The organism is Chitinophaga rupis (assembly GCF_900109685.1).
Lineage (GTDB): Bacteria > Bacteroidota > Bacteroidia > Chitinophagales > Chitinophagaceae > Chitinophaga > Chitinophaga rupis.
This window is the reverse complement of record NZ_FOBB01000001.1, coordinates 1,268,769-1,326,439: the sequence shown is the minus strand read 5'-3', so window position 1 is coordinate 1,326,439 and position 57,671 is coordinate 1,268,769. Positions and strand designations below refer to the sequence as shown.

53 protein-coding genes and 1 tRNA gene (2 of these 54 cut by a window edge) are annotated in these 57,671 nt (G+C 47.6%); 23 read left to right on the top strand and 31 right to left on the bottom strand.

The features are described from left to right. Positions 1-434 carry the 5' portion of a nucleoid-associated protein gene (locus tag BMZ54_RS05315; protein ID WP_089907172.1) on the bottom strand. It extends 619 nt beyond the left edge of the window, so 434 of the gene's 1,053 nt are visible here — the first part of the coding sequence; its start codon is at positions 432-434; its stop codon lies off the left edge, out of view. Between the two features lie 126 nt (positions 435-560). Between BMZ54_RS05315 and BMZ54_RS05310 the strand changes: the two genes are divergently transcribed. Then, the gene (locus tag BMZ54_RS05310) at positions 561-1,442 is read left to right on the top strand and encodes an SMP-30/gluconolactonase/LRE family protein (RefSeq protein ID WP_089907170.1); all 882 of its coding nucleotides are present in this window, start codon (positions 561-563) and stop codon (positions 1,440-1,442) included. A 150-nt stretch (positions 1,443-1,592) separates the two neighbouring features. On the opposite strand, the gene fabG is transcribed toward BMZ54_RS05310, so the two are convergent. From fabG to lptB, 3 genes are all read right to left on the bottom strand, one after another. Then, positions 1,593-2,342: a 3-oxoacyl-[acyl-carrier-protein] reductase gene (fabG, locus tag BMZ54_RS05305; protein WP_089907168.1), complete on the bottom strand. Its 750-nt coding sequence runs from the start codon at positions 2,340-2,342 to the stop codon at positions 1,593-1,595. Between the two features lie 118 nt (positions 2,343-2,460). Beyond that, complete coding sequence (locus tag BMZ54_RS05300) at positions 2,461-3,945, bottom strand: GH3 auxin-responsive promoter family protein (RefSeq protein ID WP_449384813.1); 1,485 nt, start codon at positions 3,943-3,945, stop codon at positions 2,461-2,463. A 152-nt stretch (positions 3,946-4,097) separates the two neighbouring features. After that, positions 4,098-4,862 (bottom strand): LPS export ABC transporter ATP-binding protein, encoded by a 765-nt coding sequence (gene lptB, locus BMZ54_RS05295; RefSeq protein ID WP_089908405.1) that lies wholly within the window; start codon positions 4,860-4,862, stop codon positions 4,098-4,100. A gap of 79 nt (positions 4,863-4,941) precedes the next feature. Here lptB and metF point away from each other — a divergent pair, with 79 nt between their 5' ends. Further along, complete coding sequence (gene metF, locus BMZ54_RS05290; protein ID WP_089907163.1) at positions 4,942-5,895, top strand: methylenetetrahydrofolate reductase [NAD(P)H]; 954 nt, start codon at positions 4,942-4,944, stop codon at positions 5,893-5,895. 185 nt (positions 5,896-6,080) lie between these two features. Here metF and BMZ54_RS05285 read toward each other — a convergent pair whose 3' ends face one another. From BMZ54_RS05285 to BMZ54_RS05265, 5 genes are all read right to left on the bottom strand, one after another. Then, positions 6,081-6,722 (bottom strand): porin family protein, encoded by a 642-nt coding sequence (locus tag BMZ54_RS05285; RefSeq protein WP_089907161.1) that lies wholly within the window; start codon positions 6,720-6,722, stop codon positions 6,081-6,083. Positions 6,723-6,926: 204 nt separating this feature from the next. Next, on the bottom strand, positions 6,927-7,634 hold the full coding sequence (locus BMZ54_RS05280) for a porin family protein (protein ID WP_089907159.1): 708 nt from the start codon (positions 7,632-7,634) through the stop codon (positions 6,927-6,929). 208 nt (positions 7,635-7,842) lie between these two features. Continuing rightward, positions 7,843-8,466 (bottom strand): porin family protein, encoded by a 624-nt coding sequence (locus BMZ54_RS05275; RefSeq protein ID WP_089907157.1) that lies wholly within the window; start codon positions 8,464-8,466, stop codon positions 7,843-7,845. Between the two features lie 112 nt (positions 8,467-8,578). Next, on the bottom strand, positions 8,579-9,280 hold the full coding sequence (locus BMZ54_RS05270; RefSeq protein WP_089907155.1) for a porin family protein: 702 nt from the start codon (positions 9,278-9,280) through the stop codon (positions 8,579-8,581). Between the two features lie 440 nt (positions 9,281-9,720). After that, positions 9,721-11,127, bottom strand: coding sequence for a TlpA family protein disulfide reductase (locus BMZ54_RS05265; protein WP_162277475.1), 1,407 nt, complete (start codon positions 11,125-11,127; stop codon positions 9,721-9,723). A gap of 190 nt (positions 11,128-11,317) precedes the next feature. Between BMZ54_RS05265 and rlmD the strand changes: the two genes are divergently transcribed. From rlmD to BMZ54_RS05225, 8 genes are all read left to right on the top strand, one after another. Beyond that, on the top strand, positions 11,318-12,778 hold the full coding sequence (gene rlmD, locus BMZ54_RS05260) for a 23S rRNA (uracil(1939)-C(5))-methyltransferase RlmD (protein WP_238386497.1): 1,461 nt from the start codon (positions 11,318-11,320) through the stop codon (positions 12,776-12,778). A gap of 48 nt (positions 12,779-12,826) precedes the next feature. Next, positions 12,827-13,654: a rhomboid family intramembrane serine protease gene (locus tag BMZ54_RS05255; RefSeq protein WP_089907148.1), complete on the top strand. Its 828-nt coding sequence runs from the start codon at positions 12,827-12,829 to the stop codon at positions 13,652-13,654. Positions 13,655-13,684: 30 nt separating this feature from the next. Then, complete coding sequence (locus BMZ54_RS05250) at positions 13,685-14,632, top strand: rhomboid family intramembrane serine protease (RefSeq protein ID WP_089907146.1); 948 nt, start codon at positions 13,685-13,687, stop codon at positions 14,630-14,632. A 111-nt stretch (positions 14,633-14,743) separates the two neighbouring features. After that, positions 14,744-15,874, top strand: a complete 1,131-nt coding sequence (locus BMZ54_RS05245; protein ID WP_089907144.1) for an endonuclease/exonuclease/phosphatase family protein — start codon at positions 14,744-14,746, stop codon at positions 15,872-15,874. Between the two features lie 55 nt (positions 15,875-15,929). Further along, positions 15,930-17,045, top strand: coding sequence for an endonuclease/exonuclease/phosphatase family protein (locus tag BMZ54_RS05240; protein WP_089907141.1), 1,116 nt, complete (start codon positions 15,930-15,932; stop codon positions 17,043-17,045). Between the two features lie 94 nt (positions 17,046-17,139). Further along, positions 17,140-18,636, top strand: coding sequence for a cysteine--tRNA ligase (cysS, locus tag BMZ54_RS05235; RefSeq protein WP_089907139.1), 1,497 nt, complete (start codon positions 17,140-17,142; stop codon positions 18,634-18,636). Positions 18,637-18,697: 61 nt separating this feature from the next. Continuing rightward, on the top strand, positions 18,698-19,675 hold the full coding sequence (locus tag BMZ54_RS05230; protein WP_202909138.1) for a M28 family peptidase: 978 nt from the start codon (positions 18,698-18,700) through the stop codon (positions 19,673-19,675). A gap of 166 nt (positions 19,676-19,841) precedes the next feature. Beyond that, a complete protein-coding gene (locus BMZ54_RS05225) occupies positions 19,842-20,681 on the top strand; it encodes a DNA-3-methyladenine glycosylase family protein (protein WP_238386496.1) in 840 nt (279 codons plus the stop codon). On the opposite strand, the gene BMZ54_RS05220 is transcribed toward BMZ54_RS05225, so the two are convergent. The 7 genes from BMZ54_RS05220 to BMZ54_RS05185 all read right to left on the bottom strand — a co-directional run bounded on the left by BMZ54_RS05220 (position 20,682) and on the right by BMZ54_RS05185 (position 27,115). Further along, positions 20,682-21,098 (bottom strand): hypothetical protein, encoded by a 417-nt coding sequence (locus BMZ54_RS05220; protein WP_089907136.1) that lies wholly within the window; start codon positions 21,096-21,098, stop codon positions 20,682-20,684. 12 nt (positions 21,099-21,110) lie between these two features. After that, a complete protein-coding gene (locus BMZ54_RS05215) occupies positions 21,111-21,926 on the bottom strand; it encodes an endonuclease/exonuclease/phosphatase family protein (protein WP_089907134.1) in 816 nt (271 codons plus the stop codon). A gap of 573 nt (positions 21,927-22,499) precedes the next feature. Continuing rightward, the gene (gene recA / locus BMZ54_RS05205; protein ID WP_089907129.1) at positions 22,500-23,504 is read right to left on the bottom strand and encodes a recombinase RecA; all 1,005 of its coding nucleotides are present in this window, start codon (positions 23,502-23,504) and stop codon (positions 22,500-22,502) included. Between the two features lie 215 nt (positions 23,505-23,719). Next, entirely contained in the window at positions 23,720-24,412 is a 693-nt protein-coding gene (locus BMZ54_RS05200; protein WP_089907127.1) for a hypothetical protein, read from the bottom strand. A gap of 49 nt (positions 24,413-24,461) precedes the next feature. Then, the gene (gene rpoN, locus BMZ54_RS05195; RefSeq protein WP_238386495.1) at positions 24,462-25,910 is read right to left on the bottom strand and encodes an RNA polymerase factor sigma-54; all 1,449 of its coding nucleotides are present in this window, start codon (positions 25,908-25,910) and stop codon (positions 24,462-24,464) included. Positions 25,911-26,023: 113 nt separating this feature from the next. Beyond that, positions 26,024-26,629 carry a ribonuclease HII gene (locus BMZ54_RS05190; RefSeq protein WP_089907122.1) on the bottom strand — a complete coding sequence of 202 codons (606 nt, stop codon included), beginning with the start codon at positions 26,627-26,629 and terminating at the stop codon, positions 26,024-26,026. Positions 26,630-26,683: 54 nt separating this feature from the next. Then, positions 26,684-27,115, bottom strand: a complete 432-nt coding sequence (locus BMZ54_RS05185) for a hypothetical protein (protein WP_143080914.1) — start codon at positions 27,113-27,115, stop codon at positions 26,684-26,686. Between the two features lie 185 nt (positions 27,116-27,300). On the opposite strand from BMZ54_RS05185, the gene BMZ54_RS05180 reads away from it, so the two are divergent. Next, positions 27,301-29,457, top strand: coding sequence for a S46 family peptidase (locus BMZ54_RS05180; protein WP_089907117.1), 2,157 nt, complete (start codon positions 27,301-27,303; stop codon positions 29,455-29,457). Positions 29,458-29,627: 170 nt separating this feature from the next. Beyond that, positions 29,628-29,990, top strand: coding sequence for an IPT/TIG domain-containing protein (locus BMZ54_RS05175; RefSeq protein ID WP_089907114.1), 363 nt, complete (start codon positions 29,628-29,630; stop codon positions 29,988-29,990). A 76-nt stretch (positions 29,991-30,066) separates the two neighbouring features. Here the strand turns inward: BMZ54_RS05175 and BMZ54_RS05170 are convergent, their stop codons facing one another. The 5 genes from BMZ54_RS05170 to typA all read right to left on the bottom strand — a co-directional run bounded on the left by BMZ54_RS05170 (position 30,067) and on the right by typA (position 34,758). Then, the gene (locus tag BMZ54_RS05170; RefSeq protein WP_089907112.1) at positions 30,067-30,471 is read right to left on the bottom strand and encodes a nuclear transport factor 2-like protein; all 405 of its coding nucleotides are present in this window, start codon (positions 30,469-30,471) and stop codon (positions 30,067-30,069) included. Between the two features lie 8 nt (positions 30,472-30,479). Next, a complete protein-coding gene (locus BMZ54_RS05165; protein WP_162277474.1) occupies positions 30,480-30,992 on the bottom strand; it encodes an META domain-containing protein in 513 nt (170 codons plus the stop codon). A gap of 264 nt (positions 30,993-31,256) precedes the next feature. Then, the gene (locus BMZ54_RS05160) at positions 31,257-32,126 is read right to left on the bottom strand and encodes an SIR2 family protein (RefSeq protein ID WP_089907108.1); all 870 of its coding nucleotides are present in this window, start codon (positions 32,124-32,126) and stop codon (positions 31,257-31,259) included. 59 nt (positions 32,127-32,185) lie between these two features. Beyond that, entirely contained in the window at positions 32,186-32,806 is a 621-nt protein-coding gene (locus BMZ54_RS05155; protein WP_089907106.1) for an alpha-ketoglutarate-dependent dioxygenase AlkB family protein, read from the bottom strand. Between the two features lie 137 nt (positions 32,807-32,943). Continuing rightward, complete coding sequence (typA, locus tag BMZ54_RS05150) at positions 32,944-34,758, bottom strand: translational GTPase TypA (RefSeq protein WP_089907104.1); 1,815 nt, start codon at positions 34,756-34,758, stop codon at positions 32,944-32,946. A 249-nt stretch (positions 34,759-35,007) separates the two neighbouring features. Here typA and BMZ54_RS05145 point away from each other — a divergent pair, with 249 nt between their 5' ends. Beyond that, positions 35,008-36,009 carry an alpha/beta fold hydrolase gene (locus tag BMZ54_RS05145; RefSeq protein WP_089907102.1) on the top strand — a complete coding sequence of 334 codons (1,002 nt, stop codon included), beginning with the start codon at positions 35,008-35,010 and terminating at the stop codon, positions 36,007-36,009. A 71-nt stretch (positions 36,010-36,080) separates the two neighbouring features. On the opposite strand, the gene BMZ54_RS05140 is transcribed toward BMZ54_RS05145, so the two are convergent. Continuing rightward, positions 36,081-38,309 carry a patatin-like phospholipase family protein gene (locus tag BMZ54_RS05140; RefSeq protein ID WP_143080913.1) on the bottom strand — a complete coding sequence of 743 codons (2,229 nt, stop codon included), beginning with the start codon at positions 38,307-38,309 and terminating at the stop codon, positions 36,081-36,083. 114 nt (positions 38,310-38,423) lie between these two features. Beyond that, entirely contained in the window at positions 38,424-39,488 is a 1,065-nt protein-coding gene (locus BMZ54_RS05135; RefSeq protein WP_089907098.1) for a COX15/CtaA family protein, read from the bottom strand. Positions 39,489-39,634: 146 nt separating this feature from the next. On the opposite strand from BMZ54_RS05135, the gene BMZ54_RS05130 reads away from it, so the two are divergent. Both BMZ54_RS05130 and BMZ54_RS05125 read left to right on the top strand, forming a co-directional pair. Then, the gene (locus BMZ54_RS05130) at positions 39,635-41,908 is read left to right on the top strand and encodes a patatin-like phospholipase family protein (RefSeq protein ID WP_089907096.1); all 2,274 of its coding nucleotides are present in this window, start codon (positions 39,635-39,637) and stop codon (positions 41,906-41,908) included. 250 nt (positions 41,909-42,158) lie between these two features. Further along, positions 42,159-42,596: a hypothetical protein gene (locus tag BMZ54_RS05125; protein WP_143080912.1), complete on the top strand. Its 438-nt coding sequence runs from the start codon at positions 42,159-42,161 to the stop codon at positions 42,594-42,596. Between the two features lie 41 nt (positions 42,597-42,637). Here BMZ54_RS05125 and BMZ54_RS05120 read toward each other — a convergent pair whose 3' ends face one another. After that, entirely contained in the window at positions 42,638-45,646 is a 3,009-nt protein-coding gene (locus tag BMZ54_RS05120; protein ID WP_238386494.1) for a serine hydrolase domain-containing protein, read from the bottom strand. A 258-nt stretch (positions 45,647-45,904) separates the two neighbouring features. Here BMZ54_RS05120 and BMZ54_RS05115 point away from each other — a divergent pair, with 258 nt between their 5' ends. From BMZ54_RS05115 to BMZ54_RS05105, 3 genes are all read left to right on the top strand, one after another. Beyond that, on the top strand, positions 45,905-46,492 hold the full coding sequence (locus BMZ54_RS05115) for an adenylate kinase (RefSeq protein WP_089907091.1): 588 nt from the start codon (positions 45,905-45,907) through the stop codon (positions 46,490-46,492). A gap of 239 nt (positions 46,493-46,731) precedes the next feature. Beyond that, positions 46,732-47,718 carry a GTPase ObgE gene (obgE, locus tag BMZ54_RS05110; protein ID WP_089908393.1) on the top strand — a complete coding sequence of 329 codons (987 nt, stop codon included), beginning with the start codon at positions 46,732-46,734 and terminating at the stop codon, positions 47,716-47,718. 128 nt (positions 47,719-47,846) lie between these two features. Continuing rightward, on the top strand, positions 47,847-48,281 hold the full coding sequence (locus BMZ54_RS05105) for an acyl-CoA thioesterase (RefSeq protein ID WP_089907089.1): 435 nt from the start codon (positions 47,847-47,849) through the stop codon (positions 48,279-48,281). Positions 48,282-48,283: 2 nt separating this feature from the next. On the opposite strand, the gene BMZ54_RS05100 is transcribed toward BMZ54_RS05105, so the two are convergent. Further along, positions 48,284-49,516, bottom strand: a complete 1,233-nt coding sequence (locus BMZ54_RS05100; protein WP_089907087.1) for a multidrug effflux MFS transporter — start codon at positions 49,514-49,516, stop codon at positions 48,284-48,286. Between the two features lie 102 nt (positions 49,517-49,618). After that, positions 49,619-50,542 (bottom strand): acyl-CoA desaturase, encoded by a 924-nt coding sequence (locus tag BMZ54_RS05095; RefSeq protein ID WP_089907084.1) that lies wholly within the window; start codon positions 50,540-50,542, stop codon positions 49,619-49,621. Positions 50,543-50,724: 182 nt separating this feature from the next. On the opposite strand from BMZ54_RS05095, the gene BMZ54_RS05090 reads away from it, so the two are divergent. Together BMZ54_RS05090 and BMZ54_RS05085 are read left to right on the top strand one after the other, a co-directional pair. Then, positions 50,725-51,465 carry a hypothetical protein gene (locus BMZ54_RS05090; RefSeq protein WP_089907083.1) on the top strand — a complete coding sequence of 247 codons (741 nt, stop codon included), beginning with the start codon at positions 50,725-50,727 and terminating at the stop codon, positions 51,463-51,465. Further along, positions 51,465-52,130, top strand: coding sequence for a DUF2306 domain-containing protein (locus BMZ54_RS05085; RefSeq protein WP_089907081.1), 666 nt, complete (start codon positions 51,465-51,467; stop codon positions 52,128-52,130). The genes BMZ54_RS05090 and BMZ54_RS05085 overlap by 1 nt, the downstream gene beginning before the upstream one ends. Here BMZ54_RS05085 and BMZ54_RS05080 read toward each other — a convergent pair. The 4 genes from BMZ54_RS05080 to BMZ54_RS05070 form a co-directional block, all read right to left on the bottom strand. Next, on the bottom strand, positions 52,113-53,237 hold the full coding sequence (locus tag BMZ54_RS05080) for a TPR end-of-group domain-containing protein (RefSeq protein ID WP_143080911.1): 1,125 nt from the start codon (positions 53,235-53,237) through the stop codon (positions 52,113-52,115). The two genes, BMZ54_RS05085 and BMZ54_RS05080, sit on opposite strands and share 18 nt — an antisense overlap. 98 nt (positions 53,238-53,335) lie before the next feature. Next, positions 53,336-53,408 (bottom strand) — tRNA-Thr (locus BMZ54_RS05075). 76 nt (positions 53,409-53,484) lie between these two features. Next, positions 53,485-53,625, bottom strand: a complete 141-nt coding sequence (locus tag BMZ54_RS32900; protein ID WP_156093009.1) for a hypothetical protein — start codon at positions 53,623-53,625, stop codon at positions 53,485-53,487. Next, positions 53,626-54,000 carry a DUF7674 family protein gene (locus BMZ54_RS05070; RefSeq protein WP_089907076.1) on the bottom strand — a complete coding sequence of 125 codons (375 nt, stop codon included), beginning with the start codon at positions 53,998-54,000 and terminating at the stop codon, positions 53,626-53,628. A gap of 339 nt (positions 54,001-54,339) precedes the next feature. Here BMZ54_RS05070 and BMZ54_RS05065 point away from each other — a divergent pair, with 339 nt between their 5' ends. Further along, on the top strand, positions 54,340-55,107 hold the full coding sequence (locus BMZ54_RS05065; protein WP_089907074.1) for a DUF72 domain-containing protein: 768 nt from the start codon (positions 54,340-54,342) through the stop codon (positions 55,105-55,107). A 371-nt stretch (positions 55,108-55,478) separates the two neighbouring features. Here the strand turns inward: BMZ54_RS05065 and BMZ54_RS05060 are convergent, their stop codons facing one another. Next, a complete protein-coding gene (locus BMZ54_RS05060) occupies positions 55,479-55,784 on the bottom strand; it encodes a YbaB/EbfC family nucleoid-associated protein (protein ID WP_089907072.1) in 306 nt (101 codons plus the stop codon). Between the two features lie 95 nt (positions 55,785-55,879). Here BMZ54_RS05060 and BMZ54_RS05055 point away from each other — a divergent pair, with 95 nt between their 5' ends. Then, positions 55,880-57,118, top strand: coding sequence for an NAD(P)/FAD-dependent oxidoreductase (locus tag BMZ54_RS05055; RefSeq protein WP_089907070.1), 1,239 nt, complete (start codon positions 55,880-55,882; stop codon positions 57,116-57,118). 8 nt (positions 57,119-57,126) lie between these two features. Continuing rightward, on the top strand, positions 57,127-57,671 hold the 5' end (the start) of the coding sequence (locus BMZ54_RS05050) for a DUF2891 domain-containing protein (protein WP_238386493.1). Its footprint extends 562 nt past the window's final position; only the first 545 of its 1,107 coding nucleotides appear in the window; its start codon is at positions 57,127-57,129; its stop codon lies off the right edge, out of view.

Sequence of the window (57,671 nt, the reverse complement as noted above, 5' to 3'; positions counted from 1 at the left end):
AACACTTTTAAATACGTATCCCGGTTCTCTGATTTAAAGATGCCGATAGCCGGCACCTCCTCCCCGTCTGTCAAACATTTATTGAAGTAAGTGATATACAGCTCCCCACCCTTTATTTTAGGATGGGTAGAGTGTTTGTATAAATGTTTGGCAATATTCACGGACTGTTCGTAAAAACTTTCCTGGTCGGCAAAAATGCGCTTGCAATACTGGAATACCTCATTCAGCTGCAGGTCGGCCTCGTGAAAAAAACGGAAGTATTCTGCGCTGTTGGTAAACGGTTGTATAAAATAATTCAGCAGCAGCTGGCCAATGGTTTCATCCTGCAGGGCCAGCGGCGCCTGGGAACAGATCAATGGCTCATCCTGCGAGGAATTGCCTACTTTATGAATGGCCAGGTGTGCTAAATCCTGGAATGCTGAAACATGGATCATGGGTGCGAAAATAGTAAAAAACTATACGGTCCGCCGCCCGCCGCCAATACTTTCCGCCGGTATATAAATTGTTGTATTCACTAATAAATTTATATAGCTTAGTGCAGCTTATTTATAATTTATAACATGCAAAAAACCATCGTATTACTGGCGGCTGTTTTAGTCTGCAGCACTGTTAGCGCACAAAAAAAACCTGCACTGTTTGAGGCACAGGACCTTACGCAGGAGAATACCTTCTCCCAGAACATTGAGGGCCCTAATTTTGATAAAGCAGGGAACCTGTACGTGGTGAACTTCCAGAAAGACGGTACCGTTGGTAAGATCAATACCAAAGATGGCAGTGGCGAAGTATTTGTGACCCTGGCAGATAGCAGCACCGCCAACAGTATCGTGTTCAATAGTGAAGGCAATATGTACCTGGCCGATTTTAAAGGCCATAACATACTGGAGGTGAATATGAAAACCAAAGCGGTTAGCGTATATGTACACTCCAGCCAGTTTAACCAGCCTAACGACATTTGCATTACCAGCAAAGGCCGCCTGTTTGCCACAGATCCTAACTGGCGGGCCGGCAGCGGACAATTGTGGCGTATAGACAAAGGTGGTAATCCCGTATTGCTGGAGCGCCGCCTGGGTACTGCCAATGGTATTGCCCTGAGCCCGGATGAAAAAAACCTGTACATCAATGAAAGTGTGCAGCGTAAGATCTGGCGTTATGATGTGGATGATGCCGGCAATATTTTCAACAAAAAACTGTTTGCCGAATTCCCCGATTTTGGATTTGATGGTATGAAATGCGATAAGGCCGGCAACCTGTATGTATGCCGCCATGGCAAAGGCGTAATAGCCGTGCTTTCACCAGATGGAAAGCTAATCCGCGAAGTGCCCTTAAAAGGCAAATTATGCAGCAACCTGGTATTTGGCGGTAAGGATAAGAAAACCGTATATGTAACCCTGCAGGACCGGAAATGTATTGAAACTTTCAGGGTGGATATTGCGGGAAAGTAAGTGGTGAAAAGTCCATGGGTCATAGTCGATGGTCCATTGCCTATAACAAGAAAGCGGGTATATCAAACCAATGATATACCCGCTTTCTTGTTAAGCTAATATTTTCTGCGTTCTATGCCATGGACCATCGACTATGGACCATCGACCCCATTAAATATTCAACCCGCCACAGGCGCTGATCACCTGCCCGGTTAAATAGTTACCCATGTCAGATGCCAGAAACAGGCATACATTGGCAATATCTTCCGGGGTGCCAAAGCGGCCCAGGGGAATTTTTTCAATATAGGCCTTAGCACCTTCACCATCTTTCAGGTAGTGCGTCATATCTGTTTCTACGAAGCCCGGCGCCACAGCGTTACAGCGTATGTTGCGGCTGCCCAGCTCCTGCGCTATAGATTTGGTGAAACCAATAATGCCTGCTTTGGAAGCGGCATAGCTGCTTTGGCCGGCATTACCTTTAATACCAATAATGGAGCTCATGTTAATGATAGCGCCGTTCCTGGCTTTCATCATAGGGCGTATTACCTGTTTGGTCATGTTATACACGCTCTTCAGGTTAATGTCCATTACATCATCCCACTGATCTTCGCTCATGCGCAGCAGCAGGTTATCTTTGGAAATACCGGCATTGTTCACGCATATATCAATACTACCAAAGTCCTTCAGCACATCAGCTACCAGCGTTTCACAATCTGCATAAATACCGGCATTGCTTTTATATGCTTTGGCCTTCACGCCTTTGGCCTGCAGCTTTTGCTCCAGGGCTTTGGCTTTTTCATCAGAGCTTACGTATGTAAAGGCTACATGGGCTCCCTGTTCTGCAAATTTTTCAGCAATCGCTTCTCCAATTCCCCGGCTGGCACCTGTTACAATAGCAACTTTGTTCTCCAGTAGTTTCATGTGTCTGTTAATATCAATTAAAGATTAAAAAATAGGCTGCTTTATTTCATGAATAATAACACACATCCTACCACACCTTTCTATTCATTATTCATTTTTCATTATTCATTATTCATTATTAGAGGTTGGCTGTTTGTGAAAACCGCAGGATCTCCTCTACATAATTCCGCTCATTATTCAGGCGCGGTACTTTGTGCTGGCCACCCAGCTTACCTTTGCTCTTTAACCATTCACAAAAAGTACCATTAGGCAGCACATGCACTACCGGCATGCGCAGAGCAATATCTTTATGGCGTTTAGCTTCGTAATCAGAGTTAACAGATTGCAGGGTTTTATCCATTACCTCAACAAATTGCTCTACACTGCCCGGCATTACATCAAATTCTACGAGCCATTCATGCCCGCCGTTGCCTGCATCACTAAAATAAATAGGCGCCGCCGTATAGTCGTTCACGATAGCACCGGTTACATCACAGGCATGTGCAATAGCTTTATCAGAATTTTCAACGATCAGCTCTTCTCCAAATGCATTGATGAATGATTTGGTACGCCCGCTTACCCGTATACGGTAGGGCGCCAGGCTTACAAACTGTATGGTATCGCCCACCAGGTAGCGCCACAGACCACCGTTGGTGCTAATGATAATGGCATAGTTCTTACCCATTTCCACATCCTGCAGCTGCATAGTACGCGGGTATTCCTTACCATATTCTTCCATAGGCATAAACTCATAGAAAATGCCATGGTTCAGGAACAGCAGCAAACCTTCCTGCCCAATAATATCCTGCGCAGCAAAAAAACCTTCAGAGGCATTGTAGGTTTCCTGGTAGTACATATCCGGCTTGCGGATCAGCTTTTTAAACTGCTCGCGGTACGGTGTAAAGCTTACGCCCCCGTGCATATACAGCTCCAGGTTGGGCCATACATCTGCCAGGTTATCCGTACCTGTTAGCTCAAAAATTCGTTTTATAAGCACCAGGGTCCAGGTGGGTACACCGGCTATAGAAGTTACATTTTCATGTATAACGGCATTGGCCATACGCTCTATTTTCTCTTCCCATTCATCCATCAGGGCAATGGAAAGGTCCGGCGTACGGATCATGTTACCGTAAAAGGGCATATTCTGCAACATTACGGCGCTCAGGTCGCCGTAATAGGAATCGCTGTCGGTAGATAGTTTGTTAACCTGGTGGCTGCCGCCTATTACCAGTGATTTGCCGGTAAGCAGGTCTGAATCCGGGAAGTTGTTGTAGTAAAGGGAAAGCACATCACGCCCGGAGCGGTAGTGGCATTCATCCAGGCTTTCTACGGATACGGGAATAAATTTGCTCTTATCTGCAGTAGTACCGCTGGATTTTGCAAACCATTTAATAGGCGTGTTCCATAATACATTCTGCTGCCCTTCCATTACCCGTTGTATATAGGGCTTAATGGAATCATAATTATGTACGGGTACGCGTTGTTTGAATTCCTCTATTTTATAGATGCTGGAAAAGTTGTATTGCTTACCAAACTCTGTATACTGGGCAGCACTGATCAGACTCTGGAATACCTGCTGCTGCACCTGTAGGGGATATTGCATAAAATACTCTATGCGTCCCATACGCAATCGCGCCAATTGAGATATTGCAGGACTTAAGATTCTCATAATTTAAGAAAGGTTCGTTTGGATTGTGTGACTTAAAGCAGATGTCAGCATGTTTGTTTCAGGCTACGTAAAACATTCTACATCACGCTGTAAATTTCAAACCGGTTTTATTGTTGTTTCGCAGCTTCGTCCAGGTAATTCTTACGGCGTAGAATGAAATTTTGCCCAAGATACACTTTTCTTACCTGTTCATCCTCCGCCAGTTCTTCCGCAGAACCGGCTTTCAGGATCTTGCCTTCAAATAATAAATAAGCCCTGTCTGTAATGGATAAGGTTTCCTGTACGTTATGGTCTGTGATCAGGATACCGATGTTCTTATATTTCAGCCGGGCTACTATTGATTGTATATCTTCTACGGCAATAGGGTCAATACCTGCAAAAGGCTCATCCAGCAAAATAAACTTAGGGTCTACTGCCAGCGCCCTGGCTATTTCCGTACGGCGGCGCTCACCACCGCTCAGTACATCGCCCGGGCTTTTTCGCACGTGCTGCAGCCGGAACTCATTCAGTAAGCTTTCCAGCTTCTCTTTTTGCTCCGCCTTTTTCAGGTCTGTCATTTCCAGCACCGCTGCAATATTATCTTCCACGCTCAGCTTGCGGAACACAGAGGCCTCCTGCGGTAAATAACCAATGCCCATCTGCGCCCGTTTATACATGGGCAGTTTGGTAATATTAAGATCATTGAGGAAAACCTGTCCCTCATCCGGCTTAATTAAACCCACCACCATGTAAAAGGTAGTGGTTTTACCAGCACCGTTAGGGCCCAGCAGCCCTACAATCTCTCCTTGCTTAACCTCTACAGATACATGGTTCACTACCGTTCTGTTGCGGTATTTCTTAACCAGTTGATCTGTATGAATTTTTAATACCATATGTTCAAACTTAGCAAAAATAACCATTTACCCAAGATTATATTATTTTTGCCCGTCACAAAAATAAACACACTCACGGATGAAAGTAACAGAACATATTGCAAAGGCTAACGACACGCTCATTTCCTTTGAAATATTACCCCCACTGAAAGGTAAAAGTATTGACTCCATTTATGATCATCTGGATCCCCTGATGGAGTTCAAGCCTGCTTTTATTAACGTTACGTATCATCGTAGTGAACATATGTTTAAAAAACGTGCCGATGGCTCTTTTGAGAAGGTAGAGATCCGCAAGCGCCCCGGCACTGTAGGCATTTGCGCCGCTATTATGAACCATTACAATGTGGATGCCGTACCCCACCTTATTTGTGGCGGCTTTAGCCGGGAGGAAACGGAGAATGCGCTGATAGACCTGAACTTCCTGGGGGTAGATAATGTGCTGGTGCTGCGTGGCGATGCGCCTAAGAACGAAACTTTCTTTGAACCAGACCCCCATGGCCACCGTTACGCCATTGAGCTGCTGGACCAGGTAGCCCATATGAACAACGGTATTTACCTGGAGGAGGACCTGCAAAGCGGTGTAAAAACCAATTTTTGCATAGGCGTGGCCGGTTACCCGGAAAAACATTTTGAAGCGCCCAATATGCAAACGGATATGTCGCACCTGAAAAGAAAGGTTGAGCAGGGCGCCGACTATATTGTAACCCAGATGTTCTTTAACAACCAGAAATTCTTTGACTACGTAGCTAAATGCCGCGAAATGGGTATTACCGTCCCGATCATCCCGGGATTAAAACCCCTTACCAGCAAAAAACAGCTTACCATATTACCGCGTACCTTTTTTGTGGATATCCCGGATGAGCTTTCTTCTGAAGTGCTGAAGTGTAAAACAGATAAAGAAGTGGAGGAGGTAGGTACCCGCTGGCTTATTCAGCAGTCAAAGGAGCTGAAGGAGTTTGGCGTACCTGTGCTGCACTACTACACCCTGGGCAAACCCCATGTTATTAAAAATGTGGTAGAAACCATTATATAATAAAAATGCCATTACGTGGAAACGTAGTGGCATATACGAATACTGTCACACTTTTGTTTTAAATGTCCTATGTCGATGTTATTAAGACGGGCATTTATCATTTCTCCCCTATAACATCTCCATAAAAAAAACCGCTTCCCGGATTACGGGAAACGGCTTTTGGTATTATATTAGTATTATGGTTATTATTTCTTCTTACCGCTATGCAGCAAATAACCTACGCTGATACCAAGGTAGCTGTTCTTGGATTTGTCGCCATCAGGGCTCCAGTTGGTTAAACCCAGGCTGTAGTTGATGCTGAACAGTAAACCGTTCTTCAGCTCATAACCAGCCAGGAAGTTAGCACCAGCATCCAGCGCCTTTGCGTGAACGTTGTCATCGGTTTCGTCAATGTCTGCGGATTTTTTGCCGTCGAATTTAACTTTAGCGTCTCCGAACTTACCACCCAGGCCTAAAGCCAGGTAAGGACCAGCACCTACAAACAGCTTACCGGCGCCTACCTGCGGTTTGTACAGGAAGTTAACAGGCAGCTCCAGGTAGTTCATTTTGAAGCTTACTTTGGTTTCATTCCCGTTCATGTCCAAATCCTTAACCTTGATGCCCTTAGCGCTATACAGTAACTGAGGTTGCAGAGAAAATGATTCTGCGAGGCTAAGATCAGCAATTACACCTGCATGGAAGCCAGACAGTCTGCTGGTACCTTCATTTTCTTCAATGCTAATAGTGCTGCTGTTGTAACCAGCTTTTACGCCAAAAGATACTTGTGCGTAGCTGGACAGGGTTGTGGCTACCAGGGCTAACGTTAATAATACTACGTTCTTCTTCATGTGAAAACTTGGGTTTGGTTAAAAATGCGGTGCAAATATAACTATCATATGTAAAATTTCATAATTTATTAAAAACAATTATTCAAACTTTCTGCAAAATATTATTAATATATATCGTATAGGTATCCGGATCATTTAAAAGCAAAGTCCCGCCGGGCGTGGCCGGAACGGGACTTGAATAATATTGCAGGCAATAAAAAAAAGCTAATAATCTTCCCGGTCCAGCAGCACTCCCAGGCTAATGCCCAGGTACCGGTTCTGTAAATTGCTGGTAGTGGATTTATCAATATCCATTAATCCCAGGCTGTAATTGGCGCTTATCATTACCAGGCTGTTAAGCTCCACACCCACCATAAAATTGGCGCCTGTATCAAAACGGCGCAGTAAGGTGTTGGTAGAGATAATGTTGGATGCCTCGTCAAAGCCAATATTCTGTTGGGAGTTACTCACCACATGGCCGTTGTAGCGGATGGTAAGATCATAATGCCCTCCCAGGCTATAGCCGGCATAAGGCCCGGCCCCCAGGGTAATTTTGCCAAAAGATACCGGTATTTTATATACGAGGTTCAATGGCAGCTCCAGGTAATGCAGCCGCACCCTGTCTGCACAGGGCATATACAGGCTGGTAGGGCTGTTAGCATAAGGCACATCCAGGTCCATGCCTTTGGTAATATACCGCAGTACCGGCTGTATGTAAAAGTTATGGCCCAGGGGCGCGTTCAGCACCACATCCGCATGCCAGCTGTTCATACTGCGGGGGCGGCCAATACCATTGTTCTTGTAGCCAATAGTAGGGTCTTTATAGTTCATGGTGGCCAGGGTATAGCCACCGCGGAAGCCTACGCTCAGCTGCGCATGCAGGGGTAATACGGCCAATATGGCCAATAGAAAAAATAGTGTAAAATTTTTCATGCATCTGTCCTCTTTAAATAAATGGTGTAATGGTGGAAACTGTGAAAACCAAGCCTTAAGGGTATTATACAAACACTGCAATTCGAACGCTGGGCTAAAAATACATAATTAAAGAACATATCTCTAAAGGATACATAAAAATAACAGCCCCGGAGCCAGGCTCCGGGGCTGTTTGTCAGCAGATCTGAAAGTAATATCTGTGCTTGCCTTAAAATTTGTATCCTACGGATGCGCCAAAGGAGCTATTCCTCCAGGAAAAATCCTGGCCGGCTATCTCCTTGTTGCTGGCTACATTCACGAGGCCCAGGTCAGTGTTAATACCAAAATACAGGCCCTGCTTCATTTCATAACCTACCTGTATGGTACCACCGGCATCAAAACGGTTCAGCTTAAAAGCGCCTGATTCATCATCGAACGCTTTCAGATCGCCGGTCAGGTTGCCAATACCACCTTTGTGCTTACCGCTGATACCATAGGCCAGGTAGGGGCCTATGCCTAATACCAGCTTACCGGTACCCACTTCTGGTTTGTAGGTGAACAGGATGGGTACCTGCAGATAGGACAACGTAGTTTTGAAATCACTGTTATCCTTATTCTTGCCACCTTTACCTGCGTACAGCAGCCCGGTGCCGATAAAGAATTCATCTGCCAATGGCAGATCCACCGTAACACCTGCTCTGACATTGGTTACCAGTCCGCTGGTTTCCTTGTCTCCTGCTGATTTAACAGTGGAGCTGGAAAAATTAGGGCCGGCTACTACGCCAAATTTTACCTGTCCGAATGAAAGGGCTGCTACTAACATGGCAGCGGCAGATAAGAGTACTTTTTTCATTTGTTTTTTCCGGTAAAACGCCCGCAGGCCGGGGCATTTATACCTTGGTTTTTAGCGTGGTGTATTCAATGAAGATGCTGCCTGCCTGCATCTATGATCAAAACTTAATCACTTAGAACAGGTAACCTAAGGATACACTGAACACGCGGTTCTTAGCCTTATCATCACTGCTGCTGTCCTGCCCGGAAAGGATCTTGCTGAAACCCAGTCCGTACTGTGCAGATACTATGAAGTGAGAAAGCTCAGCACCCACCATCAGGTTACCACCCCAGTCAAAACGTTTGTACTTGTTCAGGCCCTGATCAGGATCACCGGTATTAAACGGGGTATCATCATCCCACTTAATACTGGAGCTTCCTTCTGTTTTGGCTACCCCGGTATTTACGGTATACTTGTTCTTACCAGCTACGCCAAACGCAAAATAAGGACCTACACCGGCAAACAGGCGGCTGTCCGCACCAATGGGAACTTTACCCACAAAGTTCAACGGAATTTCTATGTACTGCGGATTGGTCGTATACTTTGCATAAGGATCAGCTACTGATGGATTGTCCTTGTTGCCGGATTCCACCTTGGCCCCCTTGCTGCTGTAGTATACACCCGGCTGAAATGACAGAATGTTCTTGATCAGCGGCATATCGGCAATCACCCCTATGTGATACCTGGATAATGCTTTGTTGTCATCAGTGGAACCATCATTACGAGTGGAAATATTGGCCAGGTTCCAGCCACCTTTAACACCTACACGAACCTGAGACATGGCCGCAAAAGAAAAGGCCAGCGCTGCAAAAGACAGGATTAACTTCTTTCTCATAATCTCACAATTTTAGTTACGAATCACTTTTTTGGTTACGAAAGGGTGATTCCAAAGACTATGCCAATAAATTTTTTTGAAAATTTATCTAGTTGATTGTAAATAAGTTACAACACGCATTTGCAGCTGTGATCCGCTGGTGTTAAAGCCTTGTTATATGTGATGAGTAGTAATAAAGCATGAATTCCCCATATATAATTCGGAGGGTTTTAACGCGGAGGGGTATGAGGAATTAATGGGATAATTCATTGGTAGTTTCTCTACGGTTAATTCGGCTGTTATTCGGGTGATATTGCTGCGCAATGCGTGCGCAACCCGTATCGGCCCCTGTCCGTTAAACCTAATAGGAATATCTTTATAATAGTGTACTAAAAAAGCCACTCACGCATCCCAAAGGAGCATCAGTGGCCGTTTTTTATCTTCTGCTTCTTAATGCTTTTTCATTTCTTCACAGTGCCTTCCGGCTCTTTTTCCAGCCTTTCCAGGAAACCATTCAGCTGCTCCACACCCAGGCGTTTAGCCAGTATCTTTTTCTTTTCATCCAGCAGGTACACCACCGGGGTGCTGTACACATCATACAGGCGGCGGTAGTTGCTTTGCGCCTGCGGATCCCAGGCATGCACCCAGCCGCTAAGCTGGTGCGCTTTAATGAACTGTAGCCATTCTTCACGGGTACCGTCCGTTTTTATACCCACCATTACTACGCCCTTGTTTTGCCAGCTGGCTTTAAAAGCGCTGTCCAGGCGGGGTATTTCAGTTTTGCAGTGCCCGCAGGTGGGGTCCCAGAAAACCAGCACAGTGTATTTGGCTTTGGTACTGTACAGGGAAAGCGGTTTGGCGGTAGAGTCCTGCATTTCCAGCGGCGGGGCCTGCTGCCCTATCAGGTTGGGTGCTATGGCATAAGCCCGGCCTATCAGCTTATTCAGCTGCTCGCTGGTGAGCCAGTAAGCCTCCCCGGGTACATAATATTTCTCTACCAGGTGCACAAACACGGCATCCATACCCATGTAGGGCGATGTTTCGTAGTTATAGGTAAGCCACCATAGCACATACTTAAACATTTCCTTATCCTTACGGGCTTTGGCTATCAACCGGTCGCATTCCACAATAGCAGAATCCGGCTCCATAGGCACTACCTGGTTAAAGTACTTGCTTAATTTACCTTCCAGGATGGGAGTGCGTACCAGGCGGCCGTCATTCAGGTTCACCTCATCCCAGTAATGCCCGCGAAAATAACGGTAGGCGAAGGTAGAATCTTCATTGGCCGGTTTTGTGGGCACTTCCGGCTCGCGCATAGCTTTGAAAATGCTGGTCAGTAAAGACTCAGGGTGTTTGGTTATGAAATTTATGCGGTAGTCCTGGATCTCTTTGTTCAGCGCTGTTTGCAGGGGACGCGCCTGCAGGGTATCCTGTGCGGTACGTTTGGCCAGCAGCTCCTGTATAGCAATGGTTTTTGGCTGTAGTGTGGCCAGGAAACGGTTGTAACCCAGGAACAGGTCGTTCTCGGGCGATGTTTTATATACTGTTTTACCTATCAGGTCAGTACTGTCTACACTAATGGAAAAAGTCTGGTTCTTATCCAGCAGCATTTCAAAATAACGCTGTTTGCCGGGGAACACCACCAGGTAAATACCGCCGGGCAGGGCTTCCTTGCCTTTGAGCACTGCGGTGCCGGTAGCATCTATCATAGCAGAATCGGCCAGGTAAGTGCCTTTGCCCATGTAATGGGCCAGGAACATACGGCCACTGGTATATTGCTTGAACTTAACGGTCAGCTGATAGCCCTGCGCCTGCAATTGCAGCTGGCTATAACACAAAACGGCGATGAGAAAGAAAAGTTTACGCATAGGATTAGGATATGTAAATGTAGCAGTAAAAAATGAAAAGTCCATGTGGTCCATAGTCCATAGTCGATGGTCCATGGCATAACCCGTTGGGTAGATGCCGCACCTGTACTTGTAAAACCTCCACCATGCACAAGGCAATGGACCATGGACCATCGACTATGGACCGTAAACCTTTCTCACGCAAAATGCTATGAACAATGGACCATTGACTATGGACTACGCTACCAAAAACACTACCTTTGCATCCGTGAGGAAAAAAAATGTGGTACTGGAAAAAGTACCGGTAAGTGCTTATGCAGCAGAAGGCAAAGCCCTGGCCCGTCAGGACGGGAAAGTAATATTTATTGAAGGCGGGGTGGTACCCGGCGATGTGGTGGATGTAAAGCTCAGTAAGAACAAAAAAGACTGGGCAGAAGGTACCGCCATCCATATCCATTCCTACTCCAGCGAGCGGGTGGAGCCCTTTTGCGAACATTTCGGCGTATGCGGCGGCTGCAAATGGCAAATGCTACCTTACTCCCGCCAGCTGCAATATAAACAGCAGCAGGTGGTAGATAACCTGCAACGCATTGGCCACCTGGAGCTGCCGGCCATCAGTCCTATCCTGGGCTCCCCGCACAGCACCTGCTACCGCAATAAGCTGGAGTTCACCTTCAGCAACAAGGCCTATCTCACTAACCAGGAAATAGCGCAGGAAGGCGGTATTACCCGGCGTAATGCGCTGGGCTTTCACGTACCCCGCCTGTTCGATAAGGTGCTGGACATTCACACCTGTCACCTGCAGCAGGAGCCGGTAAACCTGATCCGGAATACTGTGCGCGCCTTTGCAGAAGCCAATGAGCTTCCTTTTTACGATATACGGGCGCAGCAGGGATGGCTGCGTAACCTGGTAGTGCGCATCTGCACCACCGGCGAGGTAATGGTGAACCTGGTTATTCACCATGAAGATGAAACGGCCCGCAAAGCCCTGCTGGACCATCTGCTGGCTACTGTTCCTGCCATTACCACCATCGTTTATACGATCAATCCTAAAAAGAATGATAGTATCTTTGACCTGGAACCCAAAACGTACTACGGGAAGGGATATGTGGAAGAGAACCTGGAAGATTTTGTTTTCAAAATAGGCCCCAAGTCTTTTTTCCAAACCAATACTTACCAGGGCGAAACCTTGTACCAGGTAACCCGCGATTTTGCCGCCTTAACAGGAACAGAAATTGTGTACGACCTGTATTGCGGAACCGGCAGCATTGGTATTTTTGTATCGCGCAAAGCCCGTAAGGTCATCGGCATAGAGCTGATCAAAGAAGCAATTGACGATGCCATAGAAAATGCGGACCGTAACCAGGTAAAAAATGCGGAGTTCTTTGCAGGGGATGTGGTGGATATCTGTGATGATGATTTCTTTGCCCTGCATGGGCAGCCGGATGTGGTGATCACCGATCCTCCACGCGCAGGCATGCACGAAAAGCTGGTAAGTAAATTGCTGCAGATAGCCGCGCCCAAAATTGTATACGTAAGCTGTAACCCGGCTACGCAGGCCAGGGACCTGGCCCTGCTTAGCACCTTGTATAAAGTGGCCAAAGTACAGCCGGTAGATATGTTCCCGCATACACACCATATTGAGAACGTAGTGTTGCTGGAAAAGAAATAGCATAATAACTGATAGCATAGCTCAACTAATAAACGATCCGATAAAACTATGAACGAACTCAGGCCCGGCAGATTTGAGATCCTTCCCCTGGTGATTAAAAACCTTTTGATCATTAATGGTTTGGTGTTCCTGGCACAGGAAACCTTGCACCCCATGCTGGGCAACCGGCTGGAGAATTTGTTTGCGCTGCATTACTGGGGCTCAGACCTGTTCCGCCCTCACCAGATCATTACCCATCTTTTCATGCACGGCTCTTTCGGGCACCTGTTTTCCAATATGTTCACCCTGTGGATGTTTGGCGCCACGCTGGAAAATGTATGGGGGCCTAAACGGTTCCTTATTTTTTATACTATTTGCGGTATAGGCGCAGCCATGTGCCATATGGGCGTGCTTACCTACGATAACGTACGCCTTACGCACGATGTGCAGGCTTTTCTGCAGGATCCGTCCTATTCTAATTTTGCCCTGCTGGATCGTAAGTACGACCTGGGCTCCGGCACCTTTAACCCGGAAAGTATGAAGATAGCCCTGGCGCAGGCGCCCGGTAACCCGGAGATAGTACAAACCGCCCGGGTATTTGTACAGCAATTTGCCATTGACTTTCGTAACACAGCCACGCTGGGGGCGTCCGGCGCGGTTTTTGGTATATTGTTCGCCTTCGGATATTTGTTCCCGAACAGCTTGATCTATCTTTATTTCCTTTTCCCGATAAAGGCCAAGTACTTTGTTGGCATCTGGATTGTATTGGAGCTGGTTTCCGGAATTCAAAACTCTGCCGGCGATAATGTAGCCCACTTTGCCCACCTCGGCGGGGTCATATTTGGGTATATTTTATTGAAGATCTGGAACCGGAATAACCGACGGAATTTTTATTAATCGTAAATTTATAACAAAGCAATTTGTAGTATGAGAACGGTGGAAAAAGAACGGATCCCCAGCCTCTCCTTAGGAGAAGAACGGAACATTGTTACCCAGCTGCTCGTTGTAAACCTTACCCTATTTATATTACTGCTGTTCACCAGGGTTATTTATAACATGGAAGGTTACAGTACTGCCCAGTTTAATGAAGATGTGCTGGCCTGGGCCTCATTACCGGCTAACCCTGCACGGTTGCTTACCCGTCCCTGGACGCTGCTTACCTCCATGTTCTCCCATGTCAGCGTATGGCAGGTGTTCAGCAACATGGTATGGCTGTGGGGCTTTGGCACCCTGCTGCAAAACGTAGCCGGCCACCAGCGTATTTTACCGCTCTATATTTACGGCGGCTTGTGTGGCGCCATTTTTTACATAATGGGTATGCACGCTATTCCTGCCTTTGAGCCCATATTACCGCAGGCCAGCATGATAGGTGCTGCTGCCAGCGTAATGGCCCTGGCCATTGGCGTTACCACCGTAGCTCCCAACTACCGCCTGTTCCCCATGCTGGGCCGCGGTATTCCCTTATGGATCATTACCACCGTGTTTGTAGCGCTGCACATCAGCTCTCATATATTCTCCACTAACGACGATGCTCAAACCTATTTCCCCGCATTACTGGGCGGTGGCCTTACCGGCTTTCTGTACATGATGCAGTGGAAAAAAGGGAAAGACTGGGGCGCTGGTTTAAACCGGCTTACCTACAAAGTCACTCACCTGTTTCACCCGGTAGAAGAGCAGCACAAGGAAGCCGCGGCGCTGGTAAGGAAAAGGCTGGGTAATTCCATAGGAGGTAACAATCCTTACCGCCGTGTAGGCGCGGTGCCGGAACAGCGCCTGAATGAAATTTTAGATAAAATTCATGAACAAGGCATCCATGCCTTAACACCTGAAGAGCAGGAAACCCTGTTAAGGGCCAGCAAACAACAGGATAACTGAAAAAATAATTCAATTTTTATTCTAATATCGTATAGCTGTAACGGCATCCAACCATTTGGAAATTAATTAATTATGCTATAATTTGCATAACGAATTAACCCCACCTATACGATGAATTTTTTTCAGCAAATACTTCCCCGTATACTATTATTGATCAATTGCCTGTTGGTAACTGCCTTACTAACATCGGCCTGGCTACCTTACCTGAGCCCGCACCATTGGTGGCCCAGTGGTTTTGCCGGTTTAATGTTTCCCGTGCTATTGTTCCTGAACCTGATCTTTATTCTCTGCTGGCTTATTTATAAAAAATGGTATTACTGGCTTTCTGCGGGGGCTATTATCCTATCCTACAACGCAGTGCAGGTAAGCTTTTCCATGCATTGGCCGCAGCAGTGGGCCATAGGCCGGCAGCCTGCGCCCAACTTTACCGTAATGACCTTTAACACCAGCAGCATGGGTGTAAAAGGATATCAGCTGGATAAGGAAATGCATGCATCCATTTTTCGCACTATTCGTGAGGCCAGTCCGGATGTGCTGTGCATGCAGGAATTTTATACGAATGACGATCCTAAGCTCACTAATAATGTTGCAGCCATACAGCAGCGGCTAGGCTATCCCTACCACTACTTTACCAGCGATAAAACGCAGTGGAACACCTGGCACTTTGGCATCGTACTATTTTCCCGCTACCCCGTAATACAAGCCCGTAAAATACCCTGCGGCTATTTCAGTGAGGCCGGCAGCGGCAGCAGCATACTGGAAGCAGATGTGCTGATCTATGGCGATACTGTAAGGATCTATACTGCGCAGCTGCGTTCCTATATGTTTAATCCCGCGGAGCTGGCGCAGCTGCAAGCCATTAAAAAAATAGATGGCAGTAAGGCGCACCTTTCCGGCGCCCGCTCCCTGGCAGCTAAAATGAAACACACCTTTACGGCAAGGGCACACCAGGCGGAGCTGCTGCATCGCTTAACTGCTGAAAGCCCGCATCCGGCAATAGTTTGCGGGGATATGAACGATACGCCGGTTTCCTATACCTACTACACCCTTAGCCAGCATATGCAGGATGCGTTCCTGGAAAAAGGCAGTGGTATGGGCCGTACACTTTCTTTTCTGTCGCCTACCCTGCGTATAGATTATATACTGGCACAACCGCACTTTGACATTCACAGCTATCAAACCTTTCCCAATGCCACGTTTGAGCATTTCCCGGTAATGGCTACCTTTTCCCTGAAGAAGTAACAGGAATCATCAGGACACTTTTCCCTATCTTTATCCAAAAGAGTCTGGTTCTAATTTGAGATTCCTTAGAATATTTACAAAAGGTTTTTTACTGATCGTTAATATAGGAGTAGTAGCCCTTTTCCTGCTGGCCTGCCTGGCGCCCTGGGTATCCCCTGTTAGCTGGTGGCCGATCAGTTTCATCACCCTGGTATTCCCTTACTTACTGGTGCTGCTGATCATTTGTTTCTGTTGCTGGCTGGTACTGGATGTAAAGTATTGCCTGTTATCCCTGCTGGCCCTGGGCCTGGGCTGGAAATCCATGACCGCTTTTGTGGCCTTTCACTGGCCCTCTGCCCAAAACCAGTTTGCGGCCCCGCCCCACAGCCTTACGGTTATGAGCTACAACGTTGGGTTGTTTGGGTTGTACCGCGAAAAAGATAGTAAGTATAACCGGCAGGCCATGTTTGCGCTGATTAAAAAACAGGCCCCCGATATTGCCTGCTTCCAGGACTTTTACACTTCAGAAAAAAAGAACGACTTCAATAACCGGGAAGATATTTCCATAGAAATGCAGCTGCCTTACCGCTACTTTTCCAGTGATTTTAACCGGGATGGCATGCAGCACTGGGGCTCTATCATTTACTCCCGCTATCCCATTATACGGGCAGATAAGGTAAAGCTAACCGACGGGCCTTTCAGCGAAAGCATGATCTATGCGGATATTGTGCGCAGCCCGGATACCATCCGTATTATTAATATGCACCTGGAATCATACCGGTTCAATGAAAAAGATTACCGCTCCATTGAAAAGATCAAAAAACAGGAAGATACCGGCCTGGTAGCCACCAAAGGCATTATGCAAAAAATGCGGGAGGCCTTTCAGCGCCGCGGCAGGCAGGCGGATATTGTGGCGGATTTTATCCGGAAAAGCCCTTACCCGGTAGTAGTATGCGGCGATTTTAATGATACCCCGGCCTCCTATACTTATTTTACCATTAAAGGCGGCCTGCAGGATGCGTTCCTGGAAAAAGGTACCGGCATAGGCCGCACCTTTACCGGCCTGGCGCCGACCCTGCGTATTGACTATATATTGCCCAGTAACGCCTTTACCATCAATAGTTTCCGTAAGATCAACTCTGACCTGAGCGACCACTATCCCGTTATTGCCAACATTACCCTTAAAAAGTAGCAACAGGCCTTTCACCGGCCATCACAGAACCTGGTACTAATTATTAACGCTAACCGCGAATCCTTATCTTTGCAATCCCGGAAATATTTCTAATATGTCAGACCTGAAGATCTATAACACACTACACCGTCAAAAGGAAGTATTCACCCCTTTATATCCCGGGCATGTGGGCATGTATGTTTGCGGCCCTACCGTTTCCGGTGAGTCGCACCTGGGCCATGCACGCCCCTATATCACTTTTGATGTGGTATACCGTTACCTGAAGCACCTGGGTTATAAGGTGCGTTATGTACGTAATATTACAGATGCCGGCCACTTTGAGGAAGAAGGCCGCGCTGCGGAAGATAAGATTGCCAAGGGCGCCCTGCTGGAAAAGCTGGAGCCTATGGAGCTGGTACAGAAGTACACCAACCTGTATCACTGGGCTATGCTGCAGTTCAACTGCCTGGAGCCCAGTATTGAGCCCACTGCTACCGGGCATATCCTGGAGCAGATAGCCATGATACAGAACATCATAGACAAAGGCTATGCTTATGAGGTGAACGGATCCGTATATTTTGATGTAAAAAAGTATGCGGAAAAGTATGATTACGGTATGCTGAGCGGCCGCGTGCTGGAAGATATGCTGGAAACTACCCGCGAGCTGGAATCGCAGGACGAAAAGCATAACAAGGTGGACTTTGCCCTTTGGAAAAAAGCGCCGCCGGAACACCTTATGCGCTGGAACAGCCCCTGGGGCGAGGGTTTCCCCGGCTGGCACATCGAATGTTCTGCCATGAGCAGCAAGTACCTGGGGCATCAGTTTGATATTCACGGTGGCGGCATGGACCTGCAGTTCCCGCACCATGAGTGCGAGATCGCACAAAGCGAAATAGCCCATGGGGAGCTGATGGCGCGTTACTGGGTGCATAACAACATGATCACCATTAACGGCCGTAAAATGGGGAAGGCCTATAACAATACCATTAAGCTCACGGAAATATTTGCCGGTACCCACCCTCTGCTGGAAAGGCCCTATAGCCCCATGACCATTCGCTTTTTTGTGCTGCAAACACATTACCGCAGTACGCTGGACTTCTCTAATGAAGCCCTGCAGGCTGCAGAAAAAGGCTTACAGCGTTTATGGGCGGCCTATGAGGTGCTGCAAAAGCTTACATACGAAAGCAATGGCAGCGCCGTGAATGAGGAGCTGGATAAACAGGTGCAGCAGTGGTGCCAGGAGTGTGATGAGTTTATGAACGATGACCTGAACACCGCTAAAGTGCTGGCCAACCTGTTTGAGCTTACACCGGTGATCAACTCCCTGAAAGGCGGGCAAATAAAAATGCACGAGCTTAGCGAGGCCACCTTCCAGCTGTTGCAAAGAACCTGGCAAACTTACCTCATTGGCATCCTGGGCTTGCAGCCGGAGTCGCAGGTAACGGATAACAGTAAGCTGGATGGCGCTTTGCAGCTGCTGATTGAAATGCGGAAAGAGGCCAAGCTGCGGAAAGATTATGCCACCTCCGACAAGATCCGTAACCAGCTGCTGACCGTAGGCATACAGTTAAAAGATGAAAAAGACGGTAGCGTAAGCTACAGCATTGTATAAGCTACTATATTGCAGGCGCCCTTTAAGCGGCGCCTGTTTTAAATTTATTACCATCGTAATTATGCGTAAACTTTGGACCATTCTTGCCGGCGCCACTTTATTACTGGGCGCCTGCCATTCCTCCAACAACGACAGCAGCGGGGATAACGATGCCGAAACCACCACCGTATCTACCGTAAAAGTACCGGTCTTTAATGCCGATACCGCTTACGCCTATACGGCCAAACAGGTAGCCTTTGGCCCCCGTATTCCCAACACACCGGCACAAAAGAAATGTGCCGACTGGTTGATACAAACCCTGCGCCCCCTGGCCGATACGGTGTATGTACAAAACACTACCGTAACCGGTCCTAAAAATGTGCAGCTGCCCTGTACCAATATTGTAGGCGTGTTTAACCCCGGGGCTACCCAGCGCATACTGGTGCTGGCCCACTGGGATACCCGCCCTGCTGCAGACCAGGATGCATTTGACAAAACTAAAAAGCTGGATGGCGCGGATGATGGCGCCAGCGGTGTAGCCGTATTATTGGAGCTGGCCCGCCAATTCCACCAGCAAAAACCAAACATTGGCGTAGACCTGCTGATGACAGATGTGGAAGATTACGGCGTAAGCGAAGAAGAGAATAGTTATTGCCTGGGTACTCAATACTGGGCCAAACACCCGCATGTGCCGGGTTATAAAGCCAACTACGGTATTTTACTGGATATGGTAGGCGGCCGTGGCACACAGTTCTTTATGGAAGCCGCTTCGCAGCAATATGCGCTGGGCCCTATGAAGGCTTTCTGGGATGTAGCCAACAAGCTGGGCTACTCTGACTTTTTCCGCTATGAAGGCAATGGCGCAGCCATTACCGACGATCATGTGTATGTGAACACCATTGCCAATATTCCTACCTTTGATATTATTGCGTTACAACCCAACGGCAACTTTGCACCGCACTGGCACACGCAGAACGACAATATGAGTGTAATAGACCGCCGTACCTTGCAGGCCGTAGGGCAAACGCTTATGCAGGTAATATATGCGCAGCCGTTTTGAGGAAACGAAGGAGGGATAAAGGAGAGGCTATGAATGATGCGGGACAGCATGCTTCTTCAGTATTCCTGTAAGGGCTGTTCATAGATCCAGTCTGGCATCTGCTTCCATACATCTCATCAGTACTTCTTATTCAGGTTAATCATACTTCTTCCTACAAATTAAAAGTATGCCCAAAGCTAAAGTTACACCAGCCAAATCATCTGCCGCCAAAGGTTCAGCTGCAAAAGGCGCTGTAAAAAGCACGGCTCCCAAAGCAGCCGCCGGCAAGGCCGCTTCCGCTAAAGCAGCTGCATCAAAAGCAGCTAAAGTAAAAATGCCTCCTGCCGCCAAAACTGCGGCTACCGCAGCATCTGCCATTCCAGCTCCTCCTTTACAGGATACTAACGCGCTATACCATCCCCATCTCAGCAAGGATAAAAAGCTGCTTACTATTATGACGGAGCTGCTACCGGCAGTGCCTGTACGAAAAAATATAGCACTGCGCCTCATTGCCTCTATCATGAGCCAGCAGCTTTCTACCAAAGTAGCTACCGTGATCTATAACCGTTTCCTGGCGTTGTACGGTGGTAAGGAACCTACGCCGCAGCAGGTGCTGGATACCCCTGCGGCTACACTGCGCAGCATAGGGCTTAGCAATGCTAAGGTAAGCTACGTGCATAATGTGGCCCGCTTTACTGTGGAGGAAAAACTTACAGACAAGAAACTGCAGCAAATGAGTAATGAGGAAGTGCTTGCTTATTTAACACAGATAAAAGGGGTAGGCCGCTGGACCGTGGAGATGCTGTTAATGTTTTACCTGGGGCGGGAAGATGTGTTTGCAGTAGATGACCTTGGGCTGCAGCAAAGCATGATAAAGTTATATCACCTGGATACTTCAGATAAGAAGGCGCTGCGCCAGCGCTTACTGCAAATATCTGCCAAATGGAGCCCTTACCGCACTTATGCCAGCCGCTACCTCTGGGCCTGGAAAGATATGAAACCCGTAGCCGGCAATGAAAAAGGTTAATTACACCTGTGACATAATATAGCTGATGGCATTCCTGGTTTTCTCAAAAGAAAATACTCTTGCCAATACGCTTTTAAAGTGCTCTTCATCTGAAATTTCATAGAAGGTTTCTTCCAGTATAGAATAAAGTTGAAAGGGGTAAACCTGTAAGCTGCCATGTATGATCCACAATAAAGGGAACTGGTAATTACCCAGTGCCGGAACTTTTATAATGAACTCGTGCCGCAATCCGTTTGTCGTAAGGGCTTCTTTGCCATCATTGCTCATCAGCGCGGGAGATGTTTTTATTTCAACTGTCAGAATGTTGTTACTCATTTTTGACAGGTAGTTTGCCTGGTCCAGCAAGAGTGCCTTAGGCAGTGTGATCTTTTTTTCCAAAATGTCCTCCGGCCATAGATTGGGAGCAGCTTCGCGCATATTGAAAATATTTTAGAGTTTATAAGAAAATTTAATCGGCAGGTGATCCGAAAAATGTTTCGCATCAATGATACCAGCTTTTGTTAAAAGGCGGGTTCCCTTTATTGCCGTTATAATATCTAAATAGTCATCATCAAAGTAATCAATCAGCTCAGGCCGCATGATCACCTGGTCAAACAAGTTCCAATGATAGCTGATCGGTTTTGCCGGACTATAGTAATGCGTTCCCGATACTTCCCCCCTTCCGAGATCTCCCAGAAAACTCCACATCGGATTATAAAAGAAATCATAATCGATCCCATCCACTTTTCTCGAGAGCCGTTTTGCGATCGCTTTTTCCATCGTGGTATGAAAACCCGTATTCTGCACCAGCCCATGTTCAAAGGGGTGCATATTAAAATCGCCAAACACGACTGTTCGCTTATGTCCAACCAAACTTTCTACACTATCAATAAAGGATTTTACACCCAGCAAATATGCCGCCTGATCGTCCCCCGTCCAGTTCACTTTACTTGGCAGGTGTAAACACAACAAAGTTATGCTATTGTTCAAAACGGGCGAATATAAATCTCTGGCGGTTATACGTCTTGTTTCTGATAACAATCCCAGCAAAGAGTCTTTAAACCTTGTATAGATCTGGATCTTATCACAGTTAATGCCTGCGCAGAAATAAAAGGCATTGTTGCTGCGGTTTAATTTACGTAGTACATCCCCCGGTTTCAGGTCGCATTCAGCCAGAAATAGGAGATCAATATTTTGTTCTTCTACCAGATCATACAGCAAATCCGTCAAATCCTGGTTATTGAGGTTCCAGAAGCAAATGTTCATCGGCTAACAGGTAATACACCGTATTCTAATATAAAAAATTAAGCTCATAAATTATAGTGTAATCCCATATATATTTTGCGATGTTACACACTGCTGAAATAGCGCAGCGTGGCTGATTTGAGCGGATTTGAGGCACTTCGGTACGGGCTGATTTTGGGGCAGTGTTTTTTGTGTAGATGAATCTGGTGAGAAATGATCATTGTGCTGCAGCGTACGGGAAATGATTTTTATACGGGTACATTCTGGTAGCAATGACCATCGTGCCCAGGGTGCAGGTTTGGGTAGTGATTTTTTTGCAGGTACACCATGGTTTCAATTGGCCATCCGGATGCAGGCGGTTATGGGTAATATTTGCGCAGATATGGCCTGGCGACAAATGATCATCGCGCTCAATCCCCAGTTCAAATACACCCCGCTCCTGAGCAAAAAAATTCCCCGCCCAGAAATGGGCAGGGATGATTAATTACTAACTAACCCAATGCTTATAACTAAAACTAAAACAAGCTTTTAATACAATTAATCTGTTAAATACCTTAGTTACGAGCTGCTATTAAAGCAATTCACGCTTAAATATTATTGTTGCAATTCTGCAAGTTTGGCTTTGATCTTCACTTCTACTTCGGCGGCAACTTCCGGGTTATCCAGCAGCAGCTGTTTTACCGCATCACGGCCCTGACCCAGCTTATTACCTTCGTAGCTGAACCAGCTACCGCTTTTCTGTATTACTCCATACTCCACGCCCATATCAATCAGCTCACCTGTTTTGGAGATCCCTTCCCCGAAAACAATGTCAAACTCTGCCTGGCGGAAGGGCGGCGCTACCTTGTTCTTTACCACTTTCACCTTCACGCGGTTACCAATGGCGGTATCTCCATCCTTTATCTGCGTCATACGGCGGATATCCAGGCGCACAGAAGCATAGAACTTCAGGGCGTTACCACCGGTAGTGGTTTCGGGGTTACCGAACATTACGCCTATTTTTTCACGCAGCTGGTTAATGAATATGCAGCAGCAGTTGGTTTTGGAAATAGTGGCGGTCAGCTTACGCAGGGCCTGGGACATTAAGCGGGCCTGTAAGCCCATTTTGCTTTCGCCCATTTCACCTTCCAGCTCCCCTTTGGGTACCAGGGCTGCCACAGAGTCAATTACCACCACATCTACCGCGCCGGATAAGATCAGGCGGTCGGCAATTTCCAGGGCCTGCTCACCATGGTCCGGCTGGGAGATCAGCAGGGAATCCACATCTACCCCCAGCCTTTGTGCGTAAGAGCTGTCAAATGCGTGTTCCGCATCTATAATGGCGCAGATACCACCCTTTTTCTGGGCTTCTGCAATAGTATGTATAGCAACGGTTGTTTTACCGGAAGATTCCGGACCGTATATTTCTATGATCCTGCCTTTGGGAAAGCCGCCTATACCCAGGGCAATATCCAGACCCAGTGAGCCGGTAGATATCACCTCCATAGGTTCTGAACCTTTCTCACCCATCATCATCACTGATCCTTTACCAAAATCTTTCTCGATCTTGTCCATGGTGAGGCGGAGGGCCTTCAATTTTTCTGCATTGGCTGTAGACATATAGTAAGTGTTTTTTTACAAATTTAATGGTGTGCTAAGTTATGATCTAATTTTCAATTTTCCTAAAAAATTTAGCATTTCAATTAAAATACTAAATACAGTAGCAATTGTTTTATTTCCCCTCATTTCCGTCCCCGCTCAATTGCCATACAAAGATGCAATGCCTGCACGCAGTGAATATGCGCAGTGAAAAAATCTCTTTAAAAACTAATTTTTTACCCGAGAATAGAATAGGCAATGAATTGTGAAAGGATCCCTACAAAGAAACCGGCATAGATCTCTGCCGGGCTATGGGCGGCCAGCACCAGGCGGGCTGTAGCTACCAGGCCGGCGATAAAAAAGGTGATCACCAGCGGTATGGTAACATTTATATCCATCCCTACCATAATGGCCAGCAAAAAGCCAATAACACCGCCCCAGCCCAGGGTGTGCATACTGATCTTAACAAAGATATTACAGATGAAAGCCGCTATAACAGCCAGGAATATACCCAGGAAAAAGGCATTGAAAAAAGAAGGCGCCACCCCTTCCCGTACAAACGTATAAAAGGCCCAGAAATAATAAATAATGCTGGCTATGTAGGGTATAATACGATCGCGCTGGGAGCGCAGGTAAAAAGAATCTACAAAATGCAGCGCGCGGGAAAGCAGGACGGTCAGCAACGGAAAGAACAGGCTGATGCTGATCACCCGGAAATACAGCTTATCGTACGGAAAACGCACGCTGTATTGTTTGAACGTAACAAAATATTCCGGTAATGACTGTACGATAAAAAAGGTAACAAGGGTAGGTATAAATAAGGGATGCAGGATATAGGAGAGCACCTGTGCCACGGCCCGCATAGCTGCCGGGAATACCGGCCATTCGGGTTTGCTTTCACTCACATGCAGGGCAGATTCTTTATTCATCTTGTTGGTGGTGTATAAACTGTGAAGGGATTTTCACCCTTCACTTGTTTTAAAGTTCTTTTCTTAACCGGGCTACCGGAATATTCAGCTGTTCCCGGTATTTGGCTACGGTACGGCGGGCAATGTTATACCCTTTATCCTGCAACATTTTAGTAAGGTTCTCATCGCTCAGCGGTTTGCGCTTGTTCTCCCCTTCAATAAGGTCCGAGAGTATTTTTTTTACCTCGCGGGTAGATACTTCTTCCCCGCTGTCGGTAGATAAGGATTCGCTAAAGAAGAACTTAAGCTTAAAGGTACCGAACTCCGTTTGCACATATTTACTGTTGGCCACCCGGCTTACCGTAGATATATCCAGCTGGGTAATATCTGCAATATCCTTCAGGATCATGGGCTTCATGGTGGTTTCATCCCCGGTCATAAAAAACTCCCGCTGATAATCCATAATGCTTTCCATGGTAGAGAGCAGGGTATGCTGCCGCTGTTTAATGGCATCTATAAACCATTTGGCAGCATCTATCTTTTGTTTGATGAACAGTACTGCTTCTTTCTGCCGGCGGTCTTTTTTATCGCCCCGGTCATACTCCTTCAGCATTTCCCGGTAACCTTCGGATATACGCAGGTCCGGTGCATTCTTGGAGTTCAGCGTAAGCTCCAGCTTGCCATTGTTGTTGAATATAAAGAAGTCGGGCACCACATAGCTTTCCGCCTTATTTACCGTTGCATAGTTACCACCGGGTTTGGGAGTAAGGCGTATGATCTGGTTAATGGCTTCTTTCAGCCCTTCATCTGTCAGGTTCAGGCCCTTCTGTATCTTTTCGTAGTGCTTCTTGGTAAATTCATCAAAGTAGCCTTCCAGGATCTGGTAAGCGGTTTGTACCCCGTCATCGTCCTGCGGTTTGCGTTTCAGCTGCAGCAGCAGGCATTCTTTCAGATCGGCGCAGCATACGCCGGGAGGATCAAATTCCTGGATCTTTTTAATGAGCATCCTTATTTCCTCTTCATCTGTCTGAATATTCTGGGAAAAGGAAAGGTCATCCACAATAGCGCTTATTTCGCGGCGCAGGTAACCATCATCGTCAATGCTGCCAATGATCTGCTCTGCAATGCTCTGCTGGTGATCGTCCAGCTCCAGCATACCCAGCTGGCTCAGTAAATGTTCGTGAAAAGAGGTCTCCACCCGTACCGGTATGGTTTTATTTTCATCCGGGTCAGGATAGTTATCATCACGCAGGCGGTAATCCGCTATATCATCATCGCCTTCATTTACATATTCCGAAATATCTATATTGTCGTACTCATTCTCACTGCCATCCGGCTCAAACTCATCTTCCTCCCCACCTTCTTCAGTGGTGGTGGCAGGCGCCAGCTCTTCCTGTACCTCCTTTGCAGGATCATCATCATGGCCTTCTTCTTCCCCGTATTCCAGTGCAGGATTTTCCTCCAGCTCCTCCTTGATGCGTTCATCCAGGTTGGCAGTAGGCACCTGCAGCAATTTCATGAGCTGAATTTGCTGGGGTGAAAGTTTTTGTAATAGCTTTTGCTGTTGTGTCTGCTTTAACATAGTCTACTCATCTCCCAATACAGGGTAAAACAATAAATATCATTACTCCATCACAGATCTTCATCTACTTCCAGCTCTTCCGGCAATAACCTGAACGATTTACGGTGGTAGGGAGTTTCGCCATGTTCCCGGATGGCTTTACGATGATGCAGGGTTGGATAGCCTTTGTTATCATTCCATCCAAAATGCGGGTACTGTGCATGCAATTGCTGCATATACTCATCGCGGTAGGTTTTAGCCAGTATGGAGGCCGCAGCAATGGAAGCATAAATTCCATCGCCCTGTATAATACATGCATGCGGTACCTGTCCATAGGGTACAAAGCGGTTACCATCTACCAGAATAAATCCCGGCTGTTGGGACAGTTGTTCCAGTGCCAGGTGCATGGCCTTAAAAGAGGCCTGCAATATGTTGATCCTGTCTATTTCCGTGTTATCTACACTTGCTACGGCATAAAATTCGGCTTCCTTTTCTATCACATAACGCAGCTGATCACGTTCTGCCGGTTTTAGCTGCTTGGAATCATTCAACAATGGGTGCCTGAAGCGCAAAGGCAGTATTACAGCCGCTGCAAATACAGGCCCCGCAAGGCATCCCCGGCCTGCTTCGTCGCAACCTGCCTCCGGTTGTATATGTTGATGATTAATCAGTAACAAGCGCAAAAATTTGATCCCGGTAAAGTTATAAAACTATTTTATGACGCCGTAATTTTACTGGAACAGGTCCTTAAAGTCCTGTTTAAAATTAGTCCACTCCTTATCTGATTTTTTCAGCAAAGTATCAATTTTCAGCTGGGTGCTGTCCCATGTTTCAGCGCTTGCGTTTTTCAGGTCATGCAGCTTGCTGTTGATATCATTCCGCAAACCGTTCAGTTTTTTACGCGCCTCTGCACCCCGGCTGGTGCTGTCGCTTCTTAGGGTGGCCATTTTCTCGTCAATCTCCTTTTTGCGCTCTTCCAGGTCATCTGCCGCTTTTTTCTTTTGTTCTTCCAGGTAATCGGCGGCGGCATGGGCTGTTTCCTTTATATCATTCCCTATTTTTTCGATGCCCTCCTTCATTTCCTCCTTCTTTTCCTGCTGGGCACGGTTTTCCCGGCAGGCCAGCAAGGCTATCAGCATACATCCTATCAGTAACTTATTCATTTTCAGGTTAGTGGTTTTGCGGGCATCCCCATTTCAACTATATACAAACAGTACAATCCGGCCACCAGGCCGGACAATTTTCCCCTTATCAAAAGGCGTTCCACTTTTTGGAGCAGCCCGCTACGTATATTGTATTATCAAAAAAAAAGGTAGGTTTGAAGCCTGTTTAAAATTACGGACGTTTTATGAAGAGAGCCTTATTGGTTTTGACCTTGCTGCTGGCCATGCAATGCGCCAGGGCAGACGAGGGGATGTGGCTACCCTATTTACTGGGACAGCAGGTGTACGCGGATATGGTGAAGAAAGGGCTGAAACTGAGCAAAGAGCAATTATACAGCATTAATAAAGCCTCCCTGAAAGATGTGATCATTATTTTCGGCGGGGGCTGTACCGGGGAGATCGTAAGCAGCCAGGGACTTATATTTACCAATCACCATTGTGGGTACGACGCTATTGCCAGCGCCAGCTCCATGGCGCATAATTACCTGAAGAACGGGTTTTACGCCCATAACAAACAGGAAGAGATCCCTGCCGGCAAACTATCTGCACAGTTCCTGGTAAAAGTAGAAGATGTTACCAAGCAGGTGACCGATACCCTGCAAACCCTGGATGGTGAAGAACGGCAGCAACGGCAACAACGCCTGTTTAATAACATTGTAAATGCCGCTACCAATGGCACGGGCTATGAAGCCAAAGTAGTTCCCATGTTCAAAGGCAACCAGTACCTGCTGTTCATATACGAGCGCTATAAAGATATACGGCTGGTGGCGGCCCCGCCGGAAAGCGTGGGTAAGTTTGGCGGCGATACCGACAACTGGGAATGGCCCCGCCATACCGGCGATTTCTCCGTATTCCGCGTGTATACAGATAAAAACGGAGCTCCTGCAGAATATGCGGCCGATAATGTGCCGCTGAAACCCAGGTACTTTTTACCGGTATCCATTAAAGGTGTAAAGGAAAACGATTATGCTATGGTATTCGGTTATCCCGGCGGTACCAACCGGTACGAAACCTCCTACGGTGTACAGCTGAAAACAGCAGTAGAAAATCCGGCCATTGTAGGCCTGCGTGATATACGGCTCAAATATATGTTTGAGCAAATGAAAAAAGACCCGGCTATTAAACTGAAAATGGCCGCTTCCTACGCCAGCATTGCCAACTACTGGAAGTTTTATGACGGGGAAACCAAACAGCTGCTGAAATACCATGTGCTGGAAGATAAGCAGGCAGAGGAAGCAGCCTTCCGGGAGTGGGCGCATGATAAGCCCCAATACCAGAACCTGTTCACTGACTATGCCAATGCCTACAAAGAATGGGCGCCTTATACCAAACACCGTATATACATTAACGAAGGCATTTTAGGATCGCGCCTCACAGCCTTTGCAGCCAGCCTGCAGAGCGTGGAACGGTCGCTTACGCAGCCTGACATACAGCCGGAAATGTTACAGAAAAGCTTGCAGGCGGCAGATAAGGCCCGCCATGCTTTCCTGGAAGATGAAGACAAACACAGCGATCAGCAGATTATGGCCGCAGTGTGCCATAAGTTTTACACCGATATTCCGCAGGCACAGCACCCCGTTGGGTTTTATGATGCGATAAAAGCAAAATTCGGCAGCCTGGATGATGATAATACCTACCGCATGTGGGCTGCTGCGCTGATGAAGAGCACCATTATTATGAATGATGATAAGTGGGCGGATTTTGTAGCCCACCCGGATGCAGCTACCCTGCAAACAGACCCGGCCTTTGCCTACGCCGGTGCATTCACCAAAAACTACGCTACCCGCTACCTGCCGCTGTATAACCAGTTTATGCTGAAGAACGGCGATCTGGGCCGCCTGTACCTGAAGGGTGTAATGGAAATGCAGCCGGCCAAAAAATGGTACCCGGACGCCAACTTTACCATGCGCCTCACTTACGGACAGGTAAAGCCTTACAGCCCGCAGGATGCTATTCATTACGATTACGTATGCACTATGAAGGGGGTGCTGGAAAAATATAAACCCGGCGACTATGAATTTGACCTGCCGGAAAAATATATGGACCTGTACAGGCAAAAAGATTTTGGCCCCTACAAAGACCAGAAGCGGAATGATATGGTAGTATGCTTTATTACCACCAACGATATTACCGGCGGCAACTCCGGCTCACCGGTGCTGAATGCCAACGGGGAGCTGATAGGCCTGGCCTTTGACGGCAACTATGAAGCGCTGAGCCATAAGATCCAGTTTGACCAGGTATATAACCGTACCATTTGCGTGGACATCCGTTATGTGCTGTGGTGTATTGATAAGCTGGGTGGGGCTTCCAACATTATCAGCGAGCTAAAGCTCATGAAATAAAAAACAGCAGATCCGCTGAAACCAGGGCCCACCGAGCAAACGGTGGGCTTTTGTTTTGCAGGTAGTAGTACGTATTTAACAAACTTCCGTAATAATACGCATTATCAATTCGTTACATTGCCGTAGCTTTGCATCCGTTTTAGATAACCCCAATAAAAAAATCTGTGATTATGAAAGGTAAAGTAGTGATGCTGGCCCTTATGGCCGCTTGTATGTGCTGGTTGTGCAGCTGCGATGTTAACACCCAGGCCGTTAGTAATATATCCGTTACGGTGATCCCCCATGGCAGCACCAGCACCTTTTTAGCCATTAGTGGCAAGGGTTTTAGCCGTAAAGCGGCTGAAAATAAGGTGATCATTGGCGTTAAAGATGCCAGTGTGGTAAGCGCTACCCCGCAGCGGCTGATCGTAAAAGTGCCCGGCGATGTGCAGGGTAAGCTACCGGTTACTGTAAAGGTAAAAGAGCAAACCTCTAACACCGCTTACGTGCAGTATGCCATTGCAGCCACACTGGCTGAGGCTTTGCGCCCCTAAAGAATTGAAAATGTAAAAGTAGCATGCAGCTATTGTTAACCCTAACATCCGGGCTGCATTTACTTTTACATTTTTTTTACGATGGATCTTTCGCTTGTTTAGGATTGTTGCCCGGCCCCGCTGCACCCCGGATAGCGCGATAATAGAACTGCTGTTTTACGATCTTCCCATTTTCCCAATGCTGCAGAAAGGCTTCCTTCAAAAACTTCAGGCCTTCTGTTTTGTGATAAAAAGTGATCATCATTTCCCCCATTACTATTTGCTGCTCCTCATCCACCACCAGTGTGGGCACGCGTATCACCAGCTGATCTATCTTTTCCAGGCTTTGCTGTTCCAGGCTTAGCAGACGCTGTTTACCGCGGATGGTTTCCTCATCATTTTCCTGCTGGTAAATATTATCATCATAGTATTGTTCTATAACTGCAATGGTATTGCCTGCTTCCAGCAGCTGTTTATAGGCCTGTGCATCTTGCTGTAACATAGGGAGTGTTATTGGCGGTCTGTAGCCACCGGTTTATCCGTCATTCCAAACATCAGCACCACCTTGCCACTGTCATACAGGTTCAGGGTTTGATCTGCAATATCAAACGTGTAGGTATGATCACTGAGCAGGCGCAGGAAGCTGCTTTCCCTTTCATTGGCTGCCTGGTCAACACAAGCCATACGGGTGCTTATTACCTGGTTAAATTTAATCTGCTGGTTATCTGCATCATAATTGCCGCCTAACCGGTTACAGCCGCCGTTGCCGGAAAAGCGTTTTTGCGCGGTATCAAAATCCAGCCATATGCCGGATTGCTCCAGGGTAGTGCCATCCAGCTGTATAAGGTTCCATCTTTTTTTCTGAATGAAAGACCAGGGATCCGGTTTATCAGCAGCGGGTGCCTGCTGGGCGGGTGCAGCGGTTACAGTAGTATCCTGTTGCTCTTTCTCCGTGGCGGTTTTATTATTGCAGGTATTTGCTAATAACACCACGGTTGCGGAAAGGATCAGTTTTGTAAGCATACAGACAGGTTTTTGGTGTGGTGGAAGGTACAAAAATTGGTCCACAGTCTGTGGACTGTGGGGTCCATGGTCCATAGTCGATAGTCCATTGCCTTTAGCGCAGTGGTTATTATACAAGTAAGAGATAACTGCCTTTGCACGTACAACTTATACTGCGAATAATGCTATGGACTATCTACTATGGATCATAGACCTTGCAACGGCCTTTTCTTGTACAGTTTATACTGCGAACAATGCAATGTACTATCGACTATCGACCATGGACTATTTCTCCTTAATACGCTTCAGCACTTCCACATAATACGCGGTTTTATTAGCCGCGCTGATGGATACGATCTGCACATCATTGGCCTTCAGCATATCCAGCTTAAAGGCCGCTGCCTTTTCAAACTCTGATGGAATGTAGTAGTACAGCTTATTATGCACCGGTATGGTATTGCGCTGAAACTTTTGCCGGGCGCGGTAAGTGAGCAGCCACCACAGGTCTGTTTCCACAAAATCCAATGACAGTCCCAGGATATGTATATCCTTTGTAAAGAACAGGTCCAGCCAGGAGTAAGTGCTTACAGGGCCATGCTTCAAACGCTGTAACAGCGGCAGCCGTGGCGCCTGCGGACTGCTGTAGGTAGTGCCGGATACCACGTAGTTACGCATTTGCTGCAGCTGCCCGCCGTAATGTTCAAAGCCCAGGTTAATGCTCATAGGGTTTAAACAATCGCCGTGTATATGCCAGTACTCTGTATTATGCAGCGTGTACTTGCGGAAAATGCTGAAAGTGCGCTCCTTTATCAGGCTGCTGTGCTGTTCCGGCGTACTGCCTTCCAGCGTGTATTCGTAATTGGTAGTAAGCACATGCGCAGGCTTCAGCTCACGTATACGGGCATGCAGCTCATTAGGGGTAATATCGCCGATCTTTTTGGCAATAAATCCTTTCAGGTCACGCTCCCGGATGTGTGACTGCTGAATGGCAGTAAGGAAGATCTCTTCATACAATAGCGGGAAGGGTTTTTTATCATCCAGCTGTACGCAATTAGTTCCGCAAAAGGTAAGGATCTCCTGCAGCAGGTCTTTCCAGCTCTGCCCCCGGGAAATGTTGTTGATGTCGTTACCGACCAGTAAAATGGGGTGTTGCATAGGAATATGGTTTTATTACTGATCTGAAGGTACGAGTGCGCATTGCAGGGTATTTGCGTTCAGGGATTAATAACACGAAAGGTAAGATTTATCCTGGAAGGTAGTAGCCTGGCCGTTTTAGGTACCTGGTGCTGCCAGTAATGCTGCAGTGTTCCCTTCATCAGCAGCAGGGAGCCATGCTGCAGCTCCAGCTCATATTTCAGGGTATGATCCTGCTTATACCGCAGCATAAAACGGCGGGCAGCGCCAAAGTTCACCGATGCAATTACCGGGTTGGCCCCCAGTTCCGGCTCATCATCCGCATGCCAGCCCATGGCATCTTTACCATTACGGTACAGGTTTAACAGCACACTGTTAAAATGCACGCCGGCCGGCGGCTCAATTTTTTCTTTGATCTGCAGCAGTGCCGGGGTCCAGGGCTCCGGTGTATAAGTGGTACCGGAAAAGGCATAGGCGCTGCCAGCGTCTCCATGCCAGGCCATGAGGCGGGGAAAAAGCACGGTTTTGCCGTACATTTTCATGGATTCCTGTTTCCAGTGTATATCCTGTGTTAGCTCCCGGAATAAAGTATCTGCTTCCCCGGTGGAAAAAAATTGCGGATAATATTCCAGCAATCCGTCTTTCAACGGAACCTGGTGGGAGGATGGCTCCCCCGAGAACATCGGTAGCTGCTGGTTCATGGGGTAAAGATAAAAAAAGGTCCACAGTCGATGGTCCATGGTCCATAGCATAGTGCGTATAGGATAGTGAGCGCCTGTAAAATGAAAACGGTCCACAGCCTGTAGGCTATGGACCGTTAACTATCGTCAGGGGACTGTTATCCGCCTACTTCTTCTGTTTTCATTGTTTTCTGGAAGCGCTTACGCTCTTCTTCATCCAGGATGGTTTTACGCATACGGATAATGTTAGGCGTTACTTCTATACACTCATCATGCTGAATGTATTCCATACACTCTTCCAGTGTCATCAGCGTTTTGGGGGCAATGCTGGCAGCACCATCCGTACCGCTGGCGCGCATGTTGGTAAGCTTTTTACCTTCATTCGGGTTTACTACCAGGTCGCCGGGTTTGTTGTTTTCGCCAATGATCATGCCTTTGTAAACTTCCTCTCCCGGATCTACGAAGAAAAAGCCACGGTCCTGCAGTTTATCCAGGGAATAAGCGGTAGTAGAACCGGCTTCCTTGGCAATCAATACACCGTTATTACGGCCGGGGATAGCGCCTTTCCAGGGTTTATAATCGTTAAAGCGGTGCGCCATTACAGCTTCACCGGCAGTAGCGGTCAGCATCTGGGTACGTAAGCCTATCAAACCACGGGAAGGAATTTCAAATTCCAGGTGCTGCATGTCGCCTTTGGTTTCCATGATCAGCATCTCTCCTTTACGGCGGGTTACCAGGTCAATTACCTTGCTGGCAAATTCCTGCGGAACGTCCACTACCAGGGTTTCATACGGCTCATGCTTTTTACCGTCGATGGTTTTCACAATTACTTTGGGCTGGCCCACAGTAAGCTCATAACCTTCACGGCGCATGGTTTCTATTAATACCCCTAAGTGCAGGATACCGCGGCCAAATACCATAAAGGTATCTGCACTGTCTGTATCCTCAACCCGCAGGGCCAGGTTCTTTTCTGTTTCTTTCATTAAACGGTCGCGCAGGTGGCGGCTGGTTACAAACTTACCATCCTTACCAAAAAGAGGTGAGTTGTTAATACCAAACTGCATGTTCATGGTAGGCTCGTCCACGCTGATCACCGGTAATGCTTCCGGATTCTCAAAATCGGCAATAGTATCGCCAATGTTGAAATCTTCTATACCTACTACGGCGCAAATGTCGCCGGGCATTACTTCTGTTACTTTCTTCTTACCCAGGGATTCAAAGATGTACAGCTCACGTACGCGGGTCTTTTTAATACCATCTGCCTGTACCAGTGAAATGGGCTGGTTTTCCTTAATGGTTCCGCGGGTTACTTTACCTACGGCAATACGGCCCAGGAAGGAAGAATAATCCAGGGAGGTGATCTGCAGCTGCAGAGTACCTTCGCCTATTTTAGGTTCCGGAACATATTCCAGGATACCATCCAGCAGCGGGGTAATATCATCACACTGGGTCAGGGAATTATTAAACCAGCCGTTCTTACCGGAACCATAGAAAGTGGGGAAGTTCAGCTGCTCTTCCGTTGCATCGAGGTTAAAGAACAGATCAAATACCGCATCGTGTACTTCATCCGGGCGGCAGTTAGGTTTATCTACCTTATTAATTACTACAATAGGTTTCAGATTCAGTTGCAGCGCTTTTTGCAGCACAAAACGGGTTTGCGGCATGGGGCCTTCAAAGGCATCCACCAGCAGAATTACCCCGTCGGCCATTTTCAGCACGCGCTCTACCTCACCGCCAAAGTCGGCGTGGCCCGGTGTATCAATTACATTGATCTTTACATCTTTGTACACCACAGATGCGTTTTTACTGAAGATGGTGATCCCACGTTCCCTTTCCAGGTCGTTACTGTCCATGATCAGGTCACCGGTTTCCTGGTTAGCCCGGAAAACGTTGGTCTGATGGAGGATCTTGTCTACCAGGGTGGTTTTACCGTGGTCTACGTGCGCAATAATAGCTATGTTACGGATATTCATATAAGTCTTGTACTATAGAAATTTTACAGGGGCATTAGGCCGGTCTGTGTAAACGAAGGCGCAAAGGTACTAAAATATGTGGAAAAAATGGGGGAAAGTGCTTTAAATAAATGTGATCAAGATGTTAATGTTAGTAGAAGAATTGAATACTATGATTCTGAGGGGGTTGCAGGGCCGCGGCCGGTAATATTTTGATCTTTGTGCGGGCATTACATTTGTACTAATCAGCCAACTGTTAAAAATATTCCCATGCACTTCAAAAAATATTGCCTGTTAGTGTCCTTATTCTGTTACTTTACCGGTATCATGCAAGCCCAAACCATTCCCCCGCAGGATGCTACCCTTTCTAGCTACAACTACCCCTACCCGGTTCATTATATTACCTTAAACATACAGGGCCAGCACCTGAAAATGGCCTATATGGATGTGCAGCCTGCCCAGCCCAACGGCAAGGTGGTAATGCTGTTGCATGGCAAGAACTTTTGCGGCGCCTATTGGGACAGTACGGCAGCCGACCTGCGCAAAAACGGCTATCGTGTAATAATTCCTGATCAAATAGGTTTCGGCAAATCTGCTAAACCGGCCCACCTGCAATACAGCTTTCAGCTGCTGGCGCAAAATACCAAAGCCCTGCTGGATACCCTGCACATCACAAAAACCGCGGTGCTGGGGCATTCCATGGGTGGCATGGTAGCTGTGCGCTTTGCATTAATGTTCCCGGAAATAACGGAAAAGCTGATCCTGGAAAATCCCATTGGGCTGGAAGACTGGAAGGTAAAAGTGCCCTATCAATCCGTGGATAAGTGGTACCAGTCTGAATTAAAGCAGGATTATGAAAAGATCAAGCAATACCAGCTGGATAATTACTATGCCGGGCAATGGAAACCCGCTTACGAAAAATGGGCGCGGCTGCTGGCCAGCTGGACCAAAGGGCCTGATTACCCGCGTGTAGCCTGGAATGCAGCGCTCACCTACGATATGATCTTTACCCAACCGGTGTATTATGAATTTGAGCACATCCAGGCGCCTGCCCTGCTGATCATTGGCCAGCGCGACCGTACCGCCCTGGGCAAAGCCAGCGCGCCGGAGGAGGTTCGTAAAACTTTAGGTAATTACCCGGAGCTGGGTAAAAGCGCCGCGCAAAGAATACCGCATGCCCAAATGGTGCCCATTGACGGCGTTGGCCATTTACCGCATATTGAGGCTTACGAGCAGTTTATAAGCGCATTGCTGGCGTTCCTGAAGGAATAAACAATCAATAGTCAGAAGATACCAACATATCAGCGCATTGCCCTTCATCTGCACACTAGCATATCTGCACATCATTTCATCAGCTTCAGCACATAATCAAATGAAGCCTGGTTGGCAGTATTATCCAGGGCGCCGGCAATATCTATCTTTTCACGGGAGGTAAGGTGCCAGCTAAGGGCCGCCGCTTTATCTTCCTTCTGCGGCACATACTGGAAAATTACCCGGTGGAATTTTTCGGGAAAATATCCTTCCATATAATTCACCTGGTTATCCTGCTCAAAATCCTGCATGGCGCTCCAGTGCTGCTGCATGGTGAACAGCGGATCAAAAATGAGGTTGCTTAGCGTTTTTGTTTTTTCTATGGGGCGTATATCGTTCTTACGGGTATCGCGTACCTGTATGTACACTACCCCGCTGGTGTTTTCGTTTATCCACTCCCGGAAAGTGTATAAAAAGCGCAGGTTGGTTTCCTGCCCAAAGTTGTCACGGATGCCGGCATCCATTACATCCACAATGGGATCGCTGGGCAGGAATACATTGGGCAGCACATAAGGAAAAGTGGCGCACATGCGTATGGCGCTGGTAACACGCAGGTCCATGGCATGCTGGGCGGCAAAATATTGCGTAAAGTCCACCCCATCCACATCCCGTACTGCACGGGTGGGGTATTTATATTCCGGCGCGCATAAATAGCTAATGGGTTGCGGGGAAATTAACAGGCGGCGTCCATCTGCATTAATAGTGGCATTCCAGATGAGCATGGGAATAATGGCCTGCTGCTCCGGCAGCTGGTAATCCCGTATGGTTTTCTCCAGCACATGGTCCGTATTATCATTCAGCTGCATTTCAAAGGCATAGCCACGGTCTTTGGCGTAGCGGTTGGCGCCTATTTTAAAAGAGCGGAAAGGCGTAATAAAATCATTTACTGCCAGCGCTGAAAAAACGGAGTTCAGCAGGTCACGGGAGATCCGTTCCGTATAGGCAGTGTCCTGTATATTCATGGGTTTGCCCAATCGTTTCAGGTGGTAGAGCTCCCGGTAGTACGAGGCACCCATCATTCCACCAGATGCGCCGGTGAGCAGCATGGTATGGTCCATAAGCGAGCCATGGGTAAGCGTATCCAGGCGCTGCAGCACGTTCATAGACCAGGCGGCCGCCCGTATGCCGCCACCGCTGAAGTTCATTACTACCAGCCGGGGCTTTTTACCGGGCGGAAATTTAGCCTTCCACTGCTCCAGTATTTTAAGGGTACCCTCCTTGTCCCGCCTGGCCCGCTCTTCTGAAAAGAACTGCTGCAGGCTGTTTACATTATATGCCGGCCGTTCCTTCGGCTGCCGGTAGTTTAAGCCATAGGCTTTATTGCGATTATCCAGCAGATTGTTCACCGTCATCCAGTTCAGCACAAACATCATTACCAGCAAAACCGGTATGGCCCAGGTTTGCAGCAGGTAGGCGTAAGCGCCGGCAATCCCTATCAAAAAGGCAAAGAACACCATTACACTGGCGCCGGCAGGGATCCGGCAAACATTGTAGTCCATTAAAAAAGCCAGTATCACCAGGAATACCAGGGCGCAGCCTACCGTGATCATGGCGGCAAAGTGGTGCTGCTTTAAAATACTGTCCAGGTAATGTTTGTTATAGTGATCCACATTCCGGGCACGGCGTATCCTGAAGGGGGAAGAAAAGTAATTGTGTACAGGCAGCGCATTTTCATCATGCTCCTGCCCCGGTTTCAGCACAGTCCTTAAAAAATTACGGGGGTTGCCAAAGCGGCGCTCCAGGCGGCGGCTAATGTTCTTATCTGCATTAAAAAAGTAAAAGAAGGAGAAAAAGATCACGAATAATACTCCGCAAATAAAACCTTCTGCCAGCAGCAATATTTCCGGCACGGTGCTGAGCTGCTGGTAGCGCTGGTACTGCCAGCCCCGCACCAGCAGGCATATGAGGAATGTAAGCGGGATAATGGAATTATTTAAGCAATAGCGGAAAAATGGCTGAGAGGTAGTGGCCAGAAATTTAAAGCGGCTGGTATGCAGTATAAAGGTGGTAATGTTCCAGCTCATAATGAAAAAGCCGGTAGCCAGGCCCAGGAGAGTGGTACTGTAAAAATTTACGTTACCCAGGTATTCCGGCGCCAGGTACAATGCATCGCCCCCAAATACCTTGGCAAAACCACCGTTAATGGTACTGAAAAAAATTGCCCAGAAAATAAGCAATACCTGGTACTTGCGAAAGTGCAGCAACAGCAGCTGTATAGGGAAGGAGTAGTAAGTTTTAACCAGCAGTAGTTTCAATTTCACTTGAAGTAGTTTGATGTCCTCATGGTCAAGTGAAACGTCCGTTTGGTATTTAGCGGGTCCGTTTCTTCCCCAAACCAATTGCAGATAAACTTACGAAAAAATAGTGGTATGTTATTAGGAAACGGGCTTACCTGTAAGCGCCGGTTTTCCATTACTTAAGAACAGGGTCCATACCAATGCCAGTAATAATAACATGCCGGTGAACTGGTGCAGCACGGCCAGCAGCAGCGGTATTTTTACCACGCTGCCCATTACCGTTAATACTCCTAATAATACCTGTAACAATACCAGCAGCAAAGGCAGGTAACGGATGCGGTGCAAACGGCTGTAAACCGGCGTTTTAGCAGCATTCCACCACCAAACGGCTACGCCAATGGCTATCAGGTAAGCCAGGCCCCGGTGAATAAATTGCACGGCAATATGGTTCTGCGTTATACTTTCCAGGAAACCGCCCTGCTGCATGCCTGCGGGCCACCACATGCCGTTAATATCCGGCCAGGTGCTGGCAGCCAGTGCGGCGTGCAGGCCTGCCATAAATGCGCCGTATATCAGCTGCAGGGTTAATAATACCAGCAGCCAGCCATTTAACCTGCGCAGCGAAGGGGAATAAAGTATAGCCGTTGCCGGTGTGCTGATCTTCAGTGCGAACCACAGCACATAGCATAACAGCAGCAGCGCTGCAATGAAATGTACGGCCAGGCGAATGTGGCTTACGTACAAATTCTCCTCATTCAAACCGCTCTTTACCATGATCCAGCCAATGGCGCCCTGCAGGGCGCCCAGCAGGAACAGGATGATCATGGGATTTACCATGCTCCGGTCTATCTTCTTTTTTATAAGGAAATAAATGAACGGCACTGCAAACACAAGGCCCATGAGCCGGGCCCAGTCGCGGTGCAGCCATTCCCAGAAGTAAATGGCCTTAAAGTCAGATAAGGTAAAATGGCTGTTCACATAGGTGAACTGCGCAATCTCCTTGTATTTATCAAAAGCTGCCTGCCAGGCTTGTTCATTCATAGGGGGCAGGGCGCCCAGGATGGGCTTCCACTCTGTAATAGACAACCCCGAACCGGTAAGGCGGGTAATGCCGCCCAGTAATACCTGGATAATGATCATGCCTACGCCTGTATATAACCAGATGGCTACAGGACGGTGCTGCTGCAGTGTGCTTTTTTCCATAAACGCTGCAAAATTAGGTCAATTTGCAATTGGAAGTGAATAACTGTGTGCGGCTGTGCTGAAAAAACAACTACTCCCGTTTTTAAAATTTGTTCCCTAATTTGAGTGGAGCGAATAACTGATTGTCATATCCAAAGCCTTCAGGTATGTTACTATCACTTTACAGAACGGCTATACATTGCTTACGCCAGTTCACCGTTTACCTGCGCCTGTTCTCTGTATTTGCAGCAGCTATTATATTGCTGATGCTGGCGGCCTGGTGTTTCTGGTGGCTTCCGCAGGGCATAGATATTATTGTAAAGGCCACAGAAACGAGGTGGAGCGGTATAGTGGTTTTACTCATGCTATTCTTCTGGGCTTATGTGAACTGGTACTCCGGCCGTATAGTAGCTTACCGTAAAGATCTGCAGTATGGCTGTTTTACAGGCCGGCTGGCGCGGCAGCTTATTTCACACCTGCCGCGTATACTGGGTTATTTATGCTTTGCTGTTACTGCGTTGGCCATTTTGCAATGCCCCGTAGGCATAGGCCCGCTGGGCAGCTGGTTATGGGCGCTGCTGGGCCTGCATTTGCTATTATATATTGGCATTAGTTATTTAATGATCCGCTGGGGTAATGTACTGCGCAAACGCAAAAAATTGATGCTCGTTTGCACGGTATTACTGATATCTATTTTTGTGGCTATCGTATTATGCGGGTGGCTCAATACCGTAACCTCCCTGGTGGCGGGCATTACCTGGATGCAGTATGCCGCGCTGTTCCTGGTCAATAACCGCAGCAAGCTGGTGTTGCGCAGCAACCGGTGGACGAACCCCCTGTTTGTGCGGGTGCTCAAAACTGTGTGGAACAACCATAAAAAAAACAACAACATGTCCAGAACAGCAGAGGAAGCGCTGCTCTTCGTAATTTTCAATGTTATTTCCGTACTCGCCACCATCTGCTACCTTACCGCTATTTTTTACCTGCCCTTTGCCAACCTTATTGGCAGCTTTCCCTTTGCTTTGCTGGCTTTGGGTGTGCTGCTGGGATTTTTCAATATCATCTCGCTTTCCTCCATGCTATCGGGCATTAATGTAACAGTGGTATATATTGCGCTGCTGGTGATCCTTGGTTTTATATTTGAGCCGCACTACGCACGTATTATAAAGGACCGTGAAAACAGCACCCAGCTGTTTGATAACCGGCAGCACCTGGAAGAATATTTTATTAACTGGGTGCAGCAGCGGCAGGCTGTTATACAGCGGGATAGTATTTACCCGGTATTTTTTGTGCTGGCCGATGGGGGCGCCTCCCGCTCCGGTTACTGGACAGCCGCAGTGCTCAGCCGCCTGGAAGAAGGCTCCAACAGCCAGTTCTCAAAACACCTGCTGTGCCTTTCCGGCGCATCCGGCGGCAGTGTAGGCAACAGCACCTTCTTTGCTTTATTACAAAAACGCGACAGCATTTACCGCGGGCATCATACCCTCTTGCGGGAAGCGCAGGATTACCTGAAATCCGACTTTTTAACGTATAGCCTTGCACGTATGATGGGACCGGACCTGTTCCGTCCCGTGTTCCCTTTCCCCTTTGTCTATGACCGTGCAGCCGCACTGGAATATGCTATCGAAAACGCCGCGCCGGATTCTGTGATCATGCGCAAGGCATTTGAGCAAAGAATGTCGGCCCTTGTAACCCGGCAGCAGGATAGCGCTTACACCTTACCTATATTATGTATTAACACTACCCGCATGCAGGATGGCACGCCCGGTGTAGTAAGCAACATTAATATTGATTCTACCATCTTTGGTAAACGGATGGATGTGCTAAGCTTGTTAAAACCGGGGGAAGATATGCGCCTGAGCACTGCGGTAGTATTAGGTGCGCGCTTTCCATACATAAGCCCTGCCGGCCGCATACACGACAGTTATTTTGTAGATGGCGGTTACTTTGATAATTCAGGCGCCGGCGTAGTACATGAAATGATCTTAAAGCTGAACCAGTGGGTGCATGACAGCAGCAGCTATTACCCGCAGCTGAAAAATCTGCAGCTGCCTAAAAAGCTGCGCTGGTATGTAATACACATCACCAACTCCAGCCGGGAGCCTATGCAGCTGCACAAAGTACATCCCCTGGTAAATGATCTGCTGGCGCCGGTGCAAACACTCATTGGTTCTTACGGTACGCAAACCATTGTAAATAATCTGCGCCTCATTAATTATTTGCGTGAGATCAATAAGGATACTACTTACTTTCCCATCTCCCTTTATGAAAAAAGTGACAGCAATACCTACGCTATGAACTGGGTTATATCTGATACGACTATACGAAAGATGAACGACCGTTTATATCATTATCCGCGCCTGGATTCGCTCATCAGATGGATCCGCTACAATTTTAACCTGCCCGCCGGAGAAGTGTCAGAGTTACGTCAAGAAATTTAAGGCCCTGAAAATTTCTTACTAACGTCAACCGCTATATGAGCGCTTGATTTTCAATCACTCATACGCCGATTGTATGGCTTGCGGGCATTTATGTACAAACAATCCATCATAAATTTTTAATGGGTGCATAACGTTCTGTTAACATATGATGTACTATCTTTGCGGCGACAAAAACAAAAAAGTCAAAAAGGCATTAAGTATTAGCTAATACTGCCCCCGAAAAATTTAAACATTTAAACAACTTAATGTCATGAAACACATGTCCAAAACCGCTACTATGGCTATTGCTGCCATGCTGTTAACCGCTACCGGCGTTGCTGCTCAGGAACATACTTTTGCGCTGAACACCGCCCGTGCTACCGCTACGCATTTTTCATCTGATGTGCCTAGCAATTTTAAAGTGAACATTTCCCAGCCCAGGAAAGATTCCCTGGTATTTCGTGTAAGCGTTGAAAATCCCGGTGCCGACAAAGTAATACTGCTGATAAAAGATCAGAACCACAACGTATTACACCGCGAAATTATTCCCGCTACGCCTGTATTCATGGGCCGTTACAACCTGCAGGGCTTAGAAGACGGTAACTATACCTTTGAAGTAAGGAATGGTAAAAATGGTGTGATCCAACGTTCAGTAGAGATCAAAACCCAGCTGTCTGTAAACAGGTTGGTATCCGTAGAAAGCAAATAGTACGCTGTGAATGGTGCAGTGCCTGCACTTCATTATTCACCCTACTTCATTGCTTTGTATAATGTTTCTAAAATTTGTTCTCGAACGTGCAATGTGCTTAGTTTGAGATTGGCGCCGCCCAAAGGGCATACCCGGTTACTAAGGAATACAAACACCAGTTTATACTGTGGGTCTACCCAGATACAGGTTCCTGTGAACCCGGTATGCCCGAAAGTAAGGGGAGAGGCGCTGGCGGCCGGATAAGGATCTTTGCGATGTGCATTATCTCTTTCCGGTTTGTCGAAACCAAGGCCACGCCTGCTTTGCGGCGTACCATAGGCACTGAACATTTGAATTGTTTCCGGTTTAATAAACTGCATATCATTATACCGGCCCCCGTTCAGTAGCATTTGTAACAACACCCCGAGATCATTCGCGTTAGAAAACAATCCTGCATGACCGGCAACGCCGCCAAACATGGCTGCACCAGGGTCGTGTACATCACCACGTATCAGCTGCATGCGGAACGTATGTTCAAATTCCGTGGGCGCTATACGTTGTAAAGGAAAACGTTCTCTTGGGCGGAAACCAGTGGTTTCCAGCCCCAGGGGATCGTAAAAGGTTTCTTTTACATATTCATTCAGCTTTTTACCGGTAAGCTGCTCTACAATCTTGCCCAGGAAAATAAAATCCATATCGCTGTACACATAACCCTGGCGCGGATTCAGCTTGCTATCCAGCATAGTCTTATACATCACCCCCACGTAATTGCTGTCCATATACATATGATCTGCTACCCGTACGGTATGCAGTGAATCCGCATCTTTATGATACAGCACCGTATCCGGCATGCCATTGCTATATAATGTTGCCTTATAAAAAGGAATGAAAGCCGCCAGGCCGGCCTGGTGCAGCAGAATATCGCGAATGCGCAGGTTAGCTTTATCCGTACCTCTTACAATAGGCAAATAATCGCCCAGCTTAGCATCCAGCTTTACCTTGCCTTCATCATACAGGCGCATAATGGAAATGGTGGTGGCGCAGATCTTTGTTACGGATGCAAGGTCATATATAGAGGATGGCGTTACCTCTTCCCAGCGGTTGTATTCATAAAAGCCAAAACATTTATCGTACACTACACGCCCATCCTTCAGCGCCAGCACCTGGCAGCCCGGGGCCGCGCCCTGGTCTATCATGTTTTTGGCAATACCGTCTATTTCGTTTAGCACGGCCGATTTCATACCCACTTCTTCCGGTGTAATTTTGGGCAGCGTAATAAACTTAGGCAGCTCATAGGTGATGCCGCTGCCAGAGGGAATGTTGCATACAGTCACCGGCAATTTTCCCTTGGGCGCTATTTTGCCAAACAGGATGCTGGCTGCTGCTTTCTGGGTAATATCATCATCCTCATAAGCAGCCATAATGGTGGGCGCTTCGCAAAAATATTGCAATGCATAAGGGTTGCCAAAGGCCACCAGCACAGAAGGCATTTCCTGCTGCAGCTGCCGTACCAATACTTTTTCTGCTACGGTAATGCCAAAGCTATTAGCCGGGCGGCGGTTGTAATTGTGCAGGCTAATGATCACCTGCTTATAGTCCCGCTGCAGCTTGTTCATCAGCACCGCTACTTCCTGTAAGCTCTGGCGGTTGGTAAATACAAACACATCCGCATCCGGGCGGTAGGTTTTAACCGTTTCCAAAAAGGTATTGGGTCCATCTGCACCTACGGCTACCACGGCCATCTTTTCTTTCTTAACGGGAAACATCTTGAAAGGCACCAGGCGGTTATCATTCTTTATCAGTGTAATGGCCTGTTCCGCAATCTGTTTCTTTAAAGTATCTGTTTTAGCATTCAGGTCATCGGTCAGGTGCGCTGTATCTATAATCTGTGGTTTATTAAGGCCCAGGTTATATTTGGCCACGAGCACTTTTTTTACGCGCTTGTTCACCTCCGCCCAGCTGATCTGCCCGCGTTTTATACCGCGCATAATAGCGGCCACACTGCCCTCTGCCGTGGAGGGCAGCACCAGCAGGTCATTACCGGCCAGTAGGGACTGTAATGCCTCTTCCCCTTTGGAGTAAAACTTGGCAATGCCCTTCATTTCCAGCGCATCGGTTACTACCAGGCCCTTAAAGTCCAGTTCATTTTTTAGCAGCCTGGTGGTAGCATTATAGGAGATAGAGGTAGGTGTATTAGGCCGCTTATCAATAGCCGGCACATACAGGTGCGCCACCATAATAGAACCTACGCCGGCTGCAATAGCCTGCCGGAAAGGGTATAGCTCCAGTGAATCCAGCTGCGCGCGGCTTTTGCCTATCACCGGCAGATCCAGGTGAGAGTCTACATCCGTATCACCATGACCGGGAAAATGCTTGGAGCAGGCCATAATGCCTGCGGCCTGCATACCCTGTATAGTGGCCACCCCCATGCGGGCTACCTGGTATTTATTTTCCCCGAAAGAGCGGTCGTTAATTACCGGGTTGTTGGGATTGTTATTCACATCCATGTCGGGCGCAAAATCAATATGAATCCCCATGCGGCGGCACTGCTCCCCCAGCAGGTGCCCGTATTGCCAGGCCAGCGTGCTATCCTGCAGGGCGCCCAGCATCAGGTTGCGGGGCAGGCTTATCACGCTGTCCAGCCGCATGCCCAGGCCCCACTCGCCGTCAATAGATACCAGCAGCGGCACTTTGGAAATGGATTGATAATAGTTTGTTAGCTGGGCCTGCCGCACCGGGCCGCCCTGGAAAAAGATAACGCCGCCTACTTTATTGCTGTGGATGTCGTTCACCACTTTATCAATATGTTCCTGCCCCAGGTTGGAATGTGCGCGGATCATAATCAGCTGCGCAATACGCTCCTCCGGCGTAAGCGTGTTAAAAACACTGTCGGCCCATTGGGCTGCCGGACCATCCTGTCCGAGTGTATCTTTTTGTTGCTGCAGGGGCGCCGGTAAAGAGGCTACCTCCTGTGAAAATGTCCTGTCCTGCAATGTGGGCCCTTGCTGAACCGCTTGTCCTGTCATGAAAAACCCTGTGAGGCCCAGTACCATAAATTGCTTCCTCATCATGCCTATAAACATACAAATATTTATATGAGGTTCAACGGATTAATAAAATAAATTATGTATCTGTTTAACGTGCATAAAATAAATGCTTTATACTAAAATCATATTTCAAAAAATTTTATCTTTTTAGCTAATTTTTTAAATGTTGTTAATTATTCCGATAAATTGTTTTATATTATTTAAGCAACGGTAATTTTAGTTACCAGAACATTCAATATTTGTTATATTTGCAATCTTGCTTAATTAAGTTTTTTAAAGAACATGGTCAATATTATTTTATTTGGCCCTCCCGGTAGCGGCAAGGGTACACAAAGTGCTAACCTGATCCAGAAATACGGCCTCATTCACCTGAGCACCGGCGATCTGCTGCGAAGCGAAATAGGCGCCCAGACACCCCTGGGAATGGAAGCTAAAAAAGTGATGGACCAGGGCCAGCTGGTGCCGGATGAAGTAGTAATAGGCATGATCAGTTCCAAACTGGATGCCAACCCGGAAGCCCGGGGATTTATATTCGATGGTTTTCCCCGCACCTCTGCCCAGGCAGAAGCGCTGGACAAGCTGCTGGCATTAAAGAAAACCAGCATTGCTGCTGTACTAAGCCTGGAAGTGCCGGAAGATGAGCTGATCAAACGCCTGCTGAACCGGGGCCTTACCTCCGGCCGTAGCGATGATGCCAGCGAGGAAATTGTGAAGGCACGTATTGTGGAATATCATAACAAAACTGCCCCGGTGGCTGATCACTATGCCAAATACGGTAAGTTTAAAAAGATCAAAGGCAACGGCAGTATTGATGAAATATTCAGCCTGCTGAGTAAAGAGATCGATGAGCTGGTGAGCGAGAAGGTGTAGTTGGCAGTTAGCAGTGGGCAGTTGGCAGCAGAGAGGTTGAGCAAGTGAATAAGAAGCCCCATGTTAGGCAGCCAGGGCGCTGAGCCGGAATATACGAGCAGTTTGCAGGCCCTGCCTGCGCAAAAATATCATAACGCAAAGATCGTATGTAGCGTGATTGTTTCTTTTCACGCAAACTTCACGATCTTTGCGTTTTTATTTAAGGCAGGGCAGCCCCTGCCACCCGTAAATTGAAGCTTTTGGAAAATTTTGTAGACTATATACGTGTTTTTTGTAAATCCGGCAAAGGCGGCGCCGGCAGCGCCCATTTTATGCGCACCAAATTCAACCCGCAGGCCGGACCTGATGGGGGCGATGGTGGCCGCGGCGGGCACATTATCCTGAAAGGGAATGCCCAGCTATGGACCCTGCTGCACCTGCGCTGGTACAAGAACGTAGTAGCAAAGGATGGCGGCAATGGCAGCCGCAATAATTGTACAGGGGCCGATGGGGAGGATATTATTATTGAGGTGCCACCCGGCACCCAGGTGCGCGATGAGGAAACCGGGGAGCTGGAAGCAGAGATCCTGAACGACGGCCAGGAGGTGATCTTAATGCCGGGCGGCATTGGCGGCCGCGGTAATGCCTACTTTAAAACGTCCACCAACCAAACGCCGGAATATTCCCAGCCCGGTGAGCCCGGCCGGGAAGGCTGGAAGGTGCTGGAGCTGAAAGTGCTGGCGGATGTGGGGCTGGTTGGTTTTCCCAATGCCGGCAAATCTACCCTGCTTTCAACCATCACCGCCGCGAAACCTAAAATTGCCGATTACGCATTTACTACCCTTACCCCTAACCTGGGCATGGTAGCTTACCACAATAATCAATCGTTCTGCATTGCCGACCTGCCGGGTATTATTGAAGGCGCCCACGAAGGCCGTGGCCTGGGGCACCGTTTCCTGCGGCATATAGAACGTAACGCCGTATTGCTATTCCTGATACCGGCGGATAGTAAAGATCACCGGGAGGAGTTTGACATTCTGTTGAATGAGCTGGAACAATACAATCCTGAGCTGCTGGATAAACAATTCCTGCTGGCCATCAGCAAAAGCGACATGCTGGATGATGAGCTGAAAGCTGCTATAGCAGCGGAACTGCCGGCAGATGTACCGCATGTGTTCATATCCTCCGTTACCCAACAGGGGCTGAATGAGCTGAAGGATCTTTTGTGGAAAGCATTAAATAATTAATAGACGGCGCCTATACCTGCATAAATAATATCACTTAAAAAATTCTGGTTTATTGCTGACCTTTGCATTGTCATTCAATGCGAGAGGCCCCTCCCTATTCCAATACTTCTCTTAAAAAAGGATTTTTTATGCAAACGCAAGGACCCGAATTAAAATTCCGCACCCGCAGGTGGGTGAAACCGGAAGACCTGAACCCCAACCACACTTTATTTGGCGGCAGCTTACTGAAATGGATAGATGAAGAAGCTGTGATCTACGCCATTCTGCAGCTTAACAACCCGCATGTGGTTACCAAGTTTATTTCAGAGATCAATTTTATAAGCGCACCCCGCTTAGGCGATATTATTGAGCTGGGCATAGTAGCTACCCACTTTGGTACTACTTCTATTACGCTGAAATGTGAGGTCAGGAACAAGATCACCCAGGAACCGGTACTGGCTATAGAAAAAATGGTGTTCGTAAATGTAGATGAAAGCGGAAAGCCCGCGCCACATGGTAAAACTGCCATTACATTTGCCAAAGACCGCTTAAAGGATAATCCTGATCCTGCAAGGCTGAATTAAGCTCAGGCGGAAAGATCGCAGAGCACCGTTTTACGGGCATCTCTAAGCCGGATCACCCGGGTGCCGGTCAATAAAATGCCCATTGCCAGCAGGGAACAGCCAGCCATTACACCCGTCATAGGAAAAGTAGTATGATCTATTTTGCTTAACAGGCTCACTGCTACAGAGGCCAGCGCGCCTAACCCCATTTGTAAAGCGCCCATGAGCGCAGATGCGCTGCCTGCATTTTTAGAGAACGGCGCCATGGAAAGGGCCGATGCATTGGGGAAAATAAACCCTGCGCATGACAGGTACATGAAAATAAGCACCAGCGTACCGCTAAACCCTATCCAGCCATTTGTGCTGGCAGTTACCAATACCAAGGCTATAATAGTTTGAGTGATCAATGCGGTTACGATCAGTTGCTCACTCTTATACTTTCTGAGCATTACGCTATTCACCTGTCCCGCGCCTATCAAACCCGCTGCCAGCAAAGCAAATATGAGACTGTATTGTGTGCCTGACACTTTAAAGATCTCCAGGAACACATTGGGCGATCCCGCTACATACGTCAGCAATCCTGCAAAGGAAATAGCGCCGGTTAAAGCGTAGGTGGTAAACCGCGGCTCCTGTACTACGGAAAGAAAGCTGCGCGTAATAGGTCCCGGCTTTAAAGAGTAATTAGGATCCGGCGCGCTGCTTTCCGGCAAGCCCCAGAAAGCGGCGGCCAGTATTACGGCGGCCAGCGCTGTAAGAATTATAAAAATGTAATGCCAGCCCAGGAACTCACTTACATACCCGCCAATAGCCGGCGCCAGCATAGGCGATGCGCCTACTACCAGCAGCAGCATGGAAAATACTTTAGCATTATCCTCTACCGGGAACAGGTCGCGCACCATAGCGGTAGAGGCTACCGTTGCAGCACAGCAACCTAATGCCTGCACAAAGCGCAGCACTATCAACGCCTCCACCGACGTGGCCAGCACGCAGCCCAATGATGCCAGCAGGTACACCAGCAAGCCTATATGTAAAGGACGCTTTCTGCCAAAACGGTCCAGCAGCGGGCCATACAGCAGCTGCCCGGCAGACACGCCAATAAAAAAGCTGGATAAAGAAAGTGCCACCGCTGCAATATCGCTATGCAGGTCTTTGGCAATTGCCGGGAAACCCGGCAGGTACATATCAATAGAAAAAGGCGCCAATGCTGTCAAGGCGCCTAATATGATGATGAGGAAGAAATATTTGCTCTTGGTCATACTGCCCGGATATTGGTTATACTTCACAAAAGTACACAACGTGTATTTGAGAGGTATGTACCAAATCCCGGTATTAGTTGTACTTATACCGGATAGGTTTCCCTAGTTTTCCGATTGATATTCCGGCGCCGGTATGGGCACTTTATTTCCTGCAGGTTGGTTCAGCTTGTTACTCTCCTTCACTTTCACCGGTACGCCGCGTATATCCCATACAATACCCAGCGCGCCTAAGGCGCGGATGATGTAGTAAGTGATATCAATTTCCCACCAATAGAAACCCTGCTGGGCAGCGCTTTGATAATAGTGGTGGTTGTTATGCCAGCCTTCACCCAGCGTTACCAGCGCCAGCACCAGGCTGTTGCGGGATTGATCGCCGGTTTTATAACGCTGCTTACCGATCTTATGCATCAGGGAGTTAATGGTAAAGGTGCCGTGAAACAGTATGATGGTGCTCAGGAAAAAACCGATCAGCAAAGTGGAAACACCTGCGCCCCAGTCAAAGAAGCCGGTACCGTTCACTTTGTTACCCACCAGGTATACTGCCAGGGCTAAAACTACCGGTGGCACAAAATGATATTTGTTGAGCCAGTACAGCTCTTTATGTTTCATATCCTTGATGAGCTCATAACGGGTAGGTTTGTATTCCGGTCCCATGATCCAGCCAATATGCGCATACCAGAAACCATACAGGTTTGCAGAGTGCGGATCTTCCGGTGTATCGCTGTGCTTATGGTGAACACGGTGATTAGCAGCCCACCACAGTACCCCTTTCTGAAAGCTGCTTTGCGCTCCGCCTGCCAGTATAAACTGGAAAAAGCGCGATGTTTTAAAAGCGCGGTGCGAAAAATACCGGTGATAACCGCCGGTTACAAAAAACATGCGTACTACATACAGCGCCGCACACAAGATCCAGTCAAACGCCGTTACGTGTGTAAAGAAAGCCAGTAAAGGTATCAGGTGCATGCCCATGAAGTCCATCTCATGCAGCCATTTAGGCCGCTCCCTGTGTTGTTTTGTGATGTTCATTATTCAAAAGTAGGATGATAGTTTGTTTTATCCAATGATTTAAATCATATGGTAACGTACTGTTAAGATATGGTTCATTTATAAAATTAGTACATATCCGGATTATAATAGGAGATTAATACACTTTGGTGTAAATAAATTACCATAGAATTACTTTATTTTACGCCAAATCCTGAATACCTGTGAAATACACTATAACTACCCTTGCCTGCGCTATTATACTGGGCGCATGTTCCGCACCTGCTGCACCGCCCGTTGCCGCTACAGACAGTACTGCTGTTGCCGCCGGGGCACCGGAAGAACGTGCCCAGGGGCTTTATAAAGGCGATTTTGGCGGCGCGCCCATTTTCATTACCATCAACTATACCAGCCCGAATCACCTGGCGGGCTATAATGTGCATAAAGGCTTGCGGCGCAACCTTAGCGGAACGCTGAAACAGGAGGGAGATCGCTGGGTAGCTACCCTCAATGAACCCGGCGATCACCCTTTTGACGGGCATTTCAAACTGGTTTTTGATAAAGAATTTACTACTGCCAAAGGGCACTGGGAACCGTTGGATAAAAAAGCACTGCAGGAAAAAAACTTTACGCTAAACTTCGTGAAACGAACTGAAGAAAACGAAAGTATCAGTGTACTGAACTACCCCTTTACCAGTGAGCAGGGCGAGCTTTACTTTGATGAAGATGGCAGCTGCCTGTTCGACTATTATCCAAAAGTAACTGACAGCACTTACGCTGAACAATCCATTACGCTGAAAGGTACCTGGGAGCAGAAAGGAGACACGATACATGTAAACTGGCAGCCCAATGAAGAATTCCCTAAACGTAACAGCATTTTTATCTTACAGTTTAACGAGGATAAAACATATTCTACCGGCTTAGAAGGAGAAGATATTACATTCAATAAGATGATAGCCGGATAATGCTGCAATACATAAAACGCGGTTTCCTTTTTGTATTTACTGCATTTATACTCTACGGTAGCTGGTTAATGCTGCGCCTCAGCTGGCCCTATACATCCCTTAACCGGTACACGGATTTCCTGATGACCAAACAATGGGTGTACCACATCCGCCACTGGCGGCTAAGCTTTTATACACATGTGTTCATTAGCAGTGTGGTACTAGTTACCGGGCTGTTGCAGTGCAGCTGGTATTTGCTGAAAAAATATCCGCGCGTGCACCGTACCTCCGGTAAAATATATGTGTTAACGGTACTTTGCCTGAGCGGGCCCAGTGGGCTTATTATGTCTTTTTATGCAAATGGTGGAATAGCCGCCCGCATTAGTTTTGTGCTGCTATCCTGCTTATGGCTGGGCAGTACGTATATGGGATGGCGTTATGCCCTGCAAAGGCGCTGGCAGCTACATGGGCAGATGCTGCTGCGTAGTTATGCGTTAACGCTTTCAGCACTTACATTAAGGCTGTATGCTTACCTGATAGATGTGTTCAATATTCCCCTGCATCCTAAAGATGCCTATATTCTTATTTCCTGGTTAAGCTGGACGCTGAACCTGCTGCTCATGGAAGCCTGGATCCGTTTTTTTCTTAAAAAGAGAATTACCCAGCTGTTAACGCATACCCAGTAAGGCCGGCTGCTTGGCAAAATGGCCATCCGCTTCCAGCACATAGTATTCCTTATCCAGCTCTTTCATTTCTATGATCTTGTTATCCTCAAATCCTGCCTGGTACGGATCTTTTTCATACCGCATCTTAAACTGGGTTACCTGCACATCGCCATTGGGTTGTATGGTGGGTATCCGGTAAGGTTCATCCAGCTTCTGGCGCCCGCCTATTAGCATTTTTTGTATCAGCTTACCAGTGGTGGTATAGCTGCATATATAATACAGGGGATCGGCCTCTGAATCGCCCAGCTCTTCCCGTGATGCATAAATGAGGGTACGCACGCTATCCGTACTTTTTACCAATCCAACGTGATAGAATTCATTCCCTACTTCGCGTGAAAATTTTTCGTCGCGCATTTCAGGTATATAACGTTCAAAATCATACGAAATGTAGTGATCTCTCAGCGTGTGTGCATATTCCTTGTCCAGCACTATGGGCAGGTCCAGTACCTCAAATTCCCTGCAAAAGAGGTTCCACTGCAGCTTTTCGGGGTCTGTAGCACCGCCAAATGCGTTGATAACCGTGTGCCGGAAATCCCATTTATAGTCCTCTCTTAAATTTTGCAGGTCCGGGTCGTTGAGTATATTTTTCAGGTTACTGTATCCAAATTCAATAGCTGATACCAGGTAGTATTTGGCTTTTTCGTTCTGTTTTAACCGGGAGTAAGCGCAGGCCTGGTTATATAAAACCCTGTGCAAGGGAGTATAGTCCAGCAGCTCCGCGATGGTATATGCATTGGTGGCTTCCAGCGGCTCATTGCTATCCAGCAGCGCGTTGCCTAATTCATAATAGGCTTTGGCCTGCGGCTGCAGCAGAATGGAGTTTTTAAACAGCGTAATGCTGGCAGCCGGGTTCTTTTTATTGCGGTAAGTATCAATGGCTTGCAGAAAGATCTTGTCGGCCTCCTTATGTTTAACGGCGCTTTCTTTTAATACCAGCTTCACCGTATCCCGGCTATAGAGGGATGAGAGCTGTAAATGAATTGCGCTGTTGTTTGCAGCAGTATGGGTTGTAGTTTGGTGGCATGCAGTAAAACCTGCACATAACAACAATAGGGATAAATAACGCATAACCGGAAATGATTAGGGTATAAATATAAATAGAATTTGTTTAATGTGTGGGGATATAAAAAAGCGGATGGCAGTTTGAATACCATCCGCTTTCACTGAGCCAACCATGGGATTCGAACCCACGACCTACAATTTACGAAACTGTTGCTCTACCAGCTGAGCTAGGTTGGCAGCTGGCTACAAATTTAGTGAACCCTTGCGGATTAATAACAGCAGTCCGGAAATTTATAATTATTGCAGGCAGGGATCAAATAACATAGCGGTACACAGGCAGTGCAATACCCGTACCGCGCACGTTGGCGCTGGCTTCCAATTCTGCTGCTATCGGCAGCGCAAAATCCGCATCGGCCATACCGGCCAGGCGGACCACTATATCCGGACTTTCCATTTATTGAGGATTGATTTGTGTATGCCCACTAAGCTGCTGTTGTATAAACTGGTTATACAGGGAAGCGGGTATCAGTGAATATAATTTTATGCGGTTCACCGCATCTGCAACAGGTATGGCAGATAATGCCGGCAAAAAATGCGCTTCAATAGCGCTTTTCACCACTGCATTTCCCCGCTCATATAAGCGACCGGCCAGCTGCAAACAAGGCATAGCCCGGCTGTAATGCCGTTCCCGTAATTGCTGCAGGGTGTAATTGCTAAGGCAGGTAACTGTTTCGTATATATGAAAAACAGCCGGGAACTGGTGCAGCGCTTTGCGTAATACCGGTACGGTATCTTCTATCAGTGCAGGTACTTCATATTGATTGATCATAACATACTTTTTAATGCTTCAGGAATTGCACCAGTAACTGTGCCAGTAAGCTTACGGCTACCGCACCCACCAATAGGTAATACATGGTTTTGGAGGCTGGTGCGGGAATTTTCTTTTGCGGATGCATATAAATTGTTTTCTCCTGGTATGCCAACCTTGTTCCAATTTGTAACGCAGCTGCACCAATATAGCCCCAAACCTTCTACAGCACATCATTACAGCCGCTCTGCAGTAAACAGCGTATAAGCCCTGCCTGCTCCTGACCCTTCCGTTTCTGCAAACGGCTTTCCATTTCTGAAAACAGGCATTCATGTTGTATAGGTTTTTAGAAAGATTGTTATGAAAAAGTCGCGCACCCCAGCCTGCCACATAGGAACTTCCGGATGGAGCTATAAACACTGGAAGGGGGTGTATTACCCGGAGAAGCTGAAACCCGTGGATTACCTGCACTTTTACAGCCAGGAGTTTGATTGTACAGAAATTAATACCAGCTTTTACCATCTGCCCAAAGAACAAACCGTGCTGAACTGGGCAGCAAAAGTGCCACCCGGCTTTTTATTCTGTCCCAAGCTAAGCCGCTACATTACCCACTTTAAAAAGCTGCACGACCCGGCAGAAGGGATGGAAGTATTTTTTAAGGTTTTTGATCCGGTTGCGGAACGGCTGGGGCCTGTTTTAATACAGCTGCCGGCCCAGGCAGGCTTTAATGCGGGTGTAGCGGAGGAGTTTTACCAGCTGCTATCCACCACCTATAAGCAATATGACTTTTCCATTGAAGTGCGGGATAAAAGCTGGTTCAGCAAGCAAAGCCTGGATCTAATGGAGCGGTATGGAGTGGGCCTGGTAATAGCTAATTCAGGTAAACGGTTCCCTTATAAGGAGGCGGTCACTGCCCGGCATATTTACCTGCGCTTTCATGGCCCGGCGGAATTATATGCCTCCGGTTATGCAGCCCTTACGCTGCGGGCCTATGCACGTAAATGCGCCAAATGGTTACAGGAAAAACACCAGGTATGGATCTTTTTTAATAATGATGTGCATATGCACGCCATAGAGAATGCACGTACACTTAAAACCATGCTGGCCGAGGAGCGGGATAAATTGTGAGGTAATTCCTTTATAGAAGTTGGTAGCTACAAATAAAAATATGGATGAAAGGCCGTACCCTTCAGCTACCAATGGTAACTGCTGCTGCAAAACAATGCATTTTACAGGTGAACGGCTTTCGAAAACGGGAATTTGATTTACGGGATCGGGAATTTACGCGGATCACCAATCGCCAGGCAGGTATTTAATAGCTGCGCTATTGCGGTTCAATTGGTATCCTCCCCTCCTAAAACAGCCCTTTTATTGCTATGCGACCCTAGTGACATCCCTCCCCCTACATAAAACCCTACATCATTTAACCTATCCATTTTCCGCCACAACTTCCGTCATCAAACTCCATCATCCTGCTTCTTACCTCCCTCATCATTTCCTTACATCCCCAGCCCGCCCAGCATACCACCGGCCAAACCTTTCATCTCGCTTTCCCAAAGGTTTTCCGCATTTTTCAGGGCCCGGTTCAGGGCGGTTATCAGCAGGTCTTCCAGCTCTTCCTTATTACCGGGGGCCAGCAAATGGTCGGCAATAGTAATGTTCTTTACTTCGCGGTTACCGGTTACCGCTACTTTTACAGCGCCGTCGCCGGCTTCCCCATCTACCGTTACATGGGCCAGTCTTTCCTTGCCTTCTTCCATTTTTTGCTGGGCTTCCTGCAGCTTGCCAAAGAGATCTCCAAACATAAACTACTATTTAAGGTTACAAAGATAGGATATGGGGTGTTACAAGGTTTATGCCCCAATTCCTTATCTTTCAGGCCAAATTTATAAGAGGAAAAATGATCGAAACCAAAGTTTGTATCATCGGTGCGGGGCCGGGTGGCACTACGGCCGCCCTGCAGCTGGCGCAATTGGGTATTGAGTGTGTGGTGGTAGATAAGGCTGTATTTCCCCGCGACAAGGTATGCGGCGATGGTTTAAGCGGTAAGGTACTAACGGCGCTGGAACAGATTGACCCTGCCGTTGCACAGCGCCTGCGGGAATTTACCCCCAAACAGGATAGCTGGGGCGTTACATTTGTAGCCCCTGGACGCACCAGCATGGAGGTAGCCTATAAACCCAATTACAACCTGCAAACAGATGAACCGGCGGGTTTTGTGTGCAAGCGCATTCACTTTGATAATTTTATGGTGGATGAGGTCAAACGCCGGCCGGAGATCCAACTTTTTGAAGGCGTAACCATTGATAAATATGTGCTGCAGGATGATGGTTACCTGGTAACCGATACTACCGGCAACTTTTCCGTAAAGGCCCCCCTGCTCATTATTGCCAACGGCGCCCATTCCTCGTTCACAAAAGACGTAGCCAACATCCGTATGGAGCCGGCCTATTATGCTGCCGGTGTACGGGCCTATTATAAGAATGTAAAAGGCATGCATGCCGATAGCTTTATTGAGCTGCACTTTTTAAAACCCCTGCTGCCGGGTTATTTATGGATCTTTCCCCTGCCTAACGGCGATGCCAATGTGGGCATGGATATGATCAGCGAAGCAGTGCGCAGTAAAAAAATAAACCTCAAAAAATTATTGACAGATACCCTGGAGCAGGATCCTGTGTTCAAAGAGCGCTTCCGGGAGGCTGAAATAGACAGTCCTATAGAAGGTTACGGACTTCCGCTGGGCAGTAAGAAAAGAAAATTGTCCGGAAACCGTTATATGTTGGTAGGCGATGCTGCTTATCTGGTAGATCCGTTCACCGGGGAAGGTATTGGCAACGCCCTGTATGCCGGCCGTATAGCCGCACAGCAGGCTGCCGCCGCGCTGGCAGCAGGTGATTTTTCGGAAAGCCGGCTGGCCGCTTATGATGAGCGGGTATACCAGGTACTGGGGCCGGAGCTGCAGCTAAGCCACCGCCTGCAAAAGCTGGTAAAATATCCAAGGCTCTTTAACTTATTAATGAAAATGGGGACGCGCAACAAGCAGCTGAAAGAGTTAATATCCTGTATGTTCTATGAAGTGGATCTCCGTAAAAAGCTGGCCAAACCCTCTTTTTATGTACGATTGTTATTAAACAAATAATCTGACCTGTGAAAAAAATCTTATTGGCAACGCTGTGTAATATCAGCATGTTAACCGGTTACGCACAAGAAACATTGTACAACCAAAACGCTGCCGGCCATTTACAGCTTACACCCGCCGGCGCCTCCCACCTGGCCGGGTTACCGTTGCGCTGTATGCAAAAAGAGTTTCCCTATAAAACAGGCGTTACCTTTTCCGATAGCTCACTGGTTACAGATCCTAAAGTATACCACCCTGCCTTTTACGGCTGTTACGACTGGCATAGCAGCGTACACGGGCACTGGATGCTGGTACGGTTGTTAAAATCATTTCCGGACCTTCCGGAAGCCGCCACCATCCGCACTAAGCTGGCAGAGAACCTTACGGCCAGCAATATTCATGTTGAACAACGTATTTATTTTAATAAAGAAAATAAAGGCTTTGAACGTATCTATGGCTGGAGTTGGCTGCTGCAATTACAGCGGGAGCTGCTTACCTGGAAAGATCCTTTGGGCCAAACCCTGAGCCATAATGTACAACCGCTGGCACAGCAGTTTTCCAGCGCCTACATTGC

Excerpts from the sequence above, each read along its gene's own strand:
- BMZ54_RS05310 (WP_089907170.1), top strand. The coding sequence starts at position 561 with ATGCAAAAAACCATCGTATTACTGGCGGCTGTTTTAGTCTGCAGCACT.
- fabG (WP_089907168.1), bottom strand. The coding sequence starts at position 2,342 with ATGAAACTACTGGAGAACAAAGTTGCTATTGTAACAGGTGCCAGCCGG.
- BMZ54_RS05300 (WP_449384813.1), bottom strand. The coding sequence starts at position 3,945 with ATGGGACGCATAGAGTATTTTATGCAATATCCCCTACAGGTGCAGCAG.
- lptB (WP_089908405.1), bottom strand. The coding sequence starts at position 4,862 with ATGGTATTAAAAATTCATACAGATCAACTGGTTAAGAAATACCGCAAC.
- metF (WP_089907163.1), top strand. The coding sequence starts at position 4,942 with ATGAAAGTAACAGAACATATTGCAAAGGCTAACGACACGCTCATTTCC.
- BMZ54_RS05285 (WP_089907161.1), bottom strand. The coding sequence starts at position 6,722 with ATGAAGAAGAACGTAGTATTATTAACGTTAGCCCTGGTAGCCACAACC.
- BMZ54_RS05280 (WP_089907159.1), bottom strand. The coding sequence starts at position 7,634 with ATGAAAAATTTTACACTATTTTTTCTATTGGCCATATTGGCCGTATTA.
- BMZ54_RS05275 (WP_089907157.1), bottom strand. The coding sequence starts at position 8,466 with ATGAAAAAAGTACTCTTATCTGCCGCTGCCATGTTAGTAGCAGCCCTT.
- BMZ54_RS05270 (WP_089907155.1), bottom strand. The coding sequence starts at position 9,280 with ATGAGAAAGAAGTTAATCCTGTCTTTTGCAGCGCTGGCCTTTTCTTTT.
- BMZ54_RS05265 (WP_162277475.1), bottom strand. The coding sequence starts at position 11,127 with ATGCGTAAACTTTTCTTTCTCATCGCCGTTTTGTGTTATAGCCAGCTG.
- rlmD (WP_238386497.1), top strand. The coding sequence starts at position 11,318 with ATGAACAATGGACCATTGACTATGGACTACGCTACCAAAAACACTACC.
- BMZ54_RS05255 (WP_089907148.1), top strand. The coding sequence starts at position 12,827 with ATGAACGAACTCAGGCCCGGCAGATTTGAGATCCTTCCCCTGGTGATT.
- BMZ54_RS05250 (WP_089907146.1), top strand. The coding sequence starts at position 13,685 with ATGAGAACGGTGGAAAAAGAACGGATCCCCAGCCTCTCCTTAGGAGAA.
- BMZ54_RS05245 (WP_089907144.1), top strand. The coding sequence starts at position 14,744 with ATGAATTTTTTTCAGCAAATACTTCCCCGTATACTATTATTGATCAAT.
- cysS (WP_089907139.1), top strand. The coding sequence starts at position 17,140 with ATGTCAGACCTGAAGATCTATAACACACTACACCGTCAAAAGGAAGTA.
- BMZ54_RS05230 (WP_202909138.1), top strand. The coding sequence starts at position 18,698 with ATGCGTAAACTTTGGACCATTCTTGCCGGCGCCACTTTATTACTGGGC.
- BMZ54_RS05225 (WP_238386496.1), top strand. The coding sequence starts at position 19,842 with ATGCCCAAAGCTAAAGTTACACCAGCCAAATCATCTGCCGCCAAAGGT.
- BMZ54_RS05220 (WP_089907136.1), bottom strand. The coding sequence starts at position 21,098 with ATGCGCGAAGCTGCTCCCAATCTATGGCCGGAGGACATTTTGGAAAAA.
- BMZ54_RS05215 (WP_089907134.1), bottom strand. The coding sequence starts at position 21,926 with ATGAACATTTGCTTCTGGAACCTCAATAACCAGGATTTGACGGATTTG.
- recA (WP_089907129.1), bottom strand. The coding sequence starts at position 23,504 with ATGTCTACAGCCAATGCAGAAAAATTGAAGGCCCTCCGCCTCACCATG.
- BMZ54_RS05200 (WP_089907127.1), bottom strand. The coding sequence starts at position 24,412 with ATGAATAAAGAATCTGCCCTGCATGTGAGTGAAAGCAAACCCGAATGG.
- rpoN (WP_238386495.1), bottom strand. The coding sequence starts at position 25,910 with ATGAAATTGCTGCAGGTGCCTACTGCCAACCTGGATGAACGCATCAAG.
- BMZ54_RS05185 (WP_143080914.1), bottom strand. The coding sequence starts at position 27,115 with ATGAATAAGTTACTGATAGGATGTATGCTGATAGCCTTGCTGGCCTGC.
- BMZ54_RS05180 (WP_089907117.1), top strand. The coding sequence starts at position 27,301 with ATGAAGAGAGCCTTATTGGTTTTGACCTTGCTGCTGGCCATGCAATGC.
- BMZ54_RS05175 (WP_089907114.1), top strand. The coding sequence starts at position 29,628 with ATGAAAGGTAAAGTAGTGATGCTGGCCCTTATGGCCGCTTGTATGTGC.
- BMZ54_RS05170 (WP_089907112.1), bottom strand. The coding sequence starts at position 30,471 with ATGTTACAGCAAGATGCACAGGCCTATAAACAGCTGCTGGAAGCAGGC.
- BMZ54_RS05165 (WP_162277474.1), bottom strand. The coding sequence starts at position 30,992 with ATGCTTACAAAACTGATCCTTTCCGCAACCGTGGTGTTATTAGCAAAT.
- BMZ54_RS05160 (WP_089907108.1), bottom strand. The coding sequence starts at position 32,126 with ATGCAACACCCCATTTTACTGGTCGGTAACGACATCAACAACATTTCC.
- BMZ54_RS05155 (WP_089907106.1), bottom strand. The coding sequence starts at position 32,806 with ATGAACCAGCAGCTACCGATGTTCTCGGGGGAGCCATCCTCCCACCAG.
- typA (WP_089907104.1), bottom strand. The coding sequence starts at position 34,758 with ATGAATATCCGTAACATAGCTATTATTGCGCACGTAGACCACGGTAAA.
- BMZ54_RS05145 (WP_089907102.1), top strand. The coding sequence starts at position 35,008 with ATGCACTTCAAAAAATATTGCCTGTTAGTGTCCTTATTCTGTTACTTT.
- BMZ54_RS05135 (WP_089907098.1), bottom strand. The coding sequence starts at position 39,488 with ATGGAAAAAAGCACACTGCAGCAGCACCGTCCTGTAGCCATCTGGTTA.
- BMZ54_RS05130 (WP_089907096.1), top strand. The coding sequence starts at position 39,635 with ATGTTACTATCACTTTACAGAACGGCTATACATTGCTTACGCCAGTTC.
- BMZ54_RS05125 (WP_143080912.1), top strand. The coding sequence starts at position 42,159 with ATGAAACACATGTCCAAAACCGCTACTATGGCTATTGCTGCCATGCTG.
- BMZ54_RS05120 (WP_238386494.1), bottom strand. The coding sequence starts at position 45,646 with ATGATGAGGAAGCAATTTATGGTACTGGGCCTCACAGGGTTTTTCATG.
- BMZ54_RS05115 (WP_089907091.1), top strand. The coding sequence starts at position 45,905 with ATGGTCAATATTATTTTATTTGGCCCTCCCGGTAGCGGCAAGGGTACA.
- BMZ54_RS05105 (WP_089907089.1), top strand. The coding sequence starts at position 47,847 with ATGCAAACGCAAGGACCCGAATTAAAATTCCGCACCCGCAGGTGGGTG.
- BMZ54_RS05100 (WP_089907087.1), bottom strand. The coding sequence starts at position 49,516 with ATGACCAAGAGCAAATATTTCTTCCTCATCATCATATTAGGCGCCTTG.
- BMZ54_RS05095 (WP_089907084.1), bottom strand. The coding sequence starts at position 50,542 with ATGAACATCACAAAACAACACAGGGAGCGGCCTAAATGGCTGCATGAG.
- BMZ54_RS05085 (WP_089907081.1), top strand. The coding sequence starts at position 51,465 with ATGCTGCAATACATAAAACGCGGTTTCCTTTTTGTATTTACTGCATTT.
- BMZ54_RS05080 (WP_143080911.1), bottom strand. The coding sequence starts at position 53,237 with ATGCGTTATTTATCCCTATTGTTGTTATGTGCAGGTTTTACTGCATGC.
- BMZ54_RS32900 (WP_156093009.1), bottom strand. The coding sequence starts at position 53,625 with ATGGAAAGTCCGGATATAGTGGTCCGCCTGGCCGGTATGGCCGATGCG.
- BMZ54_RS05070 (WP_089907076.1), bottom strand. The coding sequence starts at position 54,000 with ATGATCAATCAATATGAAGTACCTGCACTGATAGAAGATACCGTACCG.
- BMZ54_RS05065 (WP_089907074.1), top strand. The coding sequence starts at position 54,340 with ATGAAAAAGTCGCGCACCCCAGCCTGCCACATAGGAACTTCCGGATGG.
- BMZ54_RS05060 (WP_089907072.1), bottom strand. The coding sequence starts at position 55,784 with ATGTTTGGAGATCTCTTTGGCAAGCTGCAGGAAGCCCAGCAAAAAATG.
- BMZ54_RS05055 (WP_089907070.1), top strand. The coding sequence starts at position 55,880 with ATGATCGAAACCAAAGTTTGTATCATCGGTGCGGGGCCGGGTGGCACT.